The following is a 56,599-nucleotide window of genomic DNA, read 5'->3' on the forward strand; positions in this document are numbered from 1 at the left end:
TTCAGTGCGCGAGGGGAAGGAACGCTATTTTTTGGCCGGGCTCCGTCCGTCATTCGTTTCTTCTTCAGAAGCCGGCTTTTTGAAGGCGGAATAGATCTCCTTAAAGGCAATGAGCAGCAAAAATCCCGCGAACAGTCGTCGCAGCAGCCCGTCCGGCAGGCTGCCCGCGAGCTTGCTGCCGGCGAACACCCCCAAAATCCCCGCCGGGATGAGGATGGCCGCCACCTTAAAGTCCACCAGCTTGTTCTTGATATGGATGATCAGTGAGACGATTGCAATGGGGATAAAGAAGACCAGGTTGATCCCCTGCGCGGCAAACTGGTCGACGTCTTTGAAAACGGTCAGGTAGATCAGCAGTACCCCGCCCCCGCCCATCCCCAAAGCGCTGAGCACCGCGCCGAAGAAGGCGGGGAGCAGAGCTGTGAGCCATTCCATATGAATCATCATTCCTCTCTGGATGTTTCGTGTCGGTTTCGCCATGCGAAACTCCCTGTTTGAAAGCGCGCTTTTAAACCGCCCTCTCCTTTTTTAGCGGAAAAACAGCCGGATGGCCGAATAGAGCACCACCCCGCCGAAGAGCAGGCGCAGCCAGCGCAGAGGGAGCTTATTGAGCAGAAGCGCCCCGACCACCGCGCCCGCCAGCCCCCCGGGGAGATAATAGAGCGCGTCGGTGAGATGGAAGCTATCGTTTCCGAGGTACATCCCGATGGTGAACAGCGAGAGCACCGAGATGACCAAAATCGAGGTCGCGTGGGATTTGCGGTCCTCCACCCCCAGGGCCTTGAGCACCGGCACGGCGACCATCCCGCCGCCCGAACCGAACAATCCGTTGAGGAAACCCACGAACACGCCGGCTGCCGCCGCGAGGGTCTTTTTCATTTTTTTCATCGCCAAAGCCTCCCACACAAACAATAGCGTTGGCCGTTGGCCGGCCATAAAAATAGCTCTTCGAGCTATTTTTTACAATTCTCACGGCCGGCCTATGGTCATGGCCATTTTTATTGCGAAGCAATAAAAAAATCCGTATTCCGGAATAGGTTTCCAGAATACGGAACGGTTTATACATGGTTATTTGTTTTCGTCCGCTCGTCCGAGCAGCAGCCGGACCCCCTCGGCGGCCAGGATATAGCCCGCCACCGGCGGCACGAAGGATATGCTCCCCGGCGGGTGCCGCCCGGTGTTTTCATCGTCGGGCACCACCGCCTTTTGCGCCGGCTCGGTCGAATAGACCACCCGAAGATGTTCGATCCCGCGCCGGCGCAGCTCGCGGCGCATCACCCGCGCCAACGGGCAGCCGGTGGAAACCGTCTCGGTGATGTCCCCGGCGGTGAGGCATTGGGGCGAGAGACGGTTGCCGGTGCCGAGGCAGCTGACGAGGGGAATCCCAAGCCGACGGCACTCCTGGGCCAGATGGAGCTTGGCCGTCACCGTGTCGATGGCATCGAGCACCAGGTCGGGCTGCCAGCCGTAAAGGAAGGAGCTGTTTTCGGGGAGATAGAACTGCCGGCACAGGGTGAGGCAAATTTGGGGATTGATCGAGCGCAGGCGCCCGGCCACCGCCTCGGTCTTGGGCCTGCCGATCGTGTCAAGCGTTGCGATCAGCTGGCGGTTGAGGTTGCTGAGCGACACTTCGTCATTGTCCACCAGCATGAGGCTTCCTACCCCCGCGCGGCAGAGCGCTTCGGCGCAGGAGCCGCCCACGCCGCCCAGGCCCAACAGGGCGACCTTGGCTCCCGCGAGGCAGCGAAGGCCCTCTTCGCCCAGCAGCAGCCCGGTGCGGCAAAGCCACTGATCCATGTACTGCCTCCTTCAAAACGGTGATGTAATGGGCCTGGGCAGGGCCGGCGGCCGCGCTGCCCAGGCGGATGAATCGTTAGATTAATTTTTCATAGGCTATTTTTTCGCTGTTGTCAAAACAGATTGTCCCACAATACGAAAAACCATTCTTTTGCAAAACGTGCTTCATAATATCATTGTCTTGGTCGGTATCCATTTTAAAGCTATGTACATCCCGCTTTCGGGCCATATCCTCCACCAGCTCCAGAACACCGGAGGTAAGCCCCCGCCCTTTTACGGAGTTGTCCAAAGCCAGCCTATGCACGACGACATAGGGCTGATCGCTGATCCAGCGTCCGTTTATGCTGTCATATGCCCGCTCGCCACAGAAATCGATGCAGAGATAGCCGACGATTTTTCCGCCGAGCAGGCAAAGGTAGCCGATTTTATCCTCAATGTCCTTTTCAATGCAGGGACGATCGGGGTAGCCGTCCTGCCACTGATCCACACCGTTCGCCTTTAAAAAGGCCTTGGCCTGATCAATCAGTGCCATAATGCGGGGAATATTCTGCTCTTGTGCAAGCGCAAGTTTCATCATGGAGCGCCTCCTGGGAAAAGGGGAAGTGGTTTAGCTTATTGAAATTTTACATAAAAAATCCCCGCCTTGCCGGTGATAAGCCTTAATGAAACCCGTACGAAGACAGGTGGGTATCCTCCAGTCGGTTTCGCGCTCCCTTCGTCCGGCCCGAGGGCCGGGAGGTCTGCAATCCGCCGACCGCGTCCGGATTCCCAATTCAAAAAGTGTTGGATTAAATAATTGCTTATCTGCCGCACAACGCAGGGATCTTCTTTATGGCCGTTCGGAGAGGCTCAGTCCTCGTCCTCGCCGGCTTCTTCGTCTTCGTCGTTTTCGATGTCCTCGATCGCTTCGATGTCGAACTCGTCCTCCAGGCGCTCGGTAAAGATAGCGCTGATGGAGCTGAACTCCTTCTCGTTGTCGATCGCCTCCAGGTATTCGCCCTCGTCGTCGCAGAGCACCTTCATGATGACCAGCTCAGCGTCGCTTTCCAGGAGCTCTTCGACCTCGTCGTAGTGCGGCACCATGGCCAGATACCGCCCGTCGTCCGTCTCGATTGCATCGAGCACCTCGAACATGTGCTCCTTACCGTCTTCATCAACCAGAGTCATCAAATCAGGGGAGAAGTCCATCTCATCCGCCATATCTCCACCGGTCCTTTCCTCAGTATATTCTGCCCGGCGTTCTCTGCCGTATCCATTAGTATATACCAAACCTGCCAAGAATTCAAGAAAAGAATGGCAGGTTGACAACATGTAAATTATCAATAAAAGTTTTCAAGAAATTTTAAAAAAACTATTGACAATGGTGCAAGGGGCGGTTATAATAAAGACACAAAGACGGAAGGAAATGAATAGACTAGAACAAAAGGAGAAAGGGGTGGTTCCGATGTACTTGACGGAAGATGAGCCGCAGTGCTTTGAGGGGACCCCGGCTCCGTCGAATAAGGATCGGTAACCTAGCGAATCCAAGCGAGAATATGGCTTTGATTTCATCGCAAAGTATCCATCAGAAATGATGTTGCATGAAAACAAATCGTTCTTGTAACGCGAGTGGATTTAACCACTAAAAGCAGGTTATCGAAACGCGGCAAGGTCGATGGAATCGGGCGTAGAAAAACGAATGTCATCCAACAGCAAAATAATCCTCTGGTATATCAGGGCTGGCTCAAACGGCCGGCCGGTATGGATCCCTTAAGAAAGGATTCATAGGAATGAACGCAGAAATGCGGTTTCCTCCATCAAGTGGTTTTAAGGCGTGTTTGTTTTGAAGACCGGTTGATGGATCAGATATAAAGGAAGGAAAACAGTTGATTTGTTGGTAGCATTCACACAATCAAAGAAAACGTAAGACAGGAAAGACGATCAGACTACCGTACGATGTATGGCAAGGATCGGCAATGGGTTGCAAAAGTCGAAGCGGCCGGACTGGATTCGGAGTGAACACGAGGCAACTGCTGTAAACGAAATGACCCGCCGGGAACTATGTGGAACCGTACACTAAGCTTTCGATGAGGTTTGATTGTGTGAAGCGGTAATGAGCATTCCAAATACAATTCAATAGATTGTTCTGCGGCAAGCTGAAAAGTGATATGAGCCGCAAATAAAGATGAAAAGGTGAGTCCAATGAAATAGCCAGAAGGCTATCTCATCGAGTAACCGAGAAAGCTTTATTGACAAACAACAAAAGCCCGGAACCGAAGGGTTTCGGGTTACAAGGAAGTATTATATTCTGATTAGGCGGTATAGCCCGTTTAAGGGCTATGCCGTCTTTTCCTGTTTATCGGCTTGTTTCCGTTCCGGCTGCGGGTCAGGCGGCAAATGGATTTCTCCCACGAAGTTAAAGACAATATCCACTTTCTGAAAACGCTTGCCGTCTATCTTCTCCGGCGCATGGACAACTATCTTCTTGATAAACTCATTGACGATAGTAGGCGTTAATTCCGTTATTCCTACATACTTGCGGATAATAGCGGCGAAGCTGTCAAAGTCGCTTTTATTCTGCTCGTAAGTATCAACTTCCTGTTGTTCTGCCTTTACTCTTTCCGTCAGTTCTTTCTGCTCTGCTTCATATTCTGCGGACAGCTTCAAAAATCTCTCATGGCTGATTGTGCCGTTGATGTCGTCCTCATAAATCCGCTTGAAAATCCGGTCAAGTTCCGCAATCCGTTTCTTTGCCTGTCCGACCTCACGCCGCTTGCGCTTCATGTCCTTTTCCGCTTTGTCAAACCGCTGTTTCTGTATCAGTTCCATAAAAGCGGTGATGTCCTCATAGAACATAGCTGTTACAGCAAATATCCGTTGAAGAACAATCGTTCGCAGGACTTCCTCTCTGATAAAATGTGCGGTACAATCTCCCGTATTGCTTTTATACCTTGCACAGCGGTAATGGTCTTGCGAACCGTCAAAACTTTTGCAGGTGGCAAAGTGCAGTTTACTTCCGCAATCCGCGCAGAATACCAAGCCGGAAAACATTCCCTGTCGCTCTGCCTTGGTTGGACGGCGTTTGTTCGCCCTCAATTCCTGTACCCGTTCAAAGACAGCTTCCTCAACGATTGCTTCATGCGTATTGCGGAAAATCGCCTGCTGTTCCTTTGTGGTAGGAATACGCTTTTTCAGCTTGTGAGATTTTGAATAGCTTTTGAAGTTTACAGTATGTCCGCAGTAATCCATACGCTCTAAAACCCCTACAATCGTGCTTTCATTCCAACTATACGGATTTTCCGGAAGCACCTTGCCTTTTTGCTTTGCATAGTGGGCTTTGGTAGTAAGTACCTTGTCAGCCGTCAGAATTTTTGCTATCTGCATAGGTCCTTTTCCGGCAACACATAAATCAAAAATCCTCTTTACCACAGCGGCGGCTTCTTCGTCCACAATCCACTTTTTCCTATCGGTAGGGTCAACCTTGTAGCCATAGGGAGGCTTTGTCAGATGTTCTCCTGCCATGCCTTGCGCTTTCTTGATTGCCCGTACTTTTTTACTTGTATCTTTTGCGTAAAAATCATTGAACAAATTGCGGAATGGGGTAAAATCATTATCGCCTTTGGCGCTGTCCACGCCGTCATTGATTGCGATATAGCGCACATCACGCTCTACGAAAAAGATTTCCGTATAGTAACCGACTTTCAGATAGTCACGCCCCAAGCGAGACATATCTTTGACTATGACTGTTCCCACATTTCCGGCTTCAATCTCTGCTATCATGCGGTTAAAATTCGGGCGGTCAAAGGTTACGCCGGAAACACCGTCATCAATGAAAAATGTTGGATTAGTAAAGCCGTTGTCAGTAGCGTATTTGGATAATAACACTTTCTGATTGACGATGCTGTTGCTGTCCCCGTCCAATGCGTCCTCTTGACTTAAACGGGCGTATAATGCTGTTATCTGTTCGGGCATATATGTATTTGCTGTCATGTGTTCATTCCTCCTGTAATGAACGCCCGACAAACAGGTTGCTATCTTCATTATAGCGGACTTCTCTTTCTTTGTCAGCAGGCGTTTTGACGGTTTCCGATTTTATGAGCCGCTTCATCTTTTCAAAAAGCAGCTCAGAACCGCCGCATGAGGTAGATACCTCAAAGTAAGTGCCACCGATTTTGTAAGTGACTGTTTCGTTTGCCGGATTACGCTGTTTTACTTGAAAATTTGCCGTTTCCTGCTTTTGTTCCTGTTCCATTCCTTTCCCGTCCTTTCCTTGTTTTGTAATGTGATAAGTTTCGTAGCAAGCATATGATTGTTTCTTATTAGGAACGCTGTAAATACAAGGCTTTTCGGAGCCTACAATCCGAAAAAAATAATATTTGATCTATCACATTACGCAGAAAGCCGTCCAGGTGCTATCTTGGGCGGCTTTTTTGCGTGGATAGACCGGAAGGAGGCAGAAAAATAATTGCAGAAATTTAATCCGCAAAATTGTGCAACTTTCACGAAAAGGAGGTTAGTGAATGGCAGATGAAAAACTGAACACGGGCCCCGAGGCGCAGAAAACCGAAGAGGCCCCCGCGCCCGCTGTGGCTGATCCGGCCCACGGGGAGGCCGCCGTTCCCGAACACCCGCCGGAACAGGCCGGGCCTGCCGAGCCCGGCGATGTGGTAATCTCTGCGGAGCAGATTGACGCGCTCATGGCGGAAAAGCGGCAGGCGGCCCGAGCCGAGGTGGAAAAGGCAGAGGCATCCCGTGAACCGGAAGCTGGGGCTCCTGCGCTGGATCGTCCTGCCGCTGAAAGCGAGAAAACCGAAAAGCCGCGCCGGGGCCGTCCCCCTAAATCTGATAAGGCGGAACGCACCGGGCCGGAGGCTGAAAAAGAACCCAAAAAGTCCGGGCCCCGCAAGGGCCGCCCCTCTAAGGCTGACAAGGCGGCCCCCGGCGAGGCCCAGCCGTCCAAACGAGACAAATTGTCCCGAAGTGGCGGGAAAGCTCCCGATGTTCCTGTTCCCCCGGATGCCGGAAAGGATAAGCCCGCAAAGGAGGCCGCTCCCCCGGAGCAGGGTGTGACGGAGCCGGCTGTGCCGCCCCGTCCTGTGGAGGAGGGAAAGCTGGTCTATCTGAAACTTTCCGAACTCCATCCGTTCCATACATTCCGCCCCCATCCGTTCAAGGTGCGGGACGATGCCAAAATGCAGGAAACCGTGGCATCCATCAAGCTCAACGGCGTTATGGTGCCCGGCCTTGCCCGCCCGGAAAAGGACGGAAACGGCTATGAGATTGTGGCAGGCCATCGCCGCTGCCGTGGCAGCGAGCTGGCTGGGCTGGAGGAAATGCCCTTTATTGTCCGGGATATGACCGACCACGAGGCGGTGGAGGCCATGAAGGACAGCAACAAGCAGAGGGATCAGACGCTCCCCAGCGAACTGGCCGCCCTTTTGGATCTGGAGGTAGAGGACATCAAGCACCAGGGCTCCCGGCTGAAAAATGTAGCCGAGGGCGATGTGGGGAAACGCTCGGTTGAAATCGTGGGCGAGGCGCATGGCATGAACTATAAAAAGGTCATGCGGTATCTGCGCCTTAACCACCTTGTCCCGGAGCTCATGGATAAGGTGGACGATAAAAAGATGGGCTTCATGCCTGCGGTGGAGCTTTCCTATATCAAGCCGAAAAATCAAAGGCTGATTGCCGTTTCCATTGACGGGGAACAGGCGTCCCCCTCTCTGGCCCAGGCGAAACAGCTCCGGGAGCTGGATAAGGAAGGCAAGCTCAACGGCGATGTGATTGACGGCATATTAAGCGAAAAGAAAAAGGAGGATCGCGGCGTGATTATTTCGATGGCCGAACTGGAGAAGTATTTTGGCAAGGAAGCCACTCCCGCCAAAATGAAGGAGCAGATCATGACTTTGCTGGACGAGTGGAAGGAGAAACAGCCGCCCGAGCTGGCAAAGGCTCCGAAAAAGATGGAAAAAGACAAGTAACCCGACCACACTTCGAGACAAATTGTCCCGAGGGGCCCCGCCCCTCCTGCAGAGGGCTCTGTGGTGATATATCCCCCGTCGCCGCCTATATTCCTGCACAGCCGGGAGTGGGCCGTCAAGGGTGCAACGCACCGCCGCTTGCGGCGGCCTGCCCTTGACGGTCTGCCCCGGCTGTGTTACTTCCAGCGGAGCGGCGGGGGTATATATCCTCCAGAGCCGCCCCCTTTCCCATGATTGGGAAAGGGCGGGGGGATTGGGCTGAAGTATCTTTCTTCAAAGAACGGAGGTTTTGATAATGAAACGGCCACTTGCTTATATTACCGCCGGATGGCTTGGCGGTGACAGTGAAAACGCAGAACAGGCGGCCCGCTACTGCCGGGCGGTGTATGAGGCGGGCTTTTCGCCCATCTGTCCCACCCTGTATCTGCCCTTGTTCCTCAATGATGCAGTGCCGGAGGAACACAAAAGCGGCATTGACATGAGCCGCGACCTGCTCCGCCGCTCCCATGTACTGGTGGTCTGCGGCCATACCATGACCGAGGCCATGAAAAACGACATCGCCGTTGCCCAGCGGCTGGGGATTACTGCTACCACCCTTGAGGGCATCCTTACCGTCAAGGGACAGGGCCGCCGCTGATGGCGGCCCTTTTCGAAGCCTACATCACGAACCTGGGGAAATATAACGAGGGCGAGCTTGTAGGAGAAACGCTGAAATTCCCCACTACCACGGAGGAGGTGCAGGCGCTCCTAAAGCGCATCGGCGTGGATGGTGTGCGGTATGAGGAGTTTTTCATTACCAGCTTTGATGGTGATGTGCTGGGGCTCTATGACTATCTGACGGAATACGAAAATCTTGACGAGCTCAACCATTTGGCCTGCCTGCTTTCCGAGCTGGATCAGAGCGATTTGGAGAAATTCGAGGCCGTGATTGACAGCGGCGAGCACACTTCCAGCGTGGCCGACCTCATCAACCTCACGCAAAACCTGGACTGTTTTGAATTTTATCCCGGTGTGGGGGACGATGAAACGCTGGGCCGCATCTATGTGGAGGACATGGAGGCCATTGATGTGCCGGAGCATTTGCTGAATTATTTTGACTATGAGGCATACGGGCGTGATATTCGGATTAACGAGGATGGTCACTATGCCCCCGGCGGCTATGTGCTGAATAACGGTGGAAAATTCATCGAGCACTACCACGGGATCGAGGACATCCCCGCCGAGCACAGAGTTTTCTCCTATCCGAAACTTTCTATCCGGGAACAGATGGCGGCCTACAAGGAGATTATTGACGGTTCCTCTTTGGAAGGCTATCGGAAACTTTCCAATAAGGAGCGTGAGGAACGATAGACGGCACTTCGAGACACTTTGTCCCGAGGTGGCCGCCGGAAAGGAGGCGGTATAACTGATTGATGAAGATGTTTCCCGGCGTACCATAGCAATTTCTGTCCGGGCCAGCAAGCTAACGGCGCGGGGCCTTGCCTATGTGCTGGGGGCTGTGGGCCGGAAGATCCGCAAGGCTTACCGGGAACACCAAACGCCCCACGGCAGGCAGAGCGTGAAAAAGCTCATGGGACACGGCGCGGCTACAAACAGCATCGAGCTTTCCGGGGATACGAAGGCATTTGACCGGGTGGCCCGGAAGTGGAATGTGGACTATGCCTTTTATAAAACCGGGCCGGACAAATATCTGTTGTTTTTCAAGTCGGGGCAGGCGGATGCGATCACCGCCTGCTTTTCTGAATACTCGCGGAAGGTGCTGAATAAATCCAAATCCCGCCGCATCCCCATCCGGGAACAGCTTAAACAGGCGGCGGATCAGCTTGCGAAGGAAAAGCCCCGCAAGCGGGAACGGGTAAAGGAGGCAATTCGTGAGGACAGATAACATCAAAAAATATGTACTCCCCAACATCCCCTATCTGTTTGTGCTGTGGGCCTGCTTAAAGCTGGGGACGGCTTACCGTCTGGCCGCTGGCGCGGATTTCGCCCATAAGCTCATGGGGCTGGGGCAGACTATCGGCCCGGCCTTTGCCGACTTTGCGCCGGGGCTCAATCCCTTTGACTGGCTCGTCGGCATTGTGGGTGCAGTGGGCTTCCGCCTGCTGATCTACTTCAAAAGCAAGAACGCAAAGAAATTTAGACGGGATGAAGAATACGGATCGGCCCGCTGGGGCACCGAAAAAGACATCAAGCCCTTTATCGATCCGAAGTTTGAAAACAACATCATTTTGACCGGGACAGAGTTTCTAACTATGAACACCCGCCCGAAAAACCCGGCCAACGCCCGCAACCTCAACGCCTGTGTGATCGGCTCGTCCGGCTCGGGCAAAACCCGCTTCTGGCTCACTCCGCAGATTTTGCAGGCCAGCGCGGATAAAAACGGCGGATGCAGCTATGTGTGCGTAGATCCGAAAGGCGGGGTGCTCTCCCAGGTAGGCTCTTTCTTACAGCGGCGCGGGTATCGGATCAAGGTGTTCAATTCCATTGATTTCACAAAATCCATGCACTATAATCCGCTGGCCTATATCAAGAATGAGGCCGACATCCTTAAATTTGTGGATGCGCTGATTTCCAATACCAAAGGCGAGGGCAAGGAGGGCGATCCATTTTGGACGAAGGCGGAAACGCTTTTGTACTGCGCTTTGATTGCCTATATCATTTTCGAGGGCCCCGCTGAGGATCGGAACATGAATACGCTGGTTGATATGATTTCCGGCATGGAAGTAAAGGAGGACGATGAAAACTACTTAAACGCCGTGGACTATATGTTCAAAGGGCTGGAAAAGCGCAAGCCGGACTGTTTCGCGGTCAAGCAATATCGCAAATATAAGTTAAGTAGCGGCAAAACCGCAAAATCGATCTTGATTTCCTGCGGGGCCCGCCTTGCGCCCTTTGACATCCCCCAGCTCCGGGAGATTATGTCCTATGACGAGATGGAGCTTGACCGCATCGGGGATCGGAAAACGGCGGTGTTCTTTATCATTTCGGACACCACGCAGACCTATAACTTTCTTGTGGCGCTGGCCTTTTCGCAGATGTTCAATCTTCTGTGTGAACGGGCCGACAATGTTTTCGGCGGCCGCCTGCCCCATCATGTACGGGTGCTGTGGGACGAGGCGGCCAACACGGGACAAGTGCCCCAACTCGAAAAAATCTGCGCGGTAATCCGCTCCCGCGAGGTATCGCTTACGCTCTTTTACCAGCAGTTAGCGCAGTGCAAGGCCATTTACGATAAACACGCGGAGACAATTCTCGGAAATATGGACAGCGTGGTATTCCTGGGAGGCCGTGAGGCCAGCACCATCAAGGAAATATCGGAAAACTGGCTGGGAAAGGCCACGATCTCCATGCAGACCGACAGCCGCTCCCGTGGGCAGTCGGAAAGCTACAGTCAAAACAACCAGCGAGTTGGCCGGGAACTGATGACACCCAGCGAGCTGGCTACCATGCCCGGGGACAAGTGCATTTTACAGCTTAGGGGCCTGCCCCCGTTCTACTCCCCGAAGTATGATCTGAAAAAGCACCCGAATTATAAATACACGGCTGAAGCCGACAAACAGAAAAACGCTTTTGACCTCGACAAGCTCATCAACCGCCGCAGACGGCCCGGGCTTAACGAGGCGTGTGAGATGTATGAGGTGGCTGTGCCGGACGATGCGCTCACGGAAGAGGACGAGGACATCCTCAACTATGACGACATCGACGATCCAGACGCCTTTGCATAAATGGACTTTGGGACAAAGTGTCCCGAAGCTGTAACCTGCCGCCAGTGATGGCGGCTTTTTTCATGGCCGGGGAACACCCGGAGAAATGGAGGATATATGGAGTTCTTTTCTTCTGCTATCAATACTTTGCAGACGCTGGTTGTGGCTCTCGGCGCTGGCCTGGGCGTGTGGGGTGTTGTCAATCTGCTGGAGGGCTACGGCTCGGACAACCCTGGTTCCAAAAGCCAGGGCATGAAGCAGCTCATGGCGGGCGGCGGCATCATCCTGCTGGGTACTACCCTGATCCCTCTGCTGAGCGGCCTGTTTTAAGGTAACGGCTTATGGGATTTCTCACCGACTGGCTGACCGACTGGCTCAAAAGCCTGCTCATTGAAGGCATTTTAGGCAATCTGAGCGGCCTGTTTGATACGGTAAATGCCCGAGTCGGGGAGATTGCGGGAGAGGTGGGAACAACTCCGGCGGCATGGAACGCCGGAGTTTTCTCCCTCATTCGCCAGATTTCCGAAACGGTAATTTTACCGATTGCCGGGTTAGTCCTAACCTATGTGGCGGTGTACGAGCTCATTCAAATGCTCATAGACCGCAATAATTTACACGACATCGACACTTGGATGTTTTTCAAGTGGATTTTCAAAACGGCGGCGGCCATCCTTATCCTCTCCAACACATTCAATATCGTCAACGCGATTTTTGATGTGTCGCAGAGCGTGATTGCAAGCTCGGCGGGGGTGATCCAGGGCTCTACGGACATTTCGCCGGATATGCTGGCGGATTTGGAGGCCACGCTGGAAACAATGGGGCTGGGCTCCCTTTTGGGCCTGTGGCTCCAGTCGATCTTTATCGGTTTTACTATGACCGCGCTGAATATCGTGATTTTCGTTCTGATTTATGGCCGTATGCTGGAAATCTATATGCTGACCAGTTTAGCGCCCATCCCCGTGGCTACCCTGTCTAACCGGGAAATGGGGAGCATGGGGCAGAATTATCTGAAGTCCCTGTTCGCCATCGGTTTCCAGGGGCTTTTGATCCTGCTGTGCGTGGGCATCTATGCGGTGCTCATTCAAGGGATCGCCACAGGCGGAGATCCCATTGGCGCAATATGGGGCGCCGTGGGCTATACGGTTCTGCTCTGCTTTATGTTGTTCAAAACCGGAACGATTTCAAAAAGCATCTTTGGAGCTCATTAAAGAAAGGGGTGTTATATGCCGAGAAGATATGGGCCCGACGGGACGCGCCTGTGGTATGGAAAAGCGCCGGAGGACTTTAACGAGGCGGATGTTGCCCGCTTTATGGCGGAAACGGAGGCCATTTTACAAAAGCGGGAATTGCTGGGCGGAAGGGATGACGCAAAGACGATTGCCCAGCAGTTAGCCGAAGGGCGGGCGCAGGCCGCCCGTGAAAACGCCGCCCGCCCTGTCCCGGCAAAGGGCAAGGAGGCAAGGGATGACCGATAAGGCGGCTTTGGGACAAAGTGTCCCGAAGTCCCCGGACTGCCCGGAGGGGCTGTTTCTGATGGACGGAATCGAGGGCCTGCGTTCCCTCCCTCGTCATTCGGTGGATATGCTTTTGACCGATCCACCCTACGGCACTACCCGCAACTTTTGGGATGTGCCGTTGCCGCTCCCGGAGCTGTGGGAGGCGGTGAAATGGGCGGTCAAGCCGGAGGGCGCGGTGCTATTCTTTGCTCAATGCCCCTATGACAAGGTGCTGGGGGCCTCCAACCTCTCCATGCTCCGCTATGAGTGGATCTGGTACAAAGAACGCGGGACAGGATTTCTCAATGCAAACCGGGCTCCGCTGAAAAAGTCGGAGAATATTTTAGTGTTCTATCAGAAAGCCCCTCTTTACAATCCGCAGTTTACTTACGGCAAGCCGTACAGCCGTGTCCATGCCCGCAGCGGAACCAGCCCGAACTATGGAAAATTCGAGCGGCAGAGCTCCGAGTCCAGCGATGGGCGGCGCTATCCGGGAAATGTGCTGTTTGTTCCCACTGTAACGGGCGGCATCCATCCCACGCAAAAGCCCGTGGAGCTGTGCGAGTATTTTATCAAGACCTACACCCGGCCCGGCGAACTGGTAGCCGACATCTGCGCGGGATCCGGCACAACCGCTGTTGCTGCCCTCAATGCGGGCCGCCGCTTCGTCTGCTTTGAAACGGCCCCGGCCTTTTACGCCGCCGCCAGTGAGCGCATCCGCTTGGCACGCTCGGCGGTGGAGGCTGGGGAGAAAGGAGTGTAACTATCGGACGATATTCTATCATTTACGCCGATCCCCCGTGGCGGTACGCCCAAAAGGGCCTGCAAGGGGCGGCGGAGCACCATTATCCCACAATGGGGATTGACGAGTTATGCGCGCTCCCGGTGGCGGATCTGGCCGCCCCGGACAGCGCGCTTTTTTTATGGGCAACTTTCCCCCAGCTCCCCGAGGCCCTGCGGCTGATTAAGGCGTGGGGCTTTCAGTATAAGTCCGTGGCTTTCGTCTGGCTGAAGAAAAACCGGAAGGCCGATAGCTGGTTTTATGGCCTGGGCTTTTGGACGAGGGGAAATGCGGAGGTCTGCCTGCTGGCAACAAAAGGGCATCCGAAGCGGCAGGCGGCCAATATCCACCAGTTTATCATTTCCCCCATTGAAGCCCACAGCAAAAAGCCGGACGAGGCCCGGGAAAAGATTGTTGCCCTTATGGGCGATCTGCCCCGGGTGGAGCTGTTCGCAAGACAGACGCCGCCCGGCTGGGATGTGTGGGGAAACGAGGTGGAAAGCACCGTCCCGGACTTTGGGACAAATTGTCCCGAAGTCTCCGAGGCGAGAAAGGAGGTTTCTCATGCCCTATGTAAATGTCCCGAATGACTTATCCAAAATCAAAACGAAGATGGCGTTCAATTTGACAAAGCGCCAGCTTATCTGCTTTGGCGGGGCGGCGGCCATCGGCATCCCGTCCTACCTGCTGGCCCGGGAGCCACTCGGAAATACCGGAGCCATGTTCTTAATGCTGGCCGTCATGCTCCCGGCGTTCTTGCTGGCGATGTATGAAAAAGACGGGCTCCCCTTTGAAAAAGTGGTGCACAACATCATCCGAGCCAAATTCCTGCGGCCCGGGGTTCGGCACTATCAGACAGAAAACATTTACGCCCCGTTTACCGGGCGGGGCGCTGTGAGAAAGGAGGAGGCGATTGCGAAAGACAAACAGCAAAAACAGTCCCGGAAGGGGTAACAGCCGGGCGGCCCTGTCCGTCCAGCAGACGATCCCCTATCTGGCGATGCACCCGGACGGGGTGTGCAAGCTCCCCGGCGGGCTCTATACAAAGACCGTGGAATATGAGGACATCAATTATTCCGTGGCAAGCACCGAGGATCAGACGGCGATTTTCGGCGGCTGGAGCTCGTTCCTCAACTACTTTGACAGCACTCTGCCGTTCCAGCTTTCCTTTATCAACCGCCGTTCCCATTCCAGGAGCCGCTACAAGGTAAACATCCCCCAGGCGGATGACGATTTTAACAGCGTCCGGGAGGAATTTACCGGGATGCTGAAAAATCAGATCGCCAAAAGCAACAACGGCATTGAACGCTCCAAATACATCACTTTCGGCATACCCGCCGAAGGGATCGCGGAGGCCCGCCCCCGCCTGGAGCGTGTGGAGGCCGATGTGATGGGAAACTTCAAGCGGCTGGGTGTTCCCTGTGAGCCGATGGACGGGCGGGCAAGGCTGGCCTTGCTTTATAGCCAGATGCACCCGGGAAACCGGGAGCCGTTCCGCTTTTCATGGAAGGACATTCCGCAGACCGGGCTCGGCACAAAGGACTTTATTGCCCCGGACAGCTTCGACTTTCGGCAGTCCCGCTCATTCCGTATCGGCCAGTATTGGGGCGCGGTGTCCTACTTGCAGATTTTAGCGTCCGAGCTCTCCGACAAGCTCCTTGCGGAGATTTTGGAGATGGATGCGGAAATGACGGTCACGCTCCATATTCAGACGGTGGATCAGCTCAAGGCCATTAAGACCATCAAGGGCAAAATCTCCGACATCGGAAAAATGAAAGTGGAGGAACAGCGCAAGGCGGTGCGGGCCGGGTACGATCCCGACATCCTGCCGCCCGACCTTATCACATTCAGCAAGGATGCGGCGGAGCTTCTGGCTGACCTCCAGTCCCGCAACGAGCGGATGTTCCTGCTCACTTTCACGGTGGTAAACTTTGCCCCCACCCGCCAGCGGCTGGAAAACGATGTGTTTACCGTTGGCGGCATCGCGCAGAAATACAACTGCTCCTTAAAGCGTCTTGACTGGCAACAGGAACAGGGCTTTGTGTCCTCGCTGGCTCTCGGCTATAACGAGGTGGAAATCCAGCGCGGCATGACGACCAGCTCCACGGCGATTTTCATTCCCTTTATGACCAGGGAGCTGCGGATGGCTGGGCAGGCCCTCTACTACGGCATGAACGCCCTTTCCCACAATGTCATCATGGCTGACCGCAAAAAGCTGAAGTCGGCCAACGGGCTGTATCTCGGCTCTACCGGCTCGGGAAAATCTTTCGCCGCAAAAAGGGAGCTCCTAAATGTGTTCCTTGCCATCCCCCAGGATCGGATTTTGATTGTCGATCCGATGGGGGAATATGCCCCGCTGGTTCGCAGGCTGGGCGGCCAGGTGATCGAGATTGCCCCGGACAGCCCCCACCACTTAAACCCGATGGATGTGGAGCTCAACATGACCGCCGGGGAAAGCCCGCTCTCCATGAAGGCGGATTTCCTGCTTTCCCTGTGTGAGCTGGTGGTAGGCGGCAAGGACGGCTTACAGCCTATCGAAAAGACGGTGGTTGACCGCTGTGTGCGTCTGGTCTACCGGGAACAGGCCCTGGGGATTACCACGGAAAAAACGCCGCTCTTGCAGGACTTGTATGAGGAGCTTCTCAAACAGCCGGAGCCGGAGGCCCGCCGGGTGGCAACCGCCCTGGAGCTCTACTGTACGGGCTCCCTCAATCTCTTTAACCATCCGACCAATGTAAAAACGGACAGCCGGGTGGTGTGCATCGTGCTCAAGAACATGGGAGAAAACCTCCGCAAGATTGCCATGCACATCACAAACGAGTTTGTCTCCCAGGCGGTGGACACCAACTTCCGGGAGGGCGTGGCGACCTGGTGCTACTTTGACGAGTTCCATGTCCTGCTCCGCGATCCTCTGACTGCCAGCTATTTCGTGGCGGTCTGGAAGATGCTCCGAAAAAAAGGATGTGTCCCCAGCGCACTTACGCAGAATGTGAAAGACCTTTTGGCCAGCCGGGAGATTGAGAACATTCTCGACAACACGGATTTTATGATCCTGCTGTCCCAGGCCCAAAGTGACCGGACGATTTTGGCAAAACAGCTCGGCATTTCCGAGCATCAGCTTTCCTACATCACCCACTCCAATTCCGGCGAGGGCCTGCTGTTCTATGGGAATGTGACCATCCCCTTTGTGGATCGGTTCCCGAAAGGCGAGATCTATAACCTGCTGACCACCCGCCCGGAGGATGTGAAAAATGAAGCGAAAACCGAATAACGGCGCGGGCCCCGAACCCAGGGAGGCGGCTGGGGCCGCCGATCCGGGCGGGGCTGGCGAAGGAAGCGCCGGGGGTACTTCGGGACAAAGTGTCCCAAAGTCAAAATTCCGGCAGAAAAGCAACCAGGAGAAAGCGGCGGCGTCCAAACTCCGCATGGAAAAGCGCGGGGAAAAGCTGGATCGGGCAAAGGAAAAGCTGGCAAAACAGAAGCCGCCCAAAAAGCCGGGCCCGGTAAGGCGTGTGGGCCGGGTGGCCAGCGGCTCCGCCCACAGCTTTGTGCATGGGAAGATTTACGAAAACGAGCATGAGAATGTGGGCATAGAAGGAGCCCACCGCTCTGAGCTTGTGGGCGAGTCTGCCCTGCGGCATGGCTCCCGGTTTGTGAAACGGAAAATCCGGGAGCACCCGGCAAAGGCGGTTCGTAAGGCCGAGTCCAAATATATCAAGGCTACGGCAGATTACCATTTTCACACCGCCGCACAGGAGCACCCGGAGCTCTCCAAAAACGCTTTGTCCCGGTTTTGGCAGAAGCGGCGTCTCCGCAAGAGGTATCAGAAGCAGGCAAAGGAGGCGGCCAAATACGGGGCCCAGGCCGCCGGGAAAACGGCTGTTACCACAGAAAAGCTGGCGGCCCGGGCGGTGGGGTTTGTGAAACGCCATCCCGTTGGCTGTCTGCTGGCTCTGGCCTGCGTCCTGCTTGTGCTGGTAATGCAGTCCTGTTCTTCTTCCCTTGTTACGCTGGGAAACAGCACCATCGGCGCGGTGGGGGCCAGCACCTATCCTTGCGAGGACGGGGATCTGCTGGGGGCCGAAGCCGCTTACTGTGACTTGGAGGCGGAGCTATCCGACTATCTGGACAGCTACGAAAGCACCCACGACTATGACGAGTACCACTTCGACCTGGACGAGATCGAGCATGATCCCTATGTGCTTCTTTCCCTGTTGTGCTCGCTCCATGAGGGCCAGTGGACGCTCCCCCAGGTGGAGGGCTCTCTGCAAACGCTCTTTGACAGCCAGTACATTCTGACCGAGGATGTGGTGGTGGAGGTGCGCTACCGGACAGAAACCCACACCGACAGCGAAGGCAACGATTACGAGGTGGAAGTCCCCTACAATTACTACATCTGCTATGTGACGCTGGAAAACAAAAACCTGTCCCATCTGCCTGTCTACCTGTTAAGCGAGGATCAGATGTCCCGGTATGCCATCTATATGGCAACGCTGGGAAACCGCCCGGATTTGTTCCCAGGCTCCGAGTATGTCGGCAAGTACACTGAAACGCCCGAGGGGTACGAGGTGTCCCGGGAGTATCTGGATGACGAAACCTTTGCCGCCATTCTCTCCGAGGCCGAGAAATATATCGGCTATCCCTATGTGTGGGGAGGCTCCAGCCCTGCTACATCCTTTGACTGCTCCGGCTATGTGTCCTGGGTGATCAATCATTCCGGCTGGAATGTGGGCCGCCTGGGGGCCCAGGGGCTCTATAACATCTGTACGCCGACCAGCAATCCGCAACCCGGCGATCTCGTCTTTTTCAAGGGCACTTATGACACGCCGGGGGTGAGCCATTGTGGGATTTATGTGGGTGACAATAAAATGCTGCATTGTGGAGATCCCATCGGTTACGCAAACTTAAATACAAGCTACTGGCAGTCTCATTTCTACGCCTACGGGCGTTTACCATGATTGGAGGTTATCTATGGCAACGGCAAAAAGCATGAAAATCCAGGCTGAGATTGATAAGGTCAAGGCCAAAATCAGCGAACAGCAGGCCCGGCTGAAAGAACTGGAGCAGAAAAAGCTGGAGGCGGAAAACAGCGAGATCGTGGACATCGTGCGGGGCATGAGCATCCCCCTTGCGGAGCTCCCTCTGCTGTTTGAAAAGCTGAAGGGCGATGGGGCTTTGGGACAAAGTGTCCCGAAGTCTGAACCCGGCGGGAAGGAGGAAAATTGAATATGAAACGATGGAAGTCTCTGACGGCGGCGCTCTGTGCCGCCGTTCTTTTATGCGGCTTTTCGGCTGTCCCGGCCTTTGCCTATGCAGACGGCGGTGAGGGCGAAAACTATGGCGATCCCACCATGACCGAGGAAACCACGGCCCCGGAGCCGGAGCCCACCATTGAACCGGGCGAGGGCTTCTCGGAGGAGGGCAACCTTGTTACCCGTGATCTGCTCTATGACGAGCACACCAACAAGCAGTTTATCACGGTACAGACGGCGGGCGGGAACACCTTTTACATTGTCATTGACTATGACAAGCCTGTGGACGAGGAGGGCGAGCAGTATGAAACCTACTTTTTGAGCATGACAGACGAGGCCGATCTGCTGGCTGCGGCGGAGGCTGCCGGGGTGGAACAGGCCGCCTGCTCCTGCTCTGAAAAATGCGCGGCGGGGGCTGTCAATACGGATTGCCCGGTCTGCGCTGTCAATATGACCGAGTGCGCGGGCGTGGAGCTGGAACCCGTGGAAACGGAGGAAACCGGGGAACCCGCCCCGGAGGAGGCCGAGCCGGAAACGGGCGGCAATATGGGGATGCTTCTGCTGGTGCTGGCCGTGGCGGTGATCGGCGGCGGGGCTGGCTGGTACTTTAAGATTTACCGCCCGAAACATGAGAAAGCCGCTGAACCCGAGGAGGACTACGGCGGGGAGCTGGATGGCTATGACGGCGGGGAACCCTACGGGGACGAGGACGATGACGGCCCGCCTTGGGACGAGGAGGACGATGACGGAGAGGAGGCTGGCAAATGAGATTTACCAACAGCCCCTTTGAAAAAATGATGAAGCAGAAGCCCCGCCCCCAGGCTCCGGCCACGCCGAAGCCGCCCAAGGGCTCCCGTTGCTCCGGGTGTCCCTACTGGCGGGGCATCGGCTGTGTGTCCTGCTACCGGGAACTTTTGAAACCCCCGGCTGGCGGGAGGTGAGGCCATGTCCCGCGAACTTACCCGGGAGGAGAAAGCGGCCATCCGCTCCCTTGTGGTAAAGTGGTGCGCCAACTATGACCGGGAGTGCGGGTGCCTGCCGCTGGACTGTGAGTGCTATATGCTGGGGAAATGCTGGACGGGCGCTTACTGCCGTTATTTCCGGGAGGCCGTCCTGCCCCTTGATCCGGCGCTGGAGGCGGCCCTCTTGACCGAGGGGCCCAGGCCGGATTTTAAGGTCTGCCCGGTCTGCGGCGGGCCCGTTCCCCCGGATCGTCGGCAGGCATACTGCTCGGCGGCCTGTGCAAAGAAAGCCCACCGCCGCCAGCAGAGGGAATATATGCGGAAAAAGCGGGGCTGGGGTGTTGACAATTAGGCCCAACAAAACCCGCTTGTATCAAGGCTTTCCGGGGCCTGTTTTGGGGCGGGCCGTATCAGAGTATGGCCTGCCCCGTTTCGGCCCGGATGCTGTCAACATTTACGCTGTGGGACTTTGGGACAATTTGTCCCGAAGTGCCCGCTTTTTAAGGAGGTGCCGAGCATGGAAAAAACACGCAAACAGGAACTTACCGACCAGGAGGCAGGAGGCCATGCGGCTTTACCGGGAATTTCATGCCCCGATCCCCGCAAGCCCCCGGGAGCGGGAAAAGCCGTTAGACAAGGTAAAAGAGCCGCCCCGGGCCAGCCGCAGTCTGGAACGGGAGGAACGATGACAAAGAAACGCCGCCGCCCGATCCATCTCCATGTGATGGTGTCGGAGGAGGAGCAGGCGCTGATCCGGGAACGGATGGCCGAGGCGGGCATCCGAAACATGGGGGCCTATATGCGGAAAATGGCACTCAACGGGTATGTGCTCCATGTTGACCTTTCGCCCGTCCGGGAGCTGGTGTCGCTCCAGCGGCGGTGCTCAAACAATCTCAATCAAGTGGCAATCCAGGCCAACACCTACGGCGGGATCTATCCCGAGGAAATGAAATCTCTGCAACGGGACTATGAAAAGCTGTGGGGGCCATTGTCCGATCTTTTGAAAAAGCTGTCTGCTATTGTAGAGCGTTAGTCCTGCCGGGGAGCGGTTTTGCCGTTCCCCGGCTTTCACTACTTCGGGACACTTTGTCCCGAGGTGCTGAAAGCCGGAGGCATCCTTGTTGTCCCTCCGGGACAGAGGTATAATGATTATATAGGGGTAAACCGTCAACAAAAATAAGGAGGTATCAAGCTATGCGGATCATTCTGAAAATCATCGCGGCTCCTGCTGTGCTGGCTCTTACGCTGATTGTCGCAGTCCTCAATTTCAGCGTTTCCCTCGCGTCCTGGGTGCTTGGCATCCTGTCCCTTGTCCTTGCGGTGTGCGGCCTGTTCGAGCTGTTCATTCAGAGCAATCCACAATGGGGGATCACCGGGCTGGTGCTTGCTTTTCTGCTTTCCCCTTTCGGGCTGCCCGCCGCAGCCGAATGGCTGGTCTGCAAGCTGGATGACCTCACCTACTCGTTAAAGACCTTTATTGCGGGATAACGCTTTGGGACAATTTGTCCCAAAGTAAAAATAATTTAGCCAATGGCATACAGGCAAATTTGAAATTTTCAAAACAATTTTTTCAAACCGTCTCATTGCATGGAATATTCTACTTCACTATAATTGAGACAGGAGGTGTTGAGAGATGGCAAATGAAGATAAAAAGAATTTTAATGCCATGCTACACGATAGCAAGGATATGCCTAAATTTCAGACCATTACCGACCAGAAAAGCATTGAGAAATATGGCGGAAGCAGAATGTACTTTGCCCCACCAATCGACTATGACAAGGTGATGAAACTAATTCCTTATGGCAAAGTAATCACTGTCGGAAAAATCCGTGAATATTTTGCTGAACTGAATGGGGCGGATTTCACAGAGCCTATCACAGCCGGAATTTTTGTATCTATTGCAGCATGGGCGAGTTACCAGCGTTCCGAAGATGAAACCCCATATTGGCGAACCTTAAAGGCAAATGGAGAATTGAACGCAAAATATCCCGGCGGTGTAGAAGCACAAAAGGAAAAGCTGGAAGCAGAAGGGCATACGATTATTCAAAAAGGGCGCAAGAATATAAAATACTATGTAAAGGACTATGAAAGTGTGCTTTTTGATTTGATGTAGTTAGACATAACTTTGAACACTTTATTCAAATGCGTGGGGCGGCGGGGGGAACAAACCGCCGCCCCAACCTTTTTCGTTGGGAATGGAGGTGCGGCTATCGCTACAACTTTTATCCGGCCCTACAAGGTAGCGGCAGGAAAAACGGCTGTCCAGACGATGGAGGATCGGTTTGCCTACGGGCTCAATCCGAAAAAGATAGGAGCTGTGTCTGCTTACCTCTGCGATCCGGCGGCGGCCCCCGCTGAGTTTCTTCTGACGAAAAGCCAGTACCAGGCGGAAACGGGCCGGGCCGTGGAGCGCGGGGCCCTGTTCTTTCAGATCCGGCAGGCGTTTCCTCCCGGCGAGGTCACGCCGGAGGAGGCAAACAAAATCGGCTATGAAACGGCCATGCGCTGGACAAAGGGCAAGTACCAGTTTTTCGTCTGTACCCATATTGACAAGGGGCATCCGCATAACCATATTTATTTCAATTCCACGGCCCAGGACTGCTCCCGGAAGTTTCATAACTTCATCGGTTCGTCCTTTGCCCTGCGACGGCTCTCTGATCGGGTGTGCATTGAGCATGAGCTGTCTGTTATCCAAAATCCGAAACAGCACAGCAAGGGCCGCTTTCTCCATTATGGTCAGTGGATCGGGGAAAAGCCACCCACCGCACAACAGCGGGTGCGGCTGGCCATCGTGGAGGCTCTGGGAAAAAAGCCTGCCGACTTTGCAGCCTTTCTGCGGCTCATGGATGAGTCCGGCTTTCGGGTAAAGCATGGGCGGGGAGGCGTGATCTCGTTCCTGGCTCCTGGGCAGGATAAGTACACCCGCCTGCGGGCTTCTGTCCTGGGCCCAGGCTTTGATCCCGATGATATTCGGGCGGTGATTGCCGGGGAGCGTCCCATCCCGGAGCTCCCGAAGGACAGCCCGGCTCCGCCCCGGCGCGTCAATCTGATTATCGACATTCAAGAACGCATGGCACAGGGAAAGAGCCCGGCCTATGCGCGGTGGGCCAAAGTTTACAACCTCAAACAGATGGCCGCCGCACTCCAATATCTCAAGGAGCATAAGCTCACAGACTATGAGGAGCTGGCGGCCAGCACTGAGGCGGCGGTGGATCGCTTTCACGCCCTGGCCGGGGAGCTCCGGGAAACCGAGGCGGCCCTCTCCCATACCGTACAGCTCATGGGCGCTACGGTGGAATTTGCAAAAACCCGGCCCGTGTTTGATGGCTATAAGGCGGCCCGGTACAGCAAAAAATATTTGGCCCAGCATGAAGCAGAACTGACCGCATACCGGGCGGCGAAGGCTGCCATGAATGATCTTTTAGGCGGGGCGAAGCTCCCGAAAATGGACGCGCTGAAAAAGGAGCGCCGGGAGCTCTCCGAAAAGAAAAAAGCCCTCTATGCCGAGTACCGCAAAGCCCAGGCGGATATGCGGCAGGCCGTGGCGGTCAAGGCTAACATTGATTATCTGCTCGGCCATACGGACGGGCGGGAAAATAAGGCCCAGGAGCGTTAGCCCGGGCCGCATCCAACAGGCGCTTGCGCCGGGACTTTGGGACAATTTGTCCCGAAGTCCAGCGGGTTTGGGGAGCTCCCCAACAAGCATTTTCACGGGCCTGCGGCCTGTGAAAATTTCGGAGTGTGGCTACACCCGAATTGCTTGCCCGGATTATCCCGAATTCGGGATAACGATAGTTATACCGAAAGTTGGATTATCCCGAATATATTAAGCAGAGCCCCAAACTACACGATTTCTGTGAAAAAATTCGGGATAATATTTTGATGTAATTGCGTCGCCAAATCCCAAAATTGGATTGCTATCATACGTAATTCGGGATAACTTTGAATCACAATTTATCATAACTGTTGTAGTTTTAGAAGTAATCAACACTACATAGACACTATATCTTGATTATATGTGGCGAAAAGATTATACCGAAACTTATAGCTGGGAAACGATTTTTGTAAAAGCGATGCTCACATTTAAACAAAAAATTATACCGAATTATTTTTCGAAAATCCTTTGTCTAAAGCCCTTATATGAAATTTTCGGGATAATCTAAGATTCGGTATAACCGTTTTGTGCAAGCCCCGAAAATGGCGCAAAAAACGGAGGTACACGCTTTTCTTACGCATCCTCCGTTTCTTTAGCCGCTTTCATCGCTTGGATCGTGGCTTCTACAATTTTTAATTCTTTTTCGTCCAGGGCGTTAAGCATAGCGTCAATGCGCTTTCTGCACTCGCTCCCCTTATTCTTGGACGGATAGAAGTATTGATCTACCGATATATCGAACATTGTCACCATCTGATAAAAGGTGTTGAGGCTGGGGTGCTGGCCGTCATTCTCGTTATACATGATGGTGCGCGGAGCCCGGTCAACAATATAGGCCAGTTGCTCCTGCGTCATTCCGCTGGCCTCCCTTGCCCGTTTGATGGCAAGCCCTATATCGTGAAAATCAAATCGTCGTTCATCTCTCTCAATCTTCATAATATCACCTAATGTAATTTTACATTTCAGGTGTTATTATTTGAACGATTGTAAGTTTCATACTACTGACTATTTAATTTCACTGTAAAATCACATGAATGATACCCGGAAGGCTATTATTGACAAAATGACACAAGTGTCATAAAATATAAATGACACTTGTGTCATTTTGCGGAGGTGTGTCTATGTCGGAAAGATCAAAAGAAAAAAGAAATTTAATATTAAAATGTGCAGAACAAGTTTTTAGAACTAAGGGTTTTTCAAATGTTACTATGAAAGATATAATTGATGAATGCAATATTAGTCGCGGAGGTATCTATCTATACTTTAGCTCCGTAGATGAGATATTTATAGAAGTTATCAAGCAATATCATAAATCACACGCAGAGAAAGTGACTTATGATTTGAATAGCACGAAAGACTTTATAAAAGCCATTGATCAATACTTTGAGGATTTGAAATATAATCTTTTAAATATTGATGATAGCCTAAAATTAGCAATGATTGAATTTTTTGCCGCTCATAAAAATGATCAGGACAAAGAGTTTTTCGAAATTGCAGTTAATGGCTTAAAGCAACCCATTATGGAAATTATTATTTTTGGAAAAGGACATGGTATTTTACCTTATGAGCTGACTAATGATTTAGTAGAGTTAGTAGTATTTTGGTTTATAGGACTTGAAGAGATAATGCTTTCCGCTCATCTGTCAAATACAATTTTGGAAAAACAAATTCAAATAATGAAAAATTTGATCCTGACGGGTAAAATTTTATAGCGGTGGGAAAAGTAGTACGAAAGAAAGTAGATTTACATTAAAATTTATGCTGGCAATCAAAGGCAGTAGAATGGAGAATAAAATGAAAGAAATAGAAAACAGAAGAAGTATACGAAAATTTTGTTCCCAAAAAGTAGAAAGGGAACTCATAGATAATATTCTTAAAGCTGGTATTGATGCGCCATCAGCAAAGAATAGACAACCTTGGAAATTTGTCGTTTTAGAAGATAATGCTAAAAAGCAATTCTCCGAAATAATGAGACAAGGTATACAGGAAGAAAGTAGTAGGAAATTACTCCCCAATAGTTCAAAATACCTTGCAGCGGCAAATCATACGGCCCAAATAATAGATCAAGCACCTGTGTTACTGTTAATTTATAATCCGCAAGGCAAATCTTTATATGAGGATTTGAGTATTGAAAATAAGATATATGAACGCGCTGACATCCAGTCCGTCGGGGCCGCCATACAAAACATAATATTAGAGGCTACTTCTCTTGGTATAGGCTCTTTGTGGATATGTGATATATATTTTGCTTATGATAGATTGTCCAAATACCATAAAGAATATGGTGAATTGTTGGCCGCAGTAGCGTTGGGGTATCCTGATGAAAATCCTACAAAAAGACCGAGGAATGCATTTAAAGATGTAGTGTCCTATCTTAAATAATACATAGGAATTTAAGAACTCAGTGCTACCGAAACAAAAAAACCGTTGTTTCGGCGGCTGGTTCATCACGCGCCAAAACAAAATACAGTAGCCTTACGGCGGTTTTGAAATAACAAATTTCAAGCCGCCGTTTTCTTTTCAAAAAATGAGATTGCGGGGGGTGTGTTAAAGTCGCCCTTTTTTAAGGATACGGCGGTGTCCAGGAGGTATCGCCGTGTCCTTTTTCCTTTTCCATCCCCCTAACCTGTCAAAAAAAGCCCACCCGCCCAGCAGGATCAGTCCGGCGGTGGATGCGAAATTTGGCAGTACATAAATGAATTTGTCATTTCATGCGCTTGCGTGGCCTTGTGTCGCGCAGGCGCTTTTTGTTATCTGCACTTCGAGACAAAGTGTCCCGAGGTACGGAGCAGCTCCCCAGGGTGCCGCTCCCCGCCGGGCTCCGTTTCGGTCACTCATCCACCCAACACCGAAACGGAGGTTTATTATGGCTATAATCAATCTGAAAGATTTTTATTATTGGTACACCCAGGATCAGTTTATTGAGATTTCTGACGAAGTAGCGGAAGTCTTTCTTGCGGATGCCCGTTATGAAATGGCCTACCAGCGGCGGCTCTCCCGGCACAAGGCGCAGTATTCTCTTGACTGTGAGGACGGGATCGAATACTCGGCCTGCCTGCATGAGCCCACGCCCCAGGAGCTCCTGGAACGGATGGAACTCTTTATCCGTCTTTGGAACGCGCTTAACTCTCTGCCCGAAGTCCAGGGCCGCCGTGTGGATGCCTGCGTCATTCTTGGCAAGACCTATTCTGAAGTAGCTGAAGCGGAAGGCGTTGACGAAAGCGCAGTGCGGCGGGCTGTGGAGCGCGGTTTGGAGAACATGAAAAAATATTTGAAAAAATCCCGCTGAACCAGTCCGAATATCATCCAAAAATGTCTCGGTTTATGAGAGGAGGTTTTCTTTTCTCCGCAGATGAACAAGGACGGCCCCGAGCATGATCCGGGGAGCCAGGCGGCGGGTGCGCGGTGACTTTTCCCAAAGGAAAATGAGCGAACAACACCAGCGCCGCAAGTGGGCCCGGCCAACCTACGGCCACGATCCGGCAGTGGACAGGCTGGCCGCCTGTCCCTCCGGGCCGCCCTCTCGTCTGCGAGGGAGCGCCGCGCCGAGTATAGTTGTCTTTGGACAGGTCAAGGAAATGGGCGCGGCGTTCCCTAAATTTTTATCAAAGGGGGAATGAAAAAATGAAGTTCGATCCTACATTGGCCGCTATGCTGGCCGAGCCGTGGAGCAACAACGCCTGCCGGGGATATGTGATCTATGCGATGGAAAACTGCGGTTTTTCCCCCGAGGACATCCGGCGCGTTGTCGGTGAGCTCCATTATGTATTTGATTTCAAAACGCTGGACGAGGCCCAGCACCATTACGAAAACGGCCCCTATTAACTTCGAGACATTGTGTCCCGATGTGAGGACAGGCCAAAGGGCGGCACTTATGCGGTGCCGCCTTTTCGCGTTTCCCCACAGGACAACCGGGAGGCGTTTATCAATCTGAACAAAGGAGGTTTTACCGTGAGATTAACCGCACAGGAACTGGAACAAATGAAAAGCGTTGACATTGGCGCAGTTTCCCCTGAGTCTCTGCCCGATGTGAGCGGTATGACCTTTGATAACGCCCTTTCCCGCAAAGAGCGAGTCACAAGGTTTTTGCAAGTTGCCAAAAATCTGTACTGCTTCAACATCGGCGGAGTCGGTGTGAAAATTGAATTTGCGGAAGGTGGGCCGTCTTTGCAGGACACCTTGACGGACTATTTGATCCGGCAAAAAAGCGGGCTGTGACTTCGGCTGCGGCCCGCCCCAGCTTCGAGACAAAGTGTCCCGAGGCGGAGCCATCCTTGTTGTCCCTATGGGACAGAGTTATAATATAAGTGTAATGTGATAGGGAAGGAGGAACAATGTCACGAACAAAAAACAGAGGGTTTCAACAGAGTTTCTCTCCCTCTTTTACGATCCGGCGCTGGCGGCTGGGCGAATATATCCGGCTTTCCAAAGAAGATTTGAAAAAAGGAAAAGACGATAGTAACAGCGTAAAAAACCAGCGCGACCTGCTGAATGACTTTTACCAAAAACACATTGAGGAATTTGAAAGCGTTTCCGAATATGTGGACGATGGACACACGGGGACGGATGCCAACCGCGAAAATTTCCAGCGGCTTCTGGCCGATGTAATGAGTGGGAAAATCAACTGTGTTGTGGTAAAAGACCTTTCCCGTTTTGCCCGGAATTACAGCGATGCGGGAAGTCTGATTGACAACCTGTTTGTGCAGATGGGCGTCCGTTTTATCAGTCTTGCTGAAAATGTGGACAGCTACCTCAACCCGGACAGCGTTTCCAGCATTATTGTTCCGATTACAAATGTAATGAACGATCAATACTGCTATCAGACTTCAAAGAAAATCCGCCAGGTGTTTGACTATAAGCGGCGCAACGGCCAGTACATCGGCTCCTTTGCTCCCTACGGCTACATAAAAGATCCGAAAGACAAACACCAGTTGATTGTCGATCCCGAGGCCGCCGAGATTGTAAAGCTTATTTATAACAAGACTTTGCAAGGAGAAACAAGGCGGGCTATCGTCTACCACCTAAACGACCACGGCATCCCCAGCCCGACAACCTACCGAAAAAATAAGGGCCTGCCCTATTCCTGTTCGGTATCAGACAATCCCATGTGGGGAGATCGGGTGCTTACAAACATTCTTACCAACCCGATTTATACCGGGGATTTGGTACAGGGCCGCCGCCGTGTGAAAAGCTATAAGGTACATGAGATTGAGGCGGTGCCGGAGGAAGAATGGGTGCGGGTGGCTGATACCCACGAGGCGATTATAGACCGGGAAACCTTTGAAAAGGTGCAGGCCCTGTTGAAACGGGACACCCGGACGGCCCCACGGAAAAAGGAGCTCCATCTGTTCAGCGGTTTTCTCCGCTGTGCGGATTGCGGAAAATCCATTACACGGAGCCAGAGCGGGAAAAATGTGTATTACGCCTGCTCTACCTACAAATACCGCTCCCGGGCCGCCTGCTCTATGCACTCAATCAAGCATGAGCGGCTGGAAGCCGCCGTCCTGTTTGCCGTCCGTCAACAGGTACATCTGGCCGTTTCCTTTTCGGAGATACTTGCCCGTATCAACTCGGCTCCAGTCAAAAAAAGCCAGTCATTCCGACTGGATGATCTGATTGCCGCAAAGGAAAAGGAACTGGCGAAAATTACCCGCTACAAACAGTCTCTTTATCAAGACTGGAAAGACGGGGAAATTACCCAACAGGACTACCGGACAATGAAGGCTGACTATGAACGGCAAATAAGCTCCATCTCTGATGTGCTGGAACGGCTGGCCGCTGAACGGGCGGAACTGGCAAACGGCGTTGACAGCGAGCATCCGGCGCTGGTGGCCTTTAAGAAACACCAGAACATTGAAACGCTCAACCGGGAAATCCTCATTGATCTTGTAAACTACATCAAGGTTTACGAAAACGGCAATATCAGCGTGAAATTCAAGTTTGCTGACGAGTTTCGCAGAATTGCCGAATACATTGAAATTAACATTTCTGAAATTCCCGCCGCGGCGGGCTGATGCCCGCCACACCATTTCTGGCAGTGTGTTTTCCTAATATGAAACATTCATAGGAAAAGGGTACCCTTTCCGTAAAATTGTCCGTTCTCTGTCTGCCGACAGCGGGCGATTTTTGCTTGTTGGGAATGTTTCCAGCGTCAACTTTGTTGACGCCACCCTCTTGATTTTCCTCTCACTATCTACAACACCGAGCAGAGCGATTTTGCCAAAGTTTTGAGAAAAATTTTTAAGAAAGTTTTTCTTACCTCTTAATACGGAAAAATTTCTAAAATGCCAATGCCATAGAATAAATCTGCAAATCAATTTGAGCTATTGACAAATTTCTTGATTTGCTATATTATATAACAGTGATATATAACAATGTTATAAAAAGGCAGTGAAAACATGAGCGAAACGGAACACACAACATTACACCTAATTCTTTCGGCGGCAATGCAAGAATTTCTTGAGAAGGGTTATAAGTCTGCTTCATTGCGGAATATTGTCAAAACAGCAGGAGTGACAACAGGTGCGTTCTACGGCTACTACGACAGTAAAGAGGACTTGTTTGAAGCACTGGTAGGAGAACACTACAATTTTTTACTGGAACGATTTTGCAAGGCTCAAAAAGAATTTGCGGAAATTCCTCCAGAGAAACAACCCGATAATCTTTCCTCTACTTCCGGCGAGTGTATGTATGACATGCTCTTATATGCCTATGAACACTTGAATGAATTTAAGCTCATACTTTGCTGTTCAGAGGGAACACGCTTTTCAAAGCTGATTGATGAAATGGTGGAAATAGAAACAAAAGGAACACATGATTATTTAGCGGTTCTTGAAAAGTTAGGCAGACCCGCCCCACCCATTGATGAGCGGTTAGAGCATATTTTGATTACAGGAATGTTTAATACATTTTTTGAGTTGATTATACATGAAATGCCGCTTGAAGAAGCAAAGCACTATTTGAAAGAAATGAGAGCTTTCTATACCGCCGGATGGATGAAAATTATGGGGCAATAAAAACAAATAAATTCATTAGGGCAATCTGCCCCATCATTCATGATAATGGAAAGTGTATGCTTTCCATTATATTTGACACATAGGTTAGCTTTGGCTAACCTATTGGGTATGCGCTCAAGCGAAATATGGATATTCGAGGGCAGATATTTAGTCCTCATATCATAAAAAATTTTCAAGGAGGTTTTTTCAATGAAACAACAGTCTAATCTATCAAGACTGATGGGCTATGCCGGAGGGCATAGGATATTGACCTATCTTTCTTGGGTACTGTCCGTAATGAGTGCGCTGTTAGCTCTTGTGCCATTTTGGTATATATGGCGTATCATTCACGACATATTGGAAGTTTCCCCGGACTTCGTGGAAGCGAGGAATGTTACAGGCTACGGCTGGTCTGCGGTTTTATTTGCGGTTATCTCCATTGTTATTTATATAGCCGCTTTGATGTGTTCGCACATGAGTGCGTTCCGGGTTGCCGCAAATATCCGAAAAGAGCTAATGCGCCATATTACATCGCTGCCGCTTGGTGTGACAGAAAAATATGGAAGCGGAAAACTGCGGAGGATTGTGAACAATTCCAGCGCCGCTACGGAAACCTATCTTGCACACAGGCTGCCCGATAAAGCGGGGGCGATTGCCACACCCATAGGGCTGCTTTTCCTGCTGCTTGCCTTTGACTGGCGATTAGGGCTTTTAAGCCTTGTTCCCGTCGTGCTTGGTTTTCTGATTATGATGAAAATGACGGGAAAAGACATGGAAAAGCGTATGGAACAATATCAAAATGCACTTGCTGATATGTCAAATGAAGCAGTTGAATATGTGAGGGGCGTACCCGTAGTAAAGACTTTTGGGCAGACAATCTTTTCTTTCAAACGTTTCAAAAACGCGATTGATAATTATGAAACATGGGTCATTGCATACACAAAGGGGCTGCGTCTGCCTATGATGTTCTATACAACGGCAATCAACGGTGTATTCGCATTTCTGATTGCCGGAGGGATTTTCTTCACAAGAGGCGGTGTAACAAATGAGCTTCTGTTAAACCTTATTTTCTATATTGTGATTACGCCCGTCATTGGTACGACACTCACAAAAATTATGTTTATGAGCGAGGACGCAATGATTGTGGGCGACGCAATAAGCAGGATTGATGAAGTGCTGAACGAAAAGCCTTTGCCTGAAAGCAGCGAAAATAATATTCCGAAAGACAATGGAATTATATTGGAACACGTTAGTTACAGTTACGACGGCGAGAAAAACGCACTCAATGATGTATCTCTTTCCATAAAGCCAGGTCAGACAGTCGCATTGGTAGGTGCGTCTGGCAGCGGCAAGACAACGCTTGCAAATATTGTCACAAGATTTTTCGACCCGCAAAAAGGACGCATACTGATAGGGGATATTGACATACGCGATATTCCGAAAGAAACATTGATGGATAAGGTGTCCTTTGTATTTCAAAATAGCCGCCTTATCAAAGCGTCCATATTGGAAAACGTCCGTATGGCAAAGCCTAATGTTACGCGCGAAGAAATCACCCATGCGCTGAAAGCCGCGCAGTGCTTGGATATTATCGAAAAATTGCCAAACGGTATAGATACAGTTGTCGGGACAAAAGGCGTGTACCTGTCCGGTGGTGAACAGCAAAGAATAGCGATTGCCCGCGCAATTTTGAAAAACGCGCCTATTCTGATTCTTGATGAAGCGACCGCGTTTGCCGACCCCGACAATGAAGTGCGTGTACAACAGGCTTTGTCTGCGCTTTCAAAAGGAAAAACAGTTATTATGGTTGCACACAGGCTGTCGTCAATCACAGACGCAGATTGCATTTATGTGCTGCAAGACGGTCAGATTGCTGAAAGCGGTACCCATAGTCAGTTGATTGAGAAAAACGGCATATTTACAAAAATGTGGCAGGATTATTCCGAAGCAGCAGAATGGAAGATTGCAAAGGAGGTAAACGCATGATTCAGATACTGCAAAGACGCTTTGCGTTATCAAGACAGGGAGCTGTCGATTTGATAAAAGGCTGTATTGCCTGCGTCGTACAAGATATATCCTTTATGCTCCCTGTCGGGCTCCTCTATTACTTTGTTATTGATACCATGAATGGGAATGTGAATGGAAGTCGTATTGCTTTTTATGCGGCTGGCACTTTCCTTTGCCTTGCACTCATATTTATTGCGACTTGGTTTCAATATAACGCCACTTACTTAGCGACTTATGTTGAAAGCGGAGTAAGGCGAATATCTTTAGCAGAACAGCTACGCAAAATTCCATTGTCGTTTTTTGGCAAGAAAGACCTTGCGGATTTAACAAATTCGATTATGGGGGATTGTGCCACACTGGAAACCGCATTTTCCCATTATGTACCCGCATTGGCAGGCTCCCTTATTTCCACCACATTGATTGCAGTTTGCCTTTTTGCTTACGACTGGCGAATGGCACTTGCGGCGGTTTGGGTTTTGCCGATTGCATTTACAATCACACTCTTTTCATCACGCATACAGGAATATTTTAATCGTAAATCCGCAGAGGCAAATGTCGCGCTTGAAAGCGGCGTACAGGAGTGTATTGAAAGTTTGCAGGACTTAAAGGCGAACAATGCGGAAGAAAGTTATCTGAAAGGGCTTAACAAAAAAATTGACTATGTAGAAAAGCGGCACATTATAACAGAGCTTGGGACTGCCCTTTTTGTTGTTTCCTCTACGCTGATATTAAAGTTTGGGATTGCTACAGTTGCGCTCGTAGGTTCTGCGCTGCTGATTCGCGGGGAGATTGATATTCCGCTGTTCTTTATGTTTTTGCTTGTGGCTTCAAGGTTGTACGCTCCGCTTGAGGGGGCATTGCAAAATCTTGCTGCGGTAATTTCTACCAAAACGAATATCAACCGCATGAATGAAATTCTTGACCAACCGATTCAGACAGGAAGCAATGCAATGACAAATCAAGGGTATGACATTGTATTTGACCATGTAGGATTTGCCTATAATACGGGGGAAACTGTATTGAAAGATGTTTCCTTTACGGCTAAACAAGGAGAAGTTACTGCATTAGTCGGACCGTCCGGCGGCGGAAAAACTACGGTGTCGCGTCTTGCTGCCCGGTTCTGGGATATAAACAAAGGAAAAATCACTGTTGGCGGTATGGATATATCAAAGATAGAGCCGGAAACCTTACTATCCCTGTATTCTATCGTGTTTCAAGATGTGACGCTGTTTAACAACACAATTATGGAGAATATCAGAATTGGCAGAAAGGACGCGACTGACGAGGAAGTGATTGCGGCGGCAAGACTTGCGAATTGTGAAGAATTTGCGGAAAAGCTCCCGGATGGTTATAACAGTATGATTGGTGAAAATGGTTGCGAACTGTCCGGAGGGGAAAGACAACGAATTTCAATTGCCCGCGCTTTCCTTAAAAATTCCCCTATCATCTTACTTGATGAAGCAACGGCAAGCCTTGATGTGGAAAACGAAACATTGATACAGTCTGCTTTATCAAGACTGATAGAGGATAAGACCGTACTTGTGATCGCTCACCGTATGCGTACCGTAAGCGGCGCGGATAAAGTAGTTGTGCTTTCAGACGGTTCTGTTGCCGAACAGGGAACGCCGGAAAAATTGATGAATATAGGCGAGATTTACCCGTATATGGTAAAGCTGCAAATGATTAGCAGAGATTGGGGCATTTAGCATGAATAGCGAATGGATAATATGCCCCATATGCCAAAGCAAAACAAGGTTAAAAATGCGGAGCGATACCGAACTGAAAAACTTTCCTCTGTATTGCCCGAAATGCAGACAGGAAACCCTTATTAACGTAAAACAAATGAATATATCAGTTATCACAGAGCCAGACGCTAAGACGCAGAGCCGATAACACGCAGGTATAACACGCGGTTATCGGCTCTTTTCTGTTCTGCGATAGATGAACCGCTGTATTTTTACACATAGTTAATACGCGGGAACGCTCATTTAGGATATGGCGGTATCAAATGCTTGTAAGCATTAGGAGGTTATCGCCATGTCCTTTTTCTATATCGTTGATATTCTTCAATCATCAAAAAAAGCCTGTTTCCTGCACCGGGATATTCTGCACATGAGTATGAATACACATATCACTATATACGCTTAAATAACTCATATTACCAAACGCCTATGTGGTTTTACTGCTGCATGGGCGTTTGTTGTAATAGCCCCCTACTGGGAAGAAAGGGGGTGAGTTAGATGATTTATTCAGAAGAATACAAGGAACATATCGAATACACTTTTGCGGCTTTTTGCAGGGTTGTTCTCTACAATGCGGCGATGAGTGCATACCGTGATTTTGGGCGGAAGCAGAAACGAGAAGTATCGCTTGAATACTTAATATCCGAAACGCCACTTGAACCGTTCACAACAGATACTTATTTTGAGCAGTACGACCAACCGACCGTCTTTGCTGTAAAAGGGAAAAAGTTTGTTGTCGCAAGTAAGCGGTTAGCCGACGCACTATTGAAATTGACCGAACAAAGACGCAATGTTTTGTTTCTGTATTTTTTCTTCGGTTATACCGACGCTCAAATCGGAAAAGAGTATGGGCGGAACAGAAGTACAGCGAATTACTGGAAATTAGCAGCCTTAAAACAGCTACGAAAAGAAATGGAGAGATTAGAACATGAGGAACAAGAAGCTGATACCCTTTGAAATCATTGAAAAAGCAGTCGCCGGAGAGCCGGAAGCCATAAAAGCTGTTTTACAGCACTACAGTCCGCGCATTAAATATCTGTCTAAATATCGAGGACATATCAACGACGATATTCAAGACCGACTGAAAGCACAGCTTATCAAAGCTATCCTGCAATTCCGTTTTGACAGGTAGTGAGTAGCAAAGCCAGAGAAAGCCGTCAAGGATAAACTTCGCGCTTCGCGTCCTTGACGGTTTTCTCTGTCCTTGCTTTGAGGTAGACAAGAGCGCAATCGGATAGACCGCTTACGCTCTCTATGAATTATGGATTTTCTGAACGGATAATTATTCCTGCATTTCCGTTTCCTTTCACTTCCGTTCCGGCAGCTTATGAGTAGGGGAAGCATTAGGGGACGGAAAGGAATGGAATAGGTAATTGATTAAATCCGTAATTCTTTAATCTTTACTTTATATATCTTTATTTAATTGCGTTGGATTTTCCAACGTAGGTTTTTCCAACATAGGTTTATCCAACGTTGGAAAATCCAATGTAGGTAATTCAATGCCGGAAGCACACATAGATTTTGTTTCGTGTAAACAGCTATATGAATTACCATAGTAATGTTATGCAGTAGGGGGCGAAAAAGCCTTGATTTTAGCGACGTACAGACACGAAAACATCAAGAGTAAGGGATTTATACCTTTTCCCTCAAAAATGGGGTTCTACTGCGTAACAATGCGGAGATAGAAAAGCAGAGAGTCAACCACTTTTGAAAGTGACTAACTCTCTGTTTCCGTTTGCAAACCTGTTTGTCAGCGTTAGTGATATGTTGGTTAAATACTTCCTTATCACTGTAAAACTAAATGGTTCCGGGCTTTTTGGCGCTTTGCCGGCTGCATGAGAAGCACGCCTATTTTTTGTTTTTGCGAATGCTCATGATGACGAAGGCGATGACCGCGACCAGGGAAATGCCCAGAATGATGAACACCAGGCCGATTTTGCTGTTGTCGCCGGTGGCCGGGTTCACCTCGGCGGCGAAAACGGTGCTGCACAGCGAGAGGGCCAGCAGAATCCCCATCGGCAGGGAATGAAGCAGTTTTTTGAGCATCGTTTGACCTCCATTTCAGTCTGTGTGACCACTACAATATCTTATAGGATATTATAGTGGTTTTTGGATGATCTTGTCAAGGAACAGATTGTGAACAACCCGCTTTCAACCGGGCCCGGTTTATGGTATCATAAAGGAAGTAAATGCGAATGGGGAGTAAGGGATGCTGCAAAAGAACAGTGTGATCGAGCTTGCTGTCACGGCGTTGACCAGCGAGGGCAACGGCGTGGGCCGCTATGAGGGGATGGCTGTTTTCGTGCCGGATACCGCCATAGGGGACAGGATCGAATGTAAAATCGTCAAGGTGCACCCCCGTTTTTGTTATGGGCGGCTGGAGCGGCTTCTCGTCCCCTCCAAGGACCGGATCGAGCCGGACTGCCCGGTGGGCCGGCGCTGCGGCGGCTGTGCGCTGCGGCATCTGAGCTATGGGGCGGAGAAAGAGGCCAAGTGGCAGCAGGTACAGGATGCCTTTGACCGGATCGGCGGCTTTTCGCTGGAGTGCCAGCCGCTCGTTTCGACCGGTATGGTGGACGGCTACCGCAATAAGGCGCTTTATCCGGTGAGGGAGCGGGACGGTCAGGTGATCATCGGCTTTTTCGCCCGCCGCTCGCACGAGGTGGTGGAAAACCTTGCTTGCCGCCTTCAGCCGCCGGAGTTTGAGCGGATCGCGGGGGTGGTGCGGGACTTTTTGCAGGAGGAACGGATTCCCTGCTATGACGAAGGCTCCTGTAAGGGGCTGGTGCGCCAGCTGTATCTTCGCAAGGCGTTCGCCACCGGCGAGATCATGGTCTGCCTGGTCTTAAACGGCGAGACCCTTCCCCAAAGCGGAAGGCTGCTCGAAAGGCTGCGGGATATGCGGCTGCCCATCCGTTCGGTCTGTCTGAACGTCAACCGGCGCAGCACCAATGTGGTGCTGGGGGAGAGGACCAAGATACTTTGGGGTAGGCCGGTGATCACCGATCTTCTTTGCGGCGTGCGGGTGAATCTGTCGGCCCAGAGCTTTTACCAGGTTAACCACGACGCTGCCGAGCTGCTCTATCAGAAGGCCCGGCAGTGTGCCGCGCTGACGGGAAACGAGGTGCTGCTCGATCTCTACTGCGGCACCGGGACCATCGGGCTCACGATGGCGCGGCAGGTGCGGCAGCTGATCGGTGTGGAGATCGTGCCCGCGGCAATCGAAGACGCCAAGGTTAACGCGCGGGAGAACGGGATCGAGAATGCGCGCTTCCTCTGCGACGATGCATCCGGGGCCGCACAGAAGCTCGAAAAGGAAGGGATCCGTCCCGACGTGGTGGTCGTCGATCCCCCGCGCAAGGGGTGTGATGAACAGGTGCTCGCTGCCATTTCCCGGATGGGCCCGCGGCGGGTGGTGATGATCTCCTGCAATCCCGCGACTGCCGCGCGCGACTGCGCGCGGCTGCGGGAGCTGGGCTACGCGCTCCAGGAGATTACGCCGTTCGATCTGTTCCCGCGCACGACACATGTGGAGTGCGTGGCGCTGCTGACAAAATAAATATTGGTTTTGAGAATTATGATTGGAGGTGACTGATATGGGAAAGTACAATAAACACTACTTTGAAAAATACGCTCTCTTATCCATATGTCATCTTTTTAATATACATATTGAGGATTTTGAGAAGAAATCCGAGAGGCCGGATTTGCAGAGTGAAGCACTCAGCATTGGTGTTGAAGTCGTCCGGGCGATCACGAAACACGATGGCCTCACATATTCTATTGCCGATGATAATTTTGGACGAGGATTGTCTGGAGAGGAGATCGTCGCCTCAATAAAGAAAAACAATAACAAAGGCAAATTCAAGGGTTCTGTTTATCGTGTCGGCGATGTGGTTGGTATTTCATCCGAAGAAGGAATGTATGACAGTTCTAAACATAGGAATCTAGTTTCAGAAAAAATAAAAGAGAAATCTCAATTAAGCAAAGGCTACCGGCATTATCGGACCAATGGGCTATATTGCTTTACCCATACCAGCTTGATAAATGAAACGGACTACCCTTATATAATAGAGTCGTGTAAAGGAAGCTCATTTAATCTTATATTAATTGATTGTATTGATACGATACTTCAGTGGAACGCGCCGTCCGACAATTTAGTTAAACATAAAATATCTGAAAAGAATATGCACAAATGGGATCAGCTGGCGTTAAGGCAAAGCGAAGGGGAAATGAACATATGAAAAACATACTGATCATCCTTGGCGGCGGGCGTCCCAACGGCAATACCGCGCAGCTGGCCGAAGCCTTTGCAAAGGGAGCAAAGGAGGCCGGGCATTCGGTCGAGACCGTGTCGCTATGTAAAATTGAGGTCAAGGGGTGCTTGGGCTGCAACGCCTGCCGCTATGATAAGCCTTGCATTCAAAAGGACGGCTTTCACGAACTGGTGCCAAAAATCAAGGTGGCGGATTTAATCGTATTTGCCTCCCCGCTCTATTTCTGGACGCTCTCCGCCCGGACGAAGGCCTTTATCGAGCGGTTTTATTGCCTGGCGCAGGAGGATCCGAATCCTCCCCTCGGGAGGTACGAAAGATACCCGTTCAAGGACTGCGCGCTGCTGATGACCTCTGCCGACGACTATTTCTGGACCTTTGAGCAGGCGGTCTCCTATTACCAATTCGCTCTGGTGAACTACATCGGTTTTCATGATAGAGGGATGCTCCTCGCGGGCGGCTGCGGCGACACGAACGGCAGGCCGCAGATCGGCCGAACGGGACATCTGGAGTGGGCATACCGGTTCGGGAAAAACGTGTATCCTGATTGTGGCGATTAAATCTGGAAATTTTGCGGCGGCCATCGGGATCGCCCGGGGGAGGAAACGATTTGAAACTACTTTTTAAGCAAAGGCTGTTTTCCTGGTTCGACAGCTACGACATCTACGACGAGGCGGGCAATACCGTCTATACCGTGCAGGGCAGGCTCAGCTGGGGGCACCGGCTGGAGATTTACGATGCGCGCGGGGAGCACCTGGGGACGGTGAAGGAGGAGGTGCTCACTTTTCTGCCCCGCTTTGCCCTTTACCAGGGCGGGCGGCGGATCGGGGAGATCAAAAAGGAATTTACCTTCTTTAAACCGGTGTTTACCCTCGATTGCCGGGGCTGGCGGGTGCAGGGAGATTTCTTTGAGTGGAACTACCAGGTCGCCGACGGCGCCGGGACGACGGTGATGTCGGCGCACAAGGAGCTGCTCAATTGGACCGATACCTACGTCATTTCCGTCGGAAGGCCGGAGGACGCGCTCCTTTCGCTGATGATCGTGCTGGCCATCGACGCGGCCAAGTGCTCGCAGGGAAACTGAGCGGGCACAATTGCGGGAAAATCGGTTTATCTATGGAATCTTCTTCCTGAATGCGATATAATAGGAATAATATTTGCGTTTGGTCCCGTCCGGTGTGGGGGATGGTCAGGGTGAGGCGCATGGGAGGTTATGATTTGAACAAAAAGTTACACCGCATGTGTATGCGCCTCGGCGCCTCGGTATTGCTTGGCGCCATGGTATTCACTTCCGGCTGCCAGCAGGCGGGAGGCAGGGACGTGCGGCTCGACCCGAAAAACCCGGTGTCGATCGAGATCTGGCACTATTACAACGGCCCGCAGAAGAACGCCTTCGACGAGATGATCAGCGAGTTCAACGACACCGTCGGGCTTAAAGAGGGGATCATTGTCGAGGCGTTCAGCCAGGGCAACGTCTCGGAGCTGACCGAAAAGGTGATCGACGCGGCCAACAAGAAGGTCGGCGCGGGGGACATCCCCGACGTGTTCGCCGCCTATGCGGACACCGCGCTGCAGGTCGATAAGCTGGGGCTGGTCGCGTCGCTGGACGATTATCTCACCGACGGGGAGCTCGCCGAATACATCCCCGAATATATCGAGGAGGGCCGTTTTGACGCGCAGGGGAGCCTTAAAATCTTCCCCATCGCCAAGTCCACCGAGGTCATGATGGTCAACAAGACCGACTGGGACAAATTCTCGGCCGCCACCGGCGCAGATATTGAAAAGATCAAGACGATGGAGGGACTCGCCGGGACCGCGAAACAGTATTATGAGTGGACCGACAGCCTTACCCCCGAGCCGGACGACGGCAAGGCCTTCTTCGGGCGGGACGCCCTGGCCAACTATTTCATCATCGGCTGCCGGCAGTTGGGAGTGGAAATCTTCTCGGTGGAGAATGGAAAGGTCACCTTCAATTTGGACAAAGAGGTGATCCGGAAGCTGTGGGACCATTACTATGTGCCCTTCGTGCACGGGTACTTCGCGGCGAACGGGCGTTTCCGCTCGGATGACGCCAAGACGGGGGACATCATCGCGCTGGTGGGCTCGACCTCGGGGTCGGCCTATTTCCCGGATAAGGTGATGGTAAACGACAACGAGGGCTACGACATCGAGCCGCTGGTCTTTGAGCCTCCGGTCTTTGAGGGCGGCGAGCTCTATGCGGTGCAGCAGGGCGCCGGCATGGTGGTCACCAAGACGGACGAGCGCCGGGAATATGCGGCGACCGTCTTCCTCAAATGGTTCACCGACTCCGAGCGCAACATCGAGTTTTCGGTCGGCTCCGGCTATATGCCGGTCAAGGTCGCCGCGAACGACCGGGACATGGTCCAAAAGGTACTGCAAGGCAGCGGCGAGGCGGTCGCCGAGGGGCTGCAAAAATCTCTGGACGTGGCCCTCGATATGACGAAGACCCACACCCTCTACACCAGCAAGGCGTTCGGGGGCGGGACCGAGGCGCGCGCTGTGCTGGAATACTCGATGGCCGACCTCGCAAAAGCCGACAGCGAGCAGGTCGCGCAGATGGTGGCCTCCGGCCAGAGCCGTCAAGAGGCGGCGGACGGCTTCTGTACCGACGAGCACTTTGAGGAGTGGTATCAGAGCTTTAGCGGAGCGTTGGAGGAAGCGATTCAGTAAAGAGCCTGGACAGCGAATGGAAAGCAAGGGAAGACAGTATGGCGAAGCTTCTACATCAGGGCAGCTCCATCATGAAAAAAATACTGGTTCCAATGATCCTCACCATGTTGGTTCAGGCGGGTCTGTTTTACGGTGTCATTTTATGGGGCGGCACGGTGGACAAGCTCAACAACAACGCCTACGATATCCTCAACGAGCGGGTCCTGGGCCGCAAGAACTACCTGCAAAACGAGATGATCCAGCGCTGGAGCAACCTCAGCGATTCGGTGCAGGCCATCAACGCGGACGTGGGCGCCGTCCTGCGCGAGCAGAACAGCGGGATCGAGGATATCCGCTTCGGCAGCGAGCTTTCCAACCAGGTCCTCGAATCGGTGTCGGACGACATCATCTACCTCATGCGCCGTTCCTCGGTCACCGGGTCGTTCATCGTGCTGGGCGGCGGGGAGGACTTGGGCGAGCAGGAGGGGGAGCACCGTTATACCGGGCTCTACCTGCGCGACCAGGACCCGGAGTACAGCTCCACCGACAACTCCGACATCATGATCGAGCGCGCGCCCTCGGCCATCGCCAAGCGCTTGGGAATCCCGATGGACACCTGGTGGAACCCTTATTTCTCCTTCACCCCCGAGCAGGGCGAGGGCAGCTTTTATTACAAGCCCCTCTGGGCGGCGATCAACCATCCCGAGATCGGCTGGGAGGATTTGGGCTACTGGTGCGAGCCGTTCAGCCTGAGCCAAGAGGACATCCAGGTCATCACCTATTCGGTGCCGCTGATGCATGAGGGCAAGCCCTACGGGGTGCTGGGGATCGAAATCTCGGTGGACTATTTGAGAAGGCAGATGCCCTATGACGAGATAGGCGCCGACAAGATGGGCGCGTATCTCGTGGCGGTGGACCACGGCGGCGGGCTGAGCTTTGACAATGCGGTGGGCAGCGGGCCGATCTTTAAGCAGCTCTATGAAAAGGAGAAGCAGACCCAGCTGCGCCAACCCCCCGTCTATGGCAGCGTCTATGAGATCGAGCCGCCTGACGGCAGGCGGGAGCATGTCTACGGCTGTGTGCAGTATTTTCAGCTTTACAACAGCAATACCCCCTTTGAGACGGACCGCTGGGCCCTGATCGGGATTATGCGGCGCCAAGATCTGCTGGCCTTCTCCGACCAGGTCAAGGCCCTGGTTGCCGCGGCGTTCGTGCTCTCGCTGGCCATCGGGATGGGCGGTATTTACGTCGTCAGCACGGTGATCACCCACCCGATCACCTCGCTGGTGCAGAAGGTCAAGAGCAGCGACCCGCGCCTGCCGGTCAGCCTGGAAGAGACGCGCATCGACGAGATCGACGAGCTGGCGCAGGCGATCGAAAACCTCAGCCTGGACGTGGCCGATTCGGCCAGCAAACTGGCCCAAATCATCGAGATGACCAACATCCCCCTCGGGGCCTTCGAATACTATAAGGAGACGGGGAAGACCTACTGCACCAACGGGTTTTTGCGCCTGTTCGGGATCCCGAGCGGCGAGGGGGAAAGCGGCTACATCGAGCCGACGAACCTGCATGACAGGCTCAAGGAGCTCAGCGGGCAGATCGAGGAGATAAACGAGCGGCGGGACGAGATCCTCTATAAGCTCTCCAACCGGCGCGGCCGGCCGCGCTGGGTGCGCCTGCGGGTCGTGGAGAACGACAGCAGGGTGCTGGGGGTGGCCAGCGACATCACCAGCGAAACGCTGGAGAAGCGCCGGATCGAATACGAGCGCGACTACGACCTGCTCACCAACCTGCTCAACCGGCGCGCGTTCCACACCATCATGCGCCGCAAATTCGAGGAGCCGGAAACACTCGGCGTCGGCGCCCTGATCATGCTGGACCTCGACAACCTCAAGTATATCAACGACACCTACGGGCACGACTACGGCGACGCCTATATCCGCTGCACGGCGGACGTGCTGCGGCGCTTCGCGCCGGAGAAGGCGATCCTCTCGCGGATGTCGGGGGACGAGTTTTACATCTTCCTCTTCGGCTACGGGGACCAGGACCAGCTGCGCGGGGTGATCGAGCACATCAAGCAGGAGATCCGCAAGACGGTGCTGCCGCTGCCCAACAACGAGCATCTGCGCATCCGCGCCTCGGCCGGCGTCGCGTGGTATCCGCAGGATTCCACCTCCTATGAGCAGCTGATCAAGTACGCCGACTTTGCGATGTATAAGGTCAAGAACACCGTCAAGGGCGAGTTCAGCGAGTTCGACATCCAGAGTTATAACCGGGACAGCTACCTGCTGCACAGCAGAGAGGAGCTCAACCGGCTGATCGAGGAGGAACTGGTCGAGTACTATTTCCAGCCCATCGTGGACGCGCGCACCGGGCGGATCTTTGCATACGAGGCGCTGATGCGGCCCAAACTACAGACACTGAAAACGCCCAAGGAAATCCTGGCGTTGGCCCGCTCCCAATCCAAGCTCTACCAGATCGAGCGCCTGACCTGGTTCAAGGCGTTGGAGGCGTATGTCGAGCACCGGCAGGTGATCGGCAACTGCAAGGTGTTCATCAACTCCATCCCCAACCAGACGCTGACCGAGGAGGACATTGCGCAGATCGAGGGGCGCTTCGGCGACCTGCTGCACAACATCGTCATCGAGCTGACCGAGGAGGAGAAGCCGGATGAGCGCTCCACCATCCACAAGCAGCGCTTCGCCGAGCGCTGGGGCGCCGAGCTCGCGCTGGACGATTTCGGCACCGGCTACAATGGGGATGCGGTCCTGCTCTCGCTGACGCCGAGCTACTTAAAGATCGACATGTCCATCGTGCAGGGGATCGACAAGGACGAATACCGCCAGAAGCTGCTGGAAAACCTGCTGTCTTATGCCAGGATGCAGCACATCAAGGTGATCGCCGAGGGCGTGGAAACCAGCGGCGAGATGAAAATCCTGATCGCCAGCGGCGTGGATTACTTGCAGGGGTTCTATCTGGGCTCCCCCAACCCCGTGCCCCAGTCCGGGAACGGATATTTTGACTCCGCGAACTCTCAGGAAATTGCCTACTAAGGAAAGGACAACATCAATCAATATGGATTTTAATCAGCTAGGACTACTTTCACCCCTCCTGCGCGCGCTGCGCGAAGAGGGCTACTCCACCCCGACCCCCATCCAGGAGCAGGCGATCCCGCCGGTGCTCCATGGGCGCGACCTGCTCGGCTGCGCCCAGACCGGGACGGGGAAGACGGCGGCCTTTGCGCTGCCCATCCTGCAGCGGCTGCAGGAAAACCCAGTGAAAAACGGCGGGATCCGCGCGCTGGTGCTCACCCCGACGCGCGAGTTGGCGCTGCAAATTTACGAGAGCTTTTGCGCCTATGGGCGGCATGTGCGGCAGCGCTGCTGCGTCATCTACGGGGGCGTCTCCCAGAAGCCGCAGACCGATGCGCTGCGCCGCGGGGTGGATATCCTCGTCGCCACGCCCGGGCGGCTCAACGACCTGATCGGGCAGGGGTACATCGACCTTGGGAAAATCGAAGTCTTTGTGCTCGACGAGGCGGACCGCATGCTCGACATGGGCTTTATCCATGACGTGAAACGGGTGATCGCGAAGCTCCCGCAGCGCCGGCAGACGCTGCTCTTCTCGGCCACCATGCCCGGCGAGATCGCGAAGCTCGTGGACACCATCCTGCACGACCCGGTCACCGTCAAGGTCGCGCCGGTCTCCTCAACGGTGGATACCATCGCGCAGTCGGTCTACCTGGTGGACAAGCAGAACAAGCGCAAGCTGCTGATCTACCTGCTGGCCGACGCTTCGATCGTCTCGGCGCTGGTCTTCACCCGCACCAAGCACGGCGCCGACCGGGTGGCCAAGGAGCTGGCGCGCGCCGGGATCGAGGCCAAGGCCATCCACGGCGATAAGTCGCAGGGTGCGCGCCAAAGCGCGCTGCAGAGCTTCAAAAGCGGGAAGATCCGGGTGCTGGTCGCCACCGATATCGCCGCGCGGGGGATCGACATCGAGGAGCTCTCCCACGTCATCAATTTCGACCTGCCCAACATCCCCGAGACCTATGTCCATAGGATTGGGCGCACCGGGCGCGCCGGGCTCAGCGGCACGGCCATCTCATTCTGCGACTGCGACGAGAAGCCGTATCTGGCGGATATCGAAAAGCTGATTCATAAAAAGGTGCCGGTGGTGGAGGGGCATCCCTTCCCCATGCTGATCACCGATCCGTCTCAAAAGCCCGCACCCCAGCCCCGCCCACCGCGCGGGGGCGGCCGGGGCCGCCAGGGCCAGGCCGCGCCGAAGCAGAAGGAGTCCGCCCCCAAAAAGGTGAAGGCGGCGCCGGAGAAGCCGCAGGCGCAGAAGGTTTCGCTCCCGAACACCCAAAAGCAGGCACGCAGGGAAGCGCCGCCGCGGGAGGCGGCGCAGCCCGACCGGCCGGATGCGCCGAAGAAGCCCCCGCGCGGCGGGAGCCGGCGCGGCGGCGCGGGTGCCTCCCGCCCGCAGTCCCAGCAGTCCGACGAGCTGGTGCAGCGCATTTCGACCAGGGCCTCCAAGGGCCACGCCTATTTCCGCAAGGGATAGGCTGAATAGACGGAAAACCGAAGGCGCCCTTCATCCAAAAGGATGACGGGCGCCTTTTCTCTTTCCTCAGCCCAGCGGCAGCCGGATGGTCACCGTCAGCCCGCCGCCGGGGGTGTCGCCAAGCTCGATCTGCCCGCCGTGCAGCCGCACGATCTCTTTGGCGATGCTCATCCCGAGGCCGTAGTGCTCCTTCTTGCTGCGGGCGGGGTCGGCGCGGTAGAACCGCTCGAAGACATGGGGCTTGTGCTCGTCCGAAATACCCGGCCCATTGTCCGAGACGATCAGCAGCACGGCATGCGGGGCCTTTTGGGCGCTCAGGGTGATCACGCCCCCTTCGGGGGTGTAGCTCACGGCGTTGTCCAAAAAGATGCCGAGCGCCTGCATGAGCCGCGCTTCGTCCCCGCACAGCACCGGGAGCGGGGAGAGATGGAGCAGGCAGCGCATCTGCTGGCCGCGGCGCTCGGCCAGTGGCCGGAAGGTGGCGGCGGCGCTTTTTAAGAGCTCTTCGGGCTCCACCGGCCCCTTCTGGAGGGTAAGCCCCTTCGAGTCCGCCCCGGCCAGGGTGAGCAGCTCGTCCACCAGCCGGGCGGCGCTGCGGCATTCGCGCACGATCGCCCCGGCGAAGGGCTTCCCCCTCGGGGTAGTCTCATATTCCAGCGCCTCGGCGCTGGTGCCGATCACGGCCAGCGGGGTGCGCAGCTCGTGCGAGGCGGCGGCGATAAACTCGGACTGGCGGCGCTGGCTCTCGGCCACCGGGCGCAGGGCGTGCCCGGAAAACCACCAGCCGAACAGGGCCAGTAGCAGCACGCTGGCGCCCACCAGCCCGGCATAGAGCAGGCGCTGGGAGACGATCTGCCCATCCAGCGCCCGCATGTCCCGCAGCAGCAGAAGCTCGCGGTAGCTCCTGTTCATCGGGATATAGACCGAGGCGCAAAGATAGCGCTCCCCCATGTCCCCCCACAGCTCGAAGATGGTGGTGCGCACCTCCTCGGGCTCCATGAAGGCGTCTTCCCCCGTGCGCCGCGCGCCAAGCTTTGCGGCCTTCTCCTGCCCCAGGGCGATCAGCCGCTCCCGTCCGGTGAGGGGCTGCCAGGAGCCGGGGTAATGCAGCGGGTGCCCGCTCTCGGAGATGTGGATGATCAGCCGTTCGGCCGCCTCGGTCTGGGAGAGCCAGTCCCAGTCGAGCACCTGCTCGCTCCTGAGGCGGTAGACGATGGCGTTGACGTTCCCCTCCAGGGTGATCCGGCTGCTCTGGATAAGCTGGCGCTCGGAGGAGCGCAGCATGAACAGGGCCATCCCGCAGAGGATCGCCCCGGTGATCAGCGCGCACAACAGTGTCAGATGGCGGCGCAGACGGCGCAGCATCACTTGCCCTCCCCGCTAAGCAGCCGGTAGCCCACCGAATGGACCGTCTTGATCTGCAGAGCACTGCCGCACTGCCGCAGCTTCTGGCGCAAAAAGTGGATGTAGGTGTCCAGATTCCCGTCCTCGACCGGCGCGTCGGGACCCCAGACCTTGCTGAAAAGCACCGGGCGGGGCAGGATCTGCTGGGGGTTGCGGAAAAAGACCTCGAAGAGCTGGGTCTCCCGCCGCGAGAGGGAGACGCTTCCCTTCGGCCCGCGCAGCAGGTGCCGCGCGCCGTCCAGCGCGGCGTCCCCGACGGCGAGGCCGCTTAGCGCTTCGAGCTGCGGCGCGCGCCGCAGCAGCGAGCGCACCCTGGCCAGCAGCTCCTCGGTGGCGAAGGGCTTGACGAGGTAATCGTCCGCCCCGGCGTCCAGCCCGGCGACCCTCTCGTTCACCCCGCCCAGGGCCGTGACGATCAGCACATGGCAGGAAATCCCCTCGCGGCGCAGCTGGGTGAGCACCTCGATCCCGCCGAGAGACGGCAGCATCCGGTCGAGGATGATCAGGTCGTATGCCTGCTGGCGGATGAGATGCAAAGCGCTCTCGCCGTCCTGGCATTCGTCCGCCTCGTAGCCCTCGCGCTCGAGGTGGAACCGGATGGCCGAACAGAGCGCCGCATCGTCCTCGACGACCAGAATTCGCATGACAGCCCCTCCCGCATATCAGATAAATTTATTATAGCACTCAAATCTTAAAAAAACCTAAAAACTTCTTTCAGGATTTCTTTAAGATTTGGGTGTTAGCATGGTGGGCAGAGTGAAGACAACGAAAGGGGATTCCACATGAAAAACAAGACGAGCACGAAACTTCTGGCGGCCCTGCTGGGGCTGAGCCTTCTGCTCGGCGGCTGCGGCGAGAAAGCAAAGCCCGCGCCAAACGAAACAGAGGGTGGGGAAACGCCCACCGCCATGGGACGGTACATCGAAGAGGAGCTGCCGCTGCCGCACAACGAGGCGTGGATCTCCCATACCATGCAGCTCCTGCCGGATGACAGAATCCAGTGCATCGGCGAAGGAGAGGACGGGGTCCTGCGCAGCTATGTGCTGAGCGGCGAGAGCTGGCAGGAGCAGGACGTCGGGGCGCTCAGTACCGCCTATCAGCAGAGCGGGGAAGAGGACAAGTACGTCTCGGCCCTCTCGGGCACCCCGGACGAAGGCTACCTGATGATCGTACATATGTATTCCGACGAGATGGATGAAAACGGCGAGCCGCTCGACCGCTACGTCACGCTGCAGGTCGCCCCCGACGGGACCGTGACCGAAATCCCGATCGACTACCGGCGCAAGTGGGAGGGCGTTTACGACCCGACCAACCCCAATATGCCGATCTACCCGAGCGCGATCCGGCGCGGGGAGGACGGGGACATCTACGTCGGGGCCGCCTATAAGGGGATTTTCCGCTACTCGCCCCAGGGCGAGCTGAAAACCGTCTTCCCCGGGGACGGCGGCGCCTTCGTGCTCTCGGGCGGAGAGCTCGGGCAGTTTAACAGTGAAGACGGCGAGCTGGTCCTCTTCGACACCGAGAGCGGGGAGGAGAAGTCCCGGATCGCGACCGACGGGCTCTTCTCCAGCGTTTCGGGCTCGGGCGGGCTGCTGCTCCGGGATGGGCAGGGGGACATCTACCGCGCCGACCGGGACGGGATCTACCGCCTGGGGAAGGACACCACCCTCTGGGAGCAGATGGTGCTCGGCGAGATGTGCTCGCTCGGGCTGCCGAGTCTGAGCGTCTCGGGCTTCGTGCGTCTTTCGGACGGCAGTTTCGTCGTGCGGCTGTGGAGCGCGGATTCCACCGAGCGCTATGTGCGCTATGTCTATTCGGCCGACACCCCCTCCCGCCCGGACACCAGGCTGAGCGTCTACTCCCTCGAGGACAATTCCAACGCGCGGCAGGCGGCCATCCAGCTCCAGCTCAAGAACCCGCAGGTCTATGTGGAGTTCCGCACCCTGCTGGAGGCGGACAGCTCGATGACCACCTCGGACGCCATCCGCGCGCTGAACACCGAGCTGCTCGCCGGCAAGGGCCCGGATGTGCTGATCCTGGACGGGCTGCCGATCGACTCCTATATCGAAAAGGGGGTCCTGCTGGATCTCGAGGAGCTGCTCGGGGAGCGGATCAAGAACGGGGAATTCCTCGAAAACGTCGTCGGGACCTACCGGAGGGACGGCAAGCTCTTTGCCGTGCCCACCCGGCTCGGATTCCCGGCTGTCTGGGGCGAGCCCGAGACGGTCTCCCACGCCGGGAGCCTCAGCGCTTTGGCCGACTATGCCGAGCAAAACCCGGATAAGCGTATGCTCGATCATCTGTCGCCCGAGGCGCTGCTGCGGGACTTTTACCTCACCTGCGCCCCCGCCTGGCTCACGGAAAGCGGGCAGCTCGACGAGGAGCGCTTCGCGCAGTTCCTGACTGATATCAAGCGCCTGAGCGACACCGCCACCGGGGAGGACCGGGAAGTGCGCATGAACTATGCGGGGGGGGGGGTTCAGACCCTGAGTAGCTCTCCCTTCGGGATGGTGGCCGGCGAATTCGAGCTGATGGTCGACCTCATGCAGAGCAACCACAACGTCATGCTGAATGCGGGCGTGGTGCAGCACCGTCTGGGCGGCGAGCTGCCGCAGGGCGGGGCGCTGCGGGAGATTTTTGCCCCCATGCCGGGCCAGGGCGGAGGGACCGTCTTCCAGCCGCTGAGCATTGTCGGGATAAACGCGGCCAGCGGTCAACTTGAAGCCGCGAAGGAATATGTCGGCGCGCTGCTCTCGCAGGAGTGCCAGGAGCCGGACAGCTATTACGGTTACCCGGTCAACCGCGCGGCGCTCAGGGCGTGGACGAAAAACGTGCTGAGCTCGGTGCAGTCCTTCTCCACCAGCAACGGTTCCTATCCCGAGGTCGTGATCTACTGGCCCGAGGAGCGGGTGCTCTCGATGGTGGCCGACGCCCTTGAACAGGCCAATACCCCTTCGTCCTACAACGACACCCTCATGCAGATGGTCGTGGAGGAGACGGCTGGCTTCTTCGAGGGGAGCATGAGCGCCGGGGAGGCCGCCAAAGCGCTCAGTGCGCGCACCCAGGCCTATCTGGCCGAATGACTGTGCCGCCGCGCGAAAGGAGGGGAGCGACATTGAAACGCCACAGACGCCGCCGCACGCTGGCGCCCTACCTCTTTCTGGCGCCCAGCCTTCTGTGCGTGTCCCTCTTCGTGCTGCTCCCCTTCCTGGACGCGGTGCGTCGCTCGTTCTATTCGGCCATGAGCGGACAGTTCGTGGGGCTGCAAAATTACCGCACCGTGCTGCATAACGCGGCGTTTCGCCTGGCGGTGGGGAACACCCTGCGCTTCACGCTGCTGTGCATCCCCGTGCTGGTGGCCCTGGCGCTGCTGCTGGCCCTGCTGCTGCAGGCGGCGAAGGATGAAAGGGGCGTCTACAAGACCACCTTCTTAGCGCCGCTGGCCATCCCGGTGGCCTCGATCGTGCTGCTGTGGAAGGTGGCCTTCCACCAGAACGGGATGTTAAACTCCCTGCTTTCGCACTTTGGAGTGCAGCCGGTGGATTGGCTGCAAACCGACTGGGCCTTCCTGGTGCTGGTGCTCAGCTACCTGTGGAAGAACACCGGCTACGACATGGTGCTCTGGCTCTCGGGGCTGCAAAACATTTCGCCCGCCCTCTATGAGGCGGCGCAGGTGGACGGGGCCAATGCGCGCCAGCGCTTTTTTAAGATCACCCTGCCCTGCCTGCTGCCCGAGCTGTTTACCATCTCGGTGCTCTCCCTGCTCAATTCCTTTAAGGTCTTCCGCGAGGCCTACCTGATCGGCGGGGACTACCCGCACGACAGCATCTATCTGTTGCAGCACCTATTCAGCAATTGGTTCACAAGCCTCGACGTCGACAAGATGTGCGCGGCGGCGACCCTGGTGGCCCTGGCGGTGCTGCTGTTGATCTTCGCCATGCAGGCGGCCTGGGGAAGGAAGGAGAACCGATGAAAAAGTGGCTGCTGCGCTTGGGACTTTTTTTGCTGGCGCTGGTGGTCTGGCTGCCGCTTTGGCTGCTGCTGACCGGCGCGCTGATGGGCAAGGGGGAGCTGCTCCACAACCTTTCCCCGGTGCTGGGGGAGGGAAAGGGCTTCGCCTCCTGGCCGCTGCTGCCGCAGTTTCCGACGCTGCGCCCGCTTGTCGAACTGCTGCTGGATACCCCGAAATTTTTTGTGATGTTCTGGAATTCCTGCGCCATGGTGGCCCCCATCCTGCTGCTGCAGGTGCTCATCGGCGCGCCCGCCGCCTGGGCGCTGGCACGCTACCGCTTTCGGGGGCGGGACACGGTCTACTTCCTCTACATCGTACTCATGCTCATGCCCTTCCAGGTGACGATGGTCTCGAGCTACCTGGTGCTGGACCGGCTGGGGCTGATGGATACCCTCTGGGCCATTATCCTGCCCGGGGCCTTCTCCACCTTCCCGGTCTTTCTCATGCACCGCTTCTTCGCCGCCATCCCCGAGGGGGTGCTCGAGGCGGCCGCCCTCGATGGGGCGGGCGGGCTGCGCTCCTTCCTCTTTATCGGGGTTCCGCTGGGCGCGCCGGGGATTCTGTGCGCGGTGGTGCTGGGCTTTTTGGAATATTGGAACGCCATCGAGCAGCCGATGACCTTTTTAAAAGAGCGCTCCCTCTGGCCTCTTTCGCTCTATCTGCCCTCGATCACCGCCGAGCGTGCGGGGGCGAGCCTGGCCGCCTCGCTCGTCATGCTGGTCCCGGCGCTGCTGATCTTCCGTTTTGGGCAGCGCTACCTGGAGGAGGGGATCAGCGCCTATGGGATGAAAGAATAACTGTTTGGAGGAATCGCATGTGCGCAGTCCTGTTAAAAACCTGCTCACGCGCCTCAGCGGCGCCCAGCGCGCCTCGCTGCGGCTGCTCTCGCTCTTTTTCGGCGCAATCCTGCTCTTCACCTTCCTTTCGCGCGCGATCGACTCCTTCAGCGTGCCGCTCATCGGGACGGCAAAGCCAAAGCCCGGCACGCTGCTGCACACCGCCTCGGGCTTCGGCACCGCCGAGAGCGCGCAGCAGATTCCGGTGACTACTCTGCCGGACTGCCTGATCATGGACGTTTTGGTCCGGGAAGGGCAGAGCGTGCAGGAGGGGGATACGCTGCTCGCGCTGGACCTTGAGGATCTGGAGCAGAAGATCGCCCAGGCACAGGATGAAATCAGCCGCGCGGCGCTGATGAGCGAGTACTACGGCAGCCTCGCGGGCGAGGACACGCGCCGCGCCGAGAAGCTGCTGGAGCGCGCCGAGGAGGACTATAAGGCGGATTTGGAGGAGGCCGCGGCCAAGGTCGCGCGCGCCCGGCGGGAGCTTTCCCGCGCGCAGGAGAAGCTGGACGACTATAAGGACTGGGCCGAGGACCGCTACGAGGGGGACATCGACTGGAAGGAGAGCACCCTGGGCTTTTCGGACGGGACCTATGACAACCTGCGCGAGGCGGTGCGCCAGCGCCGCCAGGAATACGAGGAGGCGCAGCGCGAAGACGAAAAGGCAGAGCTCCTGGCCAAGCGGGCGCTGGAGGATGCCAGGGAGGTTACGGCGAGCGGGAACCTGAACCAGCAGAAGCTCCAGCAGCTGGAGATAGCGGGGAAAAACCGGGAGCTTTCCCGCCTGCGCGCCCTCTATGAAGCGGGCGGTCAGGTGAAGGCGGGGCAAAGCGGGATTGTCGCCTCGCTGAGCGCCGAGGTGGGCGCGCGCACCGGGAATGAAAAGCTGCTGCTGCTCGGAGATACCGCCGCCCCCCTGCGCGCCAGGTTCGTCGTCGGCGAGGAGGAGGCGCGCTTCGTCTCTCCCGGGGACAGCGTCCTGCTGCGCCCCGCATCCAAGCGGGACTGGCAGGAGGGCGGGTCGGTCGAGGGGGTGCGCCCCCTCGCCGGCGAGGACGAAGGGAAGTACCAAGTCGAGGTCTCCCTTCCCCAGGGGAGCGTCTTGCCGGGGCAGAGCGTCGAGATGCAGGTCAGCCACAGCAGCGAGCAGTTCGGCACCACCCTGCCGCAGCGCGCGCTGCGCAGCGATTCATCCGGGGACTATGTACTGATCGCGCGGGAGAAGGGCACCGTGATGGGGACCCAAACATTTGCCGAGCGGGTGAACGTTTCGGTCATCGAGCGGGACGGCGCCACCGCCGCCGTTTCGGGGGGCTTCTCGCCGGAGGATGAGATTATCGTGTCCAGCGCCCGGCCCGTCGCCGAGGGCGACCGGGTGCGCACGGAGGAGCCGTGATGAAGCGATATCTGCCGCTCGCCGCGCTGTTTATCGCCCTGCTGCTGGCGCTGCTCGGCTGGCGGACGACAAGCTCCCTGATCGCACGGGAATACCGCCGCCCCCAGACCGTCTCGCTGCGCTGGAAAACGCAGGCGCTCACCGCCGGCGACTGCCGCCGGCTGGAAGAACCGGCGCAGGATGAGGCGCCGCCGGTTTACGCCGCTTGGGCGGGCGGGGAGCGCCTCCTGGTCGAGCCGCGAAACGGGCGGGAGGAACTGGCGCAGGCGCTGCTGGTGCGCGGGGAAATCTCCCTGCTGCTACCGCAGGAAACGGTTCTCGGGAACCTGCCCCAGTCCAATCTGGAGTGCGCGGTCAGCGAGGACCTATGCTATGAGCTCTTCGGCAGTGCCGACGCCGCCGGACAGACCCTGCGCATGGAGGGGCGGGACTACACCGTCAGCGGGATGCTGCGGGACCTGCGCCGTACGGTGGTCTTTTTGCAGCCGCAGCAGGAGGCGTTTTCGGCGCTCGAGCTGGCGGTGCCGCAGGGGAAAAACGCCTACGCCGCGGCAGAGGATTTCCTTTCGCGCTACGCGCTGCCCGAGCCGGATGGAGTGCAAAGCCACGCGGGACACTTCCGGTTGTCGGGGCTCGGGGAATGGATCCCCTCCCGCTGGTCGGACTTTGAGCATTGGAGCACCCTCCTGAGACAGGCGAAGGAGCGCCGCCAAGCACTGGGGGCCCTGCCGCTCTGTGAGCCGGACCGGCTGCGGAAGGAGGCGGTGAATGAAGTGTGGCTGTCCATCGCGGCCTCGCTGGCGATGAGCGCCGCCGCGCTCCTGCTCCTGGTGCGGGAACTGCGAAGGCTGAAGGAGCAAGTATAGAAAAAAGGCAAAGGAGCGGGCGGCAGATCCCATCTGCCGCCCGCTCCTTGGAGTGCTTTTGAAAGTCAGACTGCTGCCTCAGGCGTTCAGCGCCTCGACGGCCGCCTGGGCGAGGAAGGCGACCCCGGTTTCAAAGGAGGCCTCATCCACCGCGAACTGGTCGCTGTGCGGAGGATACTCCCCGCCGCCGCCGAGCAGGACGAAGGCTGCCTTGACATAGGGGGTGTAGTCCGCGAAGTCCTCGGACACCAGCTGCTTTTCCATCACGAAGACGTCATCTGGCGCGGCGGCCACCTTCTGGGCGGCGCGGCAGGCGATTTCGGCGGCCTCCGGGTTGTTGAGCAGCACCTTGGCGCTGTCGTGGTAGTGAAAGTCGATTTCACAGCGGTAGGCCGCCGCGGTCTGGCGGGCGATCCGCTCAATGGAGTCCCGGATGTGGGCGTGCACTTTGGGATCGAAGCTGCGCATGGTGCCTTCGATCTCGGCATAGCCCGAGACAATGTTCTTGCGGGTGCCCGAGCAGAGCTTGCCCACCGTGACCACCGCGGGGTCGAGCGCCGAGAGCTCCCGGCTGACGATGGTTTGCAGCGCCATCACGATGGCGGCCGCCGCCACGGTGGCGTCCACCCCGGTCTCGGGCAGGGCGCCGTGGCAGGCGTCGCCGATCACCTTGATGATGAAGGTCCCGGCCGCGGCGGTGCCCGCCCCCTTGGTCCAGCCGATGGTGCCGGAGCGCTGCTGGGAGTAGATGTGCTGCCCGAAGAGGTAGTCGAGCCCCTCGAGCCCGCCCTGGTCGATCACCTTTTCGGCTCCGCCGCCGCCCTCCTCGGCGGGCTGGAAAATGAAGCGCACGCTGCCGCAAAGCTCGCCGCGCACCCGGCAGAGCACCTTGGCGGCCCCGACCAGCATGGCGGCGTGGGTGTCGTGCCCGCAGGCGTGCATGACGCCCGGCACCTCGGAGGAGAAGGGCAGGCCGGTATTTTCCGTGATTGACAAGGCGTCGATATCGGCGCGCAGCCCGACTGTGCGCCCCGGCTTGCCGCCCTGAAGCTCGGCGATCAGCCCGGTGGGCGAGAGCTTGCGGTAGGGGAGCCCCAGCGCCTCGATTTCCTTGATCAGCCGCTCGGTGGTCCAGTGTTCCTCGAGGCTCGGTTCGGGGTGGCGGTGCAGCTCGCGGCGCAGGGCGATGGTTTCTGACTGAATCTCATGTGCAATGGTTTTGATGTCCATTTCGGTCACGCTGCCTTTCTTGAATCTGCTTTGGCTATTATAGCATCTCCCCGCCGAAAAAAACAGTGGGAAATCCCCGCCGCAATCTTTTGGTTTAACGCGGTAATACGGCTTTACTTTTGCGCTCTAAAATGGTAAAATGGCCTTGTAATGAATAGGGAGGTCGATCCTGTGATTGATAAACTGAAGGATAAAAATGTGGACTTTTTGTTCGAGGCGATCCTCAATCTCAAAAACGTCGAGGAGTGCTATAAGTTTTTCGACGATCTTTGCACCGTCACCGAGCTGCGGGCGCTCTCGCAGCGCTTGGCGGTGGCCAAGATGCTCAGCGAGCACCGGGTCTACAGCGAGATCGTGGAGACCACCGGCGCTTCCACCGCGACCATCAGCCGGGTCAACCGCTCGCTCAACTACGGGTGCGACGGCTACAATATCGTCTTTGAGCGAATGAAGGAGCCCGGGCGCGGCGGGGAGCTGAAGTAGGAGATGTATACCGCGTTTTCGGCTGTGTATGACCGTCTGACCGCGAATGTGGATTACCGCAGGCGGGCAGACTATTTTTGCAAGGCCATTTCCCGCCATGCCGGATGGGAGCAGGGGGAAAACCGCCTGCTGCTGGACCTCGCCTGCGGGACGGGTACCTTGAGCTATCTTTGGCAGGAGCGGGGATACGACGTGATCGGGGTGGACGGCAGCGAAGGGATGCTTGCCCAGGCGATGGAAAAGGGGTTGGGGCGCGAGCGGCGCCCGCTCTTTTTGTGTCAAAAAATGGAGGAGCTCGACCTTTACGGCACGGTGGACGTCGCCGTCTGCGCGCTGGACAGCCTCAACCACCTGACCTCCAGGGAGGCGCTGCGGGGGGCTTTCTCGCGCCTCGCCCTCTTTTTGGAGACGGATGGGTTCTTCCTCTTCGATGTGAACACCCCCTATAAGCACGAGCGGGTGCTCAGTTCCCAGACCTTCGTATATGACCTGGAGGATGTCTATTGCGTCT

General features: G+C 55.1%; 56 protein-coding genes, 1 other RNA gene and 1 pseudogene (1 of these 58 only partly in view). 46 read left to right on the plus strand and 12 right to left on the minus strand.

What is annotated here, in order from left to right; genetic code table 11:
* Positions 1-24: 24 nt before the first annotated feature.
* The 7 genes and pseudogenes from EDD78_RS14250 to EDD78_RS04905 all read right to left on the minus strand — a co-directional run bounded on the left by EDD78_RS14250 (position 25) and on the right by EDD78_RS04905 (position 6,028).
* Positions 25-936: pseudogene (locus tag EDD78_RS14250) on the minus strand (sulfite exporter TauE/SafE family protein).
* Between the two features lie 132 nt (positions 937-1,068).
* Positions 1,069-1,797: a tRNA threonylcarbamoyladenosine dehydratase gene (locus tag EDD78_RS04880; protein WP_132084167.1), complete on the minus strand. Its 729-nt coding sequence runs from the start codon at positions 1,795-1,797 to the stop codon at positions 1,069-1,071.
* Positions 1,798-1,873: 76 nt separating this feature from the next.
* Positions 1,874-2,374 carry a GNAT family N-acetyltransferase gene (locus EDD78_RS04885; RefSeq protein WP_286170732.1) on the minus strand — a complete coding sequence of 167 codons (501 nt, stop codon included), beginning with the start codon at positions 2,372-2,374 and terminating at the stop codon, positions 1,874-1,876.
* 54 nt (positions 2,375-2,428) lie between these two features.
* A non-coding RNA gene (gene ssrS / locus EDD78_RS04890) (6S RNA) lies at positions 2,429-2,623 on the minus strand.
* Between the two features lie 23 nt (positions 2,624-2,646).
* The gene (locus EDD78_RS04895; RefSeq protein ID WP_079698904.1) at positions 2,647-2,997 is read right to left on the minus strand and encodes a DUF1292 domain-containing protein; all 351 of its coding nucleotides are present in this window, start codon (positions 2,995-2,997) and stop codon (positions 2,647-2,649) included.
* A 1,116-nt stretch (positions 2,998-4,113) separates the two neighbouring features.
* Entirely contained in the window at positions 4,114-5,766 is a 1,653-nt protein-coding gene (locus tag EDD78_RS04900; protein ID WP_350308575.1) for a DUF4368 domain-containing protein, read from the minus strand.
* A 4-nt stretch (positions 5,767-5,770) separates the two neighbouring features.
* Positions 5,771-6,028 carry a hypothetical protein gene (locus EDD78_RS04905; RefSeq protein WP_132084168.1) on the minus strand — a complete coding sequence of 86 codons (258 nt, stop codon included), beginning with the start codon at positions 6,026-6,028 and terminating at the stop codon, positions 5,771-5,773.
* Between the two features lie 268 nt (positions 6,029-6,296).
* Between EDD78_RS04905 and EDD78_RS04910 the strand changes: the two genes are divergently transcribed.
* From EDD78_RS04910 to EDD78_RS05005, 20 genes are all read left to right on the plus strand, one after another.
* Positions 6,297-7,757 (plus strand): ParB/RepB/Spo0J family partition protein, encoded by a 1,461-nt coding sequence (locus EDD78_RS04910; protein WP_132084169.1) that lies wholly within the window; start codon positions 6,297-6,299, stop codon positions 7,755-7,757.
* Positions 7,758-8,052: 295 nt separating this feature from the next.
* Complete coding sequence (locus EDD78_RS04915) at positions 8,053-8,394, plus strand: DUF7768 domain-containing protein (protein ID WP_002584339.1); 342 nt, start codon at positions 8,053-8,055, stop codon at positions 8,392-8,394.
* The gene (locus tag EDD78_RS04920; protein WP_087385899.1) at positions 8,394-9,107 is read left to right on the plus strand and encodes an antirestriction protein ArdA; all 714 of its coding nucleotides are present in this window, start codon (positions 8,394-8,396) and stop codon (positions 9,105-9,107) included. Before EDD78_RS04915 ends, EDD78_RS04920 begins: the two co-directional genes overlap by 1 nt.
* Before the next feature lie 91 nt (positions 9,108-9,198).
* The gene (locus EDD78_RS04925; protein ID WP_350308576.1) at positions 9,199-9,642 is read left to right on the plus strand and encodes a PcfB family protein; all 444 of its coding nucleotides are present in this window, start codon (positions 9,199-9,201) and stop codon (positions 9,640-9,642) included.
* A complete protein-coding gene (locus EDD78_RS04930) occupies positions 9,629-11,482 on the plus strand; it encodes a VirD4-like conjugal transfer protein, CD1115 family (RefSeq protein WP_132084171.1) in 1,854 nt (617 codons plus the stop codon). Before EDD78_RS04925 ends, EDD78_RS04930 begins: the two co-directional genes overlap by 14 nt.
* Before the next feature lie 96 nt (positions 11,483-11,578).
* Positions 11,579-11,791 (plus strand): Maff2 family mobile element protein, encoded by a 213-nt coding sequence (locus EDD78_RS04935; RefSeq protein WP_007055129.1) that lies wholly within the window; start codon positions 11,579-11,581, stop codon positions 11,789-11,791.
* 11 nt (positions 11,792-11,802) lie between these two features.
* Complete coding sequence (locus tag EDD78_RS04940; protein ID WP_007055142.1) at positions 11,803-12,669, plus strand: VirB6/TrbL-like conjugal transfer protein, CD1112 family; 867 nt, start codon at positions 11,803-11,805, stop codon at positions 12,667-12,669.
* A 102-nt stretch (positions 12,670-12,771) separates the two neighbouring features.
* Positions 12,772-12,936: a hypothetical protein gene (locus EDD78_RS04945; RefSeq protein WP_286170735.1), complete on the plus strand. Its 165-nt coding sequence runs from the start codon at positions 12,772-12,774 to the stop codon at positions 12,934-12,936.
* The gene (locus EDD78_RS04950) at positions 12,926-13,720 is read left to right on the plus strand and encodes a DNA-methyltransferase (RefSeq protein WP_132084172.1); all 795 of its coding nucleotides are present in this window, start codon (positions 12,926-12,928) and stop codon (positions 13,718-13,720) included. Before EDD78_RS04945 ends, EDD78_RS04950 begins: the two co-directional genes overlap by 11 nt.
* A gap of 2 nt (positions 13,721-13,722) precedes the next feature.
* Positions 13,723-14,328 (plus strand): MT-A70 family methyltransferase, encoded by a 606-nt coding sequence (locus EDD78_RS04955; RefSeq protein WP_132084173.1) that lies wholly within the window; start codon positions 13,723-13,725, stop codon positions 14,326-14,328.
* Complete coding sequence (locus tag EDD78_RS04960) at positions 14,303-14,692, plus strand: PrgI family protein (protein WP_132084174.1); 390 nt, start codon at positions 14,303-14,305, stop codon at positions 14,690-14,692. The genes EDD78_RS04955 and EDD78_RS04960 overlap by 26 nt, the downstream gene beginning before the upstream one ends.
* Entirely contained in the window at positions 14,652-17,009 is a 2,358-nt protein-coding gene (locus tag EDD78_RS04965) for a VirB4-like conjugal transfer ATPase, CD1110 family (RefSeq protein WP_207668654.1), read from the plus strand. Before EDD78_RS04960 ends, EDD78_RS04965 begins: the two co-directional genes overlap by 41 nt.
* Positions 16,990-18,696: a C40 family peptidase gene (locus EDD78_RS04970; protein ID WP_132084175.1), complete on the plus strand. Its 1,707-nt coding sequence runs from the start codon at positions 16,990-16,992 to the stop codon at positions 18,694-18,696. Before EDD78_RS04965 ends, EDD78_RS04970 begins: the two co-directional genes overlap by 20 nt.
* 13 nt (positions 18,697-18,709) lie before the next feature.
* The gene (locus EDD78_RS04975) at positions 18,710-18,964 is read left to right on the plus strand and encodes a DUF4315 family protein (protein ID WP_007055136.1); all 255 of its coding nucleotides are present in this window, start codon (positions 18,710-18,712) and stop codon (positions 18,962-18,964) included.
* Between the two features lie 2 nt (positions 18,965-18,966).
* The gene (locus tag EDD78_RS04980; RefSeq protein WP_132084176.1) at positions 18,967-19,758 is read left to right on the plus strand and encodes a DUF4366 domain-containing protein; all 792 of its coding nucleotides are present in this window, start codon (positions 18,967-18,969) and stop codon (positions 19,756-19,758) included.
* A gap of 177 nt (positions 19,759-19,935) precedes the next feature.
* Positions 19,936-20,304, plus strand: coding sequence for a cysteine-rich VLP domain-containing protein (locus tag EDD78_RS04985; RefSeq protein ID WP_087385717.1), 369 nt, complete (start codon positions 19,936-19,938; stop codon positions 20,302-20,304).
* 333 nt (positions 20,305-20,637) lie between these two features.
* The gene (locus EDD78_RS04990) at positions 20,638-20,985 is read left to right on the plus strand and encodes a plasmid mobilization protein (RefSeq protein WP_132084177.1); all 348 of its coding nucleotides are present in this window, start codon (positions 20,638-20,640) and stop codon (positions 20,983-20,985) included.
* A 161-nt stretch (positions 20,986-21,146) separates the two neighbouring features.
* On the plus strand, positions 21,147-21,440 hold the full coding sequence (locus EDD78_RS04995; RefSeq protein ID WP_132084178.1) for a CD1845 family protein: 294 nt from the start codon (positions 21,147-21,149) through the stop codon (positions 21,438-21,440).
* A gap of 145 nt (positions 21,441-21,585) precedes the next feature.
* Positions 21,586-22,065, plus strand: coding sequence for an MGMT family protein (locus EDD78_RS05000; RefSeq protein WP_132084179.1), 480 nt, complete (start codon positions 21,586-21,588; stop codon positions 22,063-22,065).
* Positions 22,066-22,221: 156 nt separating this feature from the next.
* Positions 22,222-23,568, plus strand: a complete 1,347-nt coding sequence (locus EDD78_RS05005; RefSeq protein ID WP_132084290.1) for a relaxase/mobilization nuclease domain-containing protein — start codon at positions 22,222-22,224, stop codon at positions 23,566-23,568.
* Positions 23,569-24,180: 612 nt separating this feature from the next.
* On the opposite strand, the gene EDD78_RS05010 is transcribed toward EDD78_RS05005, so the two are convergent.
* Positions 24,181-24,540, minus strand: coding sequence for a helix-turn-helix transcriptional regulator (locus tag EDD78_RS05010; RefSeq protein WP_087347884.1), 360 nt, complete (start codon positions 24,538-24,540; stop codon positions 24,181-24,183).
* Between the two features lie 185 nt (positions 24,541-24,725).
* Here EDD78_RS05010 and EDD78_RS05015 point away from each other — a divergent pair, with 185 nt between their 5' ends.
* The 12 genes from EDD78_RS05015 to EDD78_RS05070 all read left to right on the plus strand — a co-directional run bounded on the left by EDD78_RS05015 (position 24,726) and on the right by EDD78_RS05070 (position 35,480).
* Positions 24,726-25,316, plus strand: a complete 591-nt coding sequence (locus EDD78_RS05015) for a TetR/AcrR family transcriptional regulator (protein ID WP_165873113.1) — start codon at positions 24,726-24,728, stop codon at positions 25,314-25,316.
* Positions 25,317-25,386: 70 nt separating this feature from the next.
* On the plus strand, positions 25,387-25,986 hold the full coding sequence (locus EDD78_RS05020) for a nitroreductase family protein (RefSeq protein WP_349214636.1): 600 nt from the start codon (positions 25,387-25,389) through the stop codon (positions 25,984-25,986).
* Between the two features lie 484 nt (positions 25,987-26,470).
* A complete protein-coding gene (locus EDD78_RS05025) occupies positions 26,471-26,893 on the plus strand; it encodes a sigma-70 family RNA polymerase sigma factor (RefSeq protein WP_132084181.1) in 423 nt (140 codons plus the stop codon).
* 335 nt (positions 26,894-27,228) lie between these two features.
* Complete coding sequence (locus tag EDD78_RS05030; protein ID WP_007055145.1) at positions 27,229-27,429, plus strand: hypothetical protein; 201 nt, start codon at positions 27,229-27,231, stop codon at positions 27,427-27,429.
* A 126-nt stretch (positions 27,430-27,555) separates the two neighbouring features.
* Complete coding sequence (locus tag EDD78_RS05035) at positions 27,556-27,822, plus strand: DUF6870 family protein (protein ID WP_057571036.1); 267 nt, start codon at positions 27,556-27,558, stop codon at positions 27,820-27,822.
* Between the two features lie 116 nt (positions 27,823-27,938).
* Positions 27,939-29,618, plus strand: a complete 1,680-nt coding sequence (locus tag EDD78_RS05040) for a recombinase family protein (protein ID WP_132084182.1) — start codon at positions 27,939-27,941, stop codon at positions 29,616-29,618.
* A gap of 384 nt (positions 29,619-30,002) precedes the next feature.
* Entirely contained in the window at positions 30,003-30,620 is a 618-nt protein-coding gene (locus EDD78_RS05045) for a TetR/AcrR family transcriptional regulator (RefSeq protein WP_132084183.1), read from the plus strand.
* Positions 30,621-30,809: 189 nt separating this feature from the next.
* On the plus strand, positions 30,810-32,585 hold the full coding sequence (locus EDD78_RS05050; RefSeq protein ID WP_132084184.1) for an ABC transporter ATP-binding protein: 1,776 nt from the start codon (positions 30,810-30,812) through the stop codon (positions 32,583-32,585).
* Complete coding sequence (locus EDD78_RS05055; protein WP_132084185.1) at positions 32,582-34,312, plus strand: ABC transporter ATP-binding protein; 1,731 nt, start codon at positions 32,582-32,584, stop codon at positions 34,310-34,312. The genes EDD78_RS05050 and EDD78_RS05055 overlap by 4 nt, the downstream gene beginning before the upstream one ends.
* A 1-nt stretch (position 34,313) precedes the next feature.
* Complete coding sequence (locus EDD78_RS05060; RefSeq protein WP_132084186.1) at positions 34,314-34,499, plus strand: cysteine-rich KTR domain-containing protein; 186 nt, start codon at positions 34,314-34,316, stop codon at positions 34,497-34,499.
* A gap of 347 nt (positions 34,500-34,846) precedes the next feature.
* Positions 34,847-35,305, plus strand: coding sequence for an RNA polymerase sigma factor (locus EDD78_RS05065; RefSeq protein ID WP_132084187.1), 459 nt, complete (start codon positions 34,847-34,849; stop codon positions 35,303-35,305).
* A complete protein-coding gene (locus EDD78_RS05070) occupies positions 35,277-35,480 on the plus strand; it encodes a helix-turn-helix domain-containing protein (RefSeq protein ID WP_132084188.1) in 204 nt (67 codons plus the stop codon). The genes EDD78_RS05065 and EDD78_RS05070 overlap by 29 nt, the downstream gene beginning before the upstream one ends.
* 716 nt (positions 35,481-36,196) lie before the next feature.
* Here the strand turns inward: EDD78_RS05070 and EDD78_RS05080 are convergent.
* Positions 36,197-36,394 (minus strand): LPXTG cell wall anchor domain-containing protein, encoded by a 198-nt coding sequence (locus EDD78_RS05080; RefSeq protein WP_079698905.1) that lies wholly within the window; start codon positions 36,392-36,394, stop codon positions 36,197-36,199.
* A 163-nt stretch (positions 36,395-36,557) separates the two neighbouring features.
* Between EDD78_RS05080 and rlmD the strand changes: the two genes are divergently transcribed.
* The 7 genes from rlmD (at position 36,558) to EDD78_RS05115 (ending at position 45,858) form a co-directional block, all read left to right on the plus strand.
* A complete protein-coding gene (rlmD, locus tag EDD78_RS05085) occupies positions 36,558-37,907 on the plus strand; it encodes a 23S rRNA (uracil(1939)-C(5))-methyltransferase RlmD (RefSeq protein WP_132084189.1) in 1,350 nt (449 codons plus the stop codon).
* A 37-nt stretch (positions 37,908-37,944) separates the two neighbouring features.
* The gene (locus EDD78_RS05090) at positions 37,945-38,589 is read left to right on the plus strand and encodes a hypothetical protein (protein WP_132084190.1); all 645 of its coding nucleotides are present in this window, start codon (positions 37,945-37,947) and stop codon (positions 38,587-38,589) included.
* Positions 38,586-39,179 (plus strand): flavodoxin family protein, encoded by a 594-nt coding sequence (locus EDD78_RS05095; protein WP_132084191.1) that lies wholly within the window; start codon positions 38,586-38,588, stop codon positions 39,177-39,179. Before EDD78_RS05090 ends, EDD78_RS05095 begins: the two co-directional genes overlap by 4 nt.
* 50 nt (positions 39,180-39,229) lie before the next feature.
* A complete protein-coding gene (locus tag EDD78_RS05100; RefSeq protein ID WP_132084192.1) occupies positions 39,230-39,703 on the plus strand; it encodes an LURP-one-related/scramblase family protein in 474 nt (157 codons plus the stop codon).
* Positions 39,704-39,837: 134 nt separating this feature from the next.
* On the plus strand, positions 39,838-41,310 hold the full coding sequence (locus tag EDD78_RS05105) for an extracellular solute-binding protein (protein WP_286170740.1): 1,473 nt from the start codon (positions 39,838-39,840) through the stop codon (positions 41,308-41,310).
* 38 nt (positions 41,311-41,348) lie between these two features.
* A complete protein-coding gene (locus EDD78_RS05110) occupies positions 41,349-44,342 on the plus strand; it encodes an EAL domain-containing protein (protein ID WP_079698925.1) in 2,994 nt (997 codons plus the stop codon).
* Positions 44,343-44,364: 22 nt separating this feature from the next.
* Positions 44,365-45,858 carry a DEAD/DEAH box helicase gene (locus EDD78_RS05115; RefSeq protein ID WP_132084193.1) on the plus strand — a complete coding sequence of 498 codons (1,494 nt, stop codon included), beginning with the start codon at positions 44,365-44,367 and terminating at the stop codon, positions 45,856-45,858.
* A gap of 66 nt (positions 45,859-45,924) precedes the next feature.
* Here the strand turns inward: EDD78_RS05115 and EDD78_RS05120 are convergent, their stop codons facing one another.
* Entirely contained in the window at positions 45,925-47,223 is a 1,299-nt protein-coding gene (locus EDD78_RS05120) for a sensor histidine kinase (protein WP_132084194.1), read from the minus strand.
* Positions 47,223-47,906 (minus strand): response regulator transcription factor, encoded by a 684-nt coding sequence (locus EDD78_RS05125; RefSeq protein ID WP_132084195.1) that lies wholly within the window; start codon positions 47,904-47,906, stop codon positions 47,223-47,225. The genes EDD78_RS05120 and EDD78_RS05125 overlap by 1 nt, the downstream gene beginning before the upstream one ends.
* Before the next feature lie 138 nt (positions 47,907-48,044).
* Here EDD78_RS05125 and EDD78_RS05130 point away from each other — a divergent pair, with 138 nt between their 5' ends.
* From EDD78_RS05130 to EDD78_RS05150, 5 genes are read left to right on the plus strand one after another with little or no spacing between them, the layout of a single operon-like run.
* Positions 48,045-50,345 carry a hypothetical protein gene (locus EDD78_RS05130; protein WP_132084196.1) on the plus strand — a complete coding sequence of 767 codons (2,301 nt, stop codon included), beginning with the start codon at positions 48,045-48,047 and terminating at the stop codon, positions 50,343-50,345.
* Between the two features lie 32 nt (positions 50,346-50,377).
* Positions 50,378-51,235, plus strand: coding sequence for a carbohydrate ABC transporter permease (locus EDD78_RS05135; protein WP_286170741.1), 858 nt, complete (start codon positions 50,378-50,380; stop codon positions 51,233-51,235).
* The gene (locus EDD78_RS05140; protein ID WP_132084198.1) at positions 51,232-52,071 is read left to right on the plus strand and encodes a carbohydrate ABC transporter permease; all 840 of its coding nucleotides are present in this window, start codon (positions 51,232-51,234) and stop codon (positions 52,069-52,071) included. Before EDD78_RS05135 ends, EDD78_RS05140 begins: the two co-directional genes overlap by 4 nt.
* 19 nt (positions 52,072-52,090) lie before the next feature.
* Entirely contained in the window at positions 52,091-53,509 is a 1,419-nt protein-coding gene (locus EDD78_RS05145; protein WP_165873114.1) for an efflux RND transporter periplasmic adaptor subunit, read from the plus strand.
* Positions 53,509-54,375, plus strand: a complete 867-nt coding sequence (locus tag EDD78_RS05150; RefSeq protein ID WP_132084200.1) for an ABC transporter permease — start codon at positions 53,509-53,511, stop codon at positions 54,373-54,375. Before EDD78_RS05145 ends, EDD78_RS05150 begins: the two co-directional genes overlap by 1 nt.
* A 78-nt stretch (positions 54,376-54,453) precedes the next feature.
* On the opposite strand, the gene EDD78_RS05155 is transcribed toward EDD78_RS05150, so the two are convergent.
* Positions 54,454-55,605: a M20 metallopeptidase family protein gene (locus EDD78_RS05155; RefSeq protein ID WP_079698933.1), complete on the minus strand. Its 1,152-nt coding sequence runs from the start codon at positions 55,603-55,605 to the stop codon at positions 54,454-54,456.
* A gap of 171 nt (positions 55,606-55,776) precedes the next feature.
* Here EDD78_RS05155 and EDD78_RS05160 point away from each other — a divergent pair, with 171 nt between their 5' ends.
* Positions 55,777-56,088, plus strand: coding sequence for a YerC/YecD family TrpR-related protein (locus EDD78_RS05160; protein WP_117507793.1), 312 nt, complete (start codon positions 55,777-55,779; stop codon positions 56,086-56,088).
* Between the two features lie 3 nt (positions 56,089-56,091).
* Positions 56,092-56,599, plus strand: the 5' portion of a protein-coding gene (locus EDD78_RS05165; protein WP_132084201.1) for a class I SAM-dependent DNA methyltransferase. It continues 257 nt past the right edge of the window; the window shows 508 of its 765 coding nt (coding positions 1-508); it begins with the start codon at positions 56,092-56,094; the stop codon falls past the right edge of the window.

The organism is Harryflintia acetispora (genome assembly GCA_004340125.1).
Classification (GTDB): domain Bacteria; phylum Bacillota; class Clostridia; order Oscillospirales; family Ruminococcaceae; genus Harryflintia; species Harryflintia acetispora.

What these genes read in the sequence shown, in the direction of transcription:
- EDD78_RS04880 (WP_132084167.1), bottom strand. Translation starts at nt 1,797, where the DNA reads ATGGATCAGTGGCTTTGCCGCACCGGGCTGCTGCTGGGCGAAGAGGGC.
- EDD78_RS04885 (WP_286170732.1), bottom strand. Translation starts at nt 2,374, where the DNA reads ATGATGAAACTTGCGCTTGCACAAGAGCAGAATATTCCCCGCATTATG.
- EDD78_RS04895 (WP_079698904.1), bottom strand. Translation starts at nt 2,997, where the DNA reads ATGGCGGATGAGATGGACTTCTCCCCTGATTTGATGACTCTGGTTGAT.
- EDD78_RS04900 (WP_350308575.1), bottom strand. Translation starts at nt 5,766, where the DNA reads ATGACAGCAAATACATATATGCCCGAACAGATAACAGCATTATACGCC.
- EDD78_RS04905 (WP_132084168.1), bottom strand. Translation starts at nt 6,028, where the DNA reads ATGGAACAGGAACAAAAGCAGGAAACGGCAAATTTTCAAGTAAAACAG.
- EDD78_RS04910 (WP_132084169.1), top strand. Translation starts at nt 6,297, where the DNA reads ATGGCAGATGAAAAACTGAACACGGGCCCCGAGGCGCAGAAAACCGAA.
- EDD78_RS04915 (WP_002584339.1), top strand. Translation starts at nt 8,053, where the DNA reads ATGAAACGGCCACTTGCTTATATTACCGCCGGATGGCTTGGCGGTGAC.
- EDD78_RS04920 (WP_087385899.1), top strand. Translation starts at nt 8,394, where the DNA reads ATGGCGGCCCTTTTCGAAGCCTACATCACGAACCTGGGGAAATATAAC.
- EDD78_RS04935 (WP_007055129.1), top strand. Translation starts at nt 11,579, where the DNA reads ATGGAGTTCTTTTCTTCTGCTATCAATACTTTGCAGACGCTGGTTGTG.
- EDD78_RS04940 (WP_007055142.1), top strand. Translation starts at nt 11,803, where the DNA reads ATGGGATTTCTCACCGACTGGCTGACCGACTGGCTCAAAAGCCTGCTC.
- EDD78_RS04945 (WP_286170735.1), top strand. Translation starts at nt 12,772, where the DNA reads ATGGCGGAAACGGAGGCCATTTTACAAAAGCGGGAATTGCTGGGCGGA.
- EDD78_RS04950 (WP_132084172.1), top strand. Translation starts at nt 12,926, where the DNA reads ATGACCGATAAGGCGGCTTTGGGACAAAGTGTCCCGAAGTCCCCGGAC.
- EDD78_RS04960 (WP_132084174.1), top strand. Translation starts at nt 14,303, where the DNA reads ATGCCCTATGTAAATGTCCCGAATGACTTATCCAAAATCAAAACGAAG.
- EDD78_RS04970 (WP_132084175.1), top strand. Translation starts at nt 16,990, where the DNA reads ATGAAGCGAAAACCGAATAACGGCGCGGGCCCCGAACCCAGGGAGGCG.
- EDD78_RS04975 (WP_007055136.1), top strand. Translation starts at nt 18,710, where the DNA reads ATGGCAACGGCAAAAAGCATGAAAATCCAGGCTGAGATTGATAAGGTC.
- EDD78_RS04980 (WP_132084176.1), top strand. Translation starts at nt 18,967, where the DNA reads ATGAAACGATGGAAGTCTCTGACGGCGGCGCTCTGTGCCGCCGTTCTT.
- EDD78_RS04985 (WP_087385717.1), top strand. Translation starts at nt 19,936, where the DNA reads ATGTCCCGCGAACTTACCCGGGAGGAGAAAGCGGCCATCCGCTCCCTT.
- EDD78_RS04990 (WP_132084177.1), top strand. Translation starts at nt 20,638, where the DNA reads ATGACAAAGAAACGCCGCCGCCCGATCCATCTCCATGTGATGGTGTCG.
- EDD78_RS04995 (WP_132084178.1), top strand. Translation starts at nt 21,147, where the DNA reads ATGCGGATCATTCTGAAAATCATCGCGGCTCCTGCTGTGCTGGCTCTT.
- EDD78_RS05000 (WP_132084179.1), top strand. Translation starts at nt 21,586, where the DNA reads ATGGCAAATGAAGATAAAAAGAATTTTAATGCCATGCTACACGATAGC.
- EDD78_RS05005 (WP_132084290.1), top strand. Translation starts at nt 22,222, where the DNA reads ATGGAGGATCGGTTTGCCTACGGGCTCAATCCGAAAAAGATAGGAGCT.
- EDD78_RS05010 (WP_087347884.1), bottom strand. Translation starts at nt 24,540, where the DNA reads ATGAAGATTGAGAGAGATGAACGACGATTTGATTTTCACGATATAGGG.
- EDD78_RS05015 (WP_165873113.1), top strand. Translation starts at nt 24,726, where the DNA reads ATGTCGGAAAGATCAAAAGAAAAAAGAAATTTAATATTAAAATGTGCA.
- EDD78_RS05020 (WP_349214636.1), top strand. Translation starts at nt 25,387, where the DNA reads ATGGAGAATAAAATGAAAGAAATAGAAAACAGAAGAAGTATACGAAAA.
- EDD78_RS05025 (WP_132084181.1), top strand. Translation starts at nt 26,471, where the DNA reads ATGGCTATAATCAATCTGAAAGATTTTTATTATTGGTACACCCAGGAT.
- EDD78_RS05030 (WP_007055145.1), top strand. Translation starts at nt 27,229, where the DNA reads ATGAAGTTCGATCCTACATTGGCCGCTATGCTGGCCGAGCCGTGGAGC.
- EDD78_RS05040 (WP_132084182.1), top strand. Translation starts at nt 27,939, where the DNA reads ATGTCACGAACAAAAAACAGAGGGTTTCAACAGAGTTTCTCTCCCTCT.
- EDD78_RS05045 (WP_132084183.1), top strand. Translation starts at nt 30,003, where the DNA reads ATGAGCGAAACGGAACACACAACATTACACCTAATTCTTTCGGCGGCA.
- EDD78_RS05050 (WP_132084184.1), top strand. Translation starts at nt 30,810, where the DNA reads ATGAAACAACAGTCTAATCTATCAAGACTGATGGGCTATGCCGGAGGG.
- EDD78_RS05055 (WP_132084185.1), top strand. Translation starts at nt 32,582, where the DNA reads ATGATTCAGATACTGCAAAGACGCTTTGCGTTATCAAGACAGGGAGCT.
- EDD78_RS05060 (WP_132084186.1), top strand. Translation starts at nt 34,314, where the DNA reads ATGAATAGCGAATGGATAATATGCCCCATATGCCAAAGCAAAACAAGG.
- EDD78_RS05065 (WP_132084187.1), top strand. Translation starts at nt 34,847, where the DNA reads ATGATTTATTCAGAAGAATACAAGGAACATATCGAATACACTTTTGCG.
- EDD78_RS05070 (WP_132084188.1), top strand. Translation starts at nt 35,277, where the DNA reads ATGAGGAACAAGAAGCTGATACCCTTTGAAATCATTGAAAAAGCAGTC.
- EDD78_RS05080 (WP_079698905.1), bottom strand. Translation starts at nt 36,394, where the DNA reads ATGCTCAAAAAACTGCTTCATTCCCTGCCGATGGGGATTCTGCTGGCC.
- rlmD (WP_132084189.1), top strand. Translation starts at nt 36,558, where the DNA reads ATGCTGCAAAAGAACAGTGTGATCGAGCTTGCTGTCACGGCGTTGACC.
- EDD78_RS05090 (WP_132084190.1), top strand. Translation starts at nt 37,945, where the DNA reads ATGGGAAAGTACAATAAACACTACTTTGAAAAATACGCTCTCTTATCC.
- EDD78_RS05095 (WP_132084191.1), top strand. Translation starts at nt 38,586, where the DNA reads ATGAAAAACATACTGATCATCCTTGGCGGCGGGCGTCCCAACGGCAAT.
- EDD78_RS05110 (WP_079698925.1), top strand. Translation starts at nt 41,349, where the DNA reads ATGGCGAAGCTTCTACATCAGGGCAGCTCCATCATGAAAAAAATACTG.
- EDD78_RS05115 (WP_132084193.1), top strand. Translation starts at nt 44,365, where the DNA reads ATGGATTTTAATCAGCTAGGACTACTTTCACCCCTCCTGCGCGCGCTG.
- EDD78_RS05120 (WP_132084194.1), bottom strand. Translation starts at nt 47,223, where the DNA reads ATGCTGCGCCGTCTGCGCCGCCATCTGACACTGTTGTGCGCGCTGATC.
- EDD78_RS05125 (WP_132084195.1), bottom strand. Translation starts at nt 47,906, where the DNA reads ATGCGAATTCTGGTCGTCGAGGACGATGCGGCGCTCTGTTCGGCCATC.
- EDD78_RS05130 (WP_132084196.1), top strand. Translation starts at nt 48,045, where the DNA reads ATGAAAAACAAGACGAGCACGAAACTTCTGGCGGCCCTGCTGGGGCTG.
- EDD78_RS05140 (WP_132084198.1), top strand. Translation starts at nt 51,232, where the DNA reads ATGAAAAAGTGGCTGCTGCGCTTGGGACTTTTTTTGCTGGCGCTGGTG.
- EDD78_RS05150 (WP_132084200.1), top strand. Translation starts at nt 53,509, where the DNA reads ATGAAGCGATATCTGCCGCTCGCCGCGCTGTTTATCGCCCTGCTGCTG.
- EDD78_RS05155 (WP_079698933.1), bottom strand. Translation starts at nt 55,605, where the DNA reads ATGGACATCAAAACCATTGCACATGAGATTCAGTCAGAAACCATCGCC.